Annotated in this window: 46 protein-coding genes and 1 other RNA gene (1 of these 47 running past the window's edge); 23 read left to right on the plus strand and 24 right to left on the minus strand. The window is 67.2% G+C overall.

What is annotated here, in order from left to right:
- Positions 1-444: 444 nt before the first annotated feature.
- From U1703_RS14100 to U1703_RS14115, 4 genes are all read left to right on the plus strand, one after another.
- On the plus strand, positions 445-1,416 hold the full coding sequence (locus U1703_RS14100; protein ID WP_332786260.1) for a glycosyltransferase family 87 protein: 972 nt from the start codon (positions 445-447) through the stop codon (positions 1,414-1,416).
- A gap of 91 nt (positions 1,417-1,507) precedes the next feature.
- Positions 1,508-2,263 (plus strand): ABC transporter ATP-binding protein, encoded by a 756-nt coding sequence (locus U1703_RS14105; RefSeq protein WP_332786180.1) that lies wholly within the window; start codon positions 1,508-1,510, stop codon positions 2,261-2,263.
- Positions 2,260-3,291 (plus strand): hypothetical protein, encoded by a 1,032-nt coding sequence (locus U1703_RS14110; protein WP_332786181.1) that lies wholly within the window; start codon positions 2,260-2,262, stop codon positions 3,289-3,291. Before U1703_RS14105 ends, U1703_RS14110 begins: the two co-directional genes overlap by 4 nt.
- Positions 3,292-3,297: 6 nt before the next feature.
- Positions 3,298-4,800, plus strand: a complete 1,503-nt coding sequence (locus tag U1703_RS14115) for a CPBP family intramembrane glutamic endopeptidase (RefSeq protein WP_332786182.1) — start codon at positions 3,298-3,300, stop codon at positions 4,798-4,800.
- Positions 4,801-4,821: 21 nt separating this feature from the next.
- Here U1703_RS14115 and U1703_RS14120 read toward each other — a convergent pair whose 3' ends face one another.
- The 3 genes from U1703_RS14120 to U1703_RS14130 all read right to left on the minus strand — a co-directional run bounded on the left by U1703_RS14120 (position 4,822) and on the right by U1703_RS14130 (position 10,767).
- On the minus strand, positions 4,822-7,305 hold the full coding sequence (locus U1703_RS14120; protein WP_332786183.1) for an alpha/beta hydrolase family protein: 2,484 nt from the start codon (positions 7,303-7,305) through the stop codon (positions 4,822-4,824).
- A gap of 109 nt (positions 7,306-7,414) precedes the next feature.
- Positions 7,415-9,472: a M13 family metallopeptidase gene (locus tag U1703_RS14125; protein ID WP_332786184.1), complete on the minus strand. Its 2,058-nt coding sequence runs from the start codon at positions 9,470-9,472 to the stop codon at positions 7,415-7,417.
- An 83-nt stretch (positions 9,473-9,555) separates the two neighbouring features.
- Complete coding sequence (locus tag U1703_RS14130) at positions 9,556-10,767, minus strand: multidrug effflux MFS transporter (protein WP_332786261.1); 1,212 nt, start codon at positions 10,765-10,767, stop codon at positions 9,556-9,558.
- A gap of 145 nt (positions 10,768-10,912) precedes the next feature.
- Here U1703_RS14130 and U1703_RS14135 point away from each other — a divergent pair, with 145 nt between their 5' ends.
- On the plus strand, positions 10,913-12,232 hold the full coding sequence (locus tag U1703_RS14135; RefSeq protein ID WP_332786185.1) for an MFS transporter: 1,320 nt from the start codon (positions 10,913-10,915) through the stop codon (positions 12,230-12,232).
- Positions 12,233-12,359: 127 nt separating this feature from the next.
- On the opposite strand, the gene U1703_RS14140 is transcribed toward U1703_RS14135, so the two are convergent.
- A complete protein-coding gene (locus U1703_RS14140) occupies positions 12,360-14,636 on the minus strand; it encodes a glycoside hydrolase family 3 N-terminal domain-containing protein (RefSeq protein WP_332786186.1) in 2,277 nt (758 codons plus the stop codon).
- A gap of 164 nt (positions 14,637-14,800) precedes the next feature.
- Here U1703_RS14140 and U1703_RS14145 point away from each other — a divergent pair, with 164 nt between their 5' ends.
- From U1703_RS14145 to U1703_RS14175, 7 genes are all read left to right on the plus strand, one after another.
- Complete coding sequence (locus U1703_RS14145; RefSeq protein WP_332786187.1) at positions 14,801-15,802, plus strand: LacI family DNA-binding transcriptional regulator; 1,002 nt, start codon at positions 14,801-14,803, stop codon at positions 15,800-15,802.
- Positions 15,799-17,334 carry a tryptophan halogenase family protein gene (locus U1703_RS14150; protein WP_332786188.1) on the plus strand — a complete coding sequence of 512 codons (1,536 nt, stop codon included), beginning with the start codon at positions 15,799-15,801 and terminating at the stop codon, positions 17,332-17,334. Before U1703_RS14145 ends, U1703_RS14150 begins: the two co-directional genes overlap by 4 nt.
- A gap of 200 nt (positions 17,335-17,534) precedes the next feature.
- A complete protein-coding gene (locus U1703_RS14155) occupies positions 17,535-20,549 on the plus strand; it encodes a TonB-dependent receptor domain-containing protein (protein ID WP_332786189.1) in 3,015 nt (1,004 codons plus the stop codon).
- Positions 20,550-20,743: 194 nt separating this feature from the next.
- Complete coding sequence (locus tag U1703_RS14160; RefSeq protein WP_332786190.1) at positions 20,744-21,424, plus strand: DUF6445 family protein; 681 nt, start codon at positions 20,744-20,746, stop codon at positions 21,422-21,424.
- The gene (locus U1703_RS14165) at positions 21,421-23,211 is read left to right on the plus strand and encodes a family 43 glycosylhydrolase (protein WP_332786191.1); all 1,791 of its coding nucleotides are present in this window, start codon (positions 21,421-21,423) and stop codon (positions 23,209-23,211) included. The genes U1703_RS14160 and U1703_RS14165 overlap by 4 nt, the downstream gene beginning before the upstream one ends.
- Before the next feature lie 167 nt (positions 23,212-23,378).
- Positions 23,379-24,938, plus strand: coding sequence for a L,D-transpeptidase family protein (locus U1703_RS14170; RefSeq protein WP_332786192.1), 1,560 nt, complete (start codon positions 23,379-23,381; stop codon positions 24,936-24,938).
- Positions 24,939-24,950: 12 nt separating this feature from the next.
- Positions 24,951-25,298, plus strand: a complete 348-nt coding sequence (locus U1703_RS14175) for a hypothetical protein (protein WP_320453204.1) — start codon at positions 24,951-24,953, stop codon at positions 25,296-25,298.
- A 136-nt stretch (positions 25,299-25,434) separates the two neighbouring features.
- Here the strand turns inward: U1703_RS14175 and U1703_RS14180 are convergent, their stop codons facing one another.
- Genes U1703_RS14180 through uxuA form a run of 3 tightly spaced genes read right to left on the minus strand, consistent with a single transcriptional unit; the run spans position 25,435 to position 29,419 of the window.
- Positions 25,435-26,811, minus strand: coding sequence for a mannitol dehydrogenase family protein (locus U1703_RS14180; RefSeq protein ID WP_332786193.1), 1,377 nt, complete (start codon positions 26,809-26,811; stop codon positions 25,435-25,437).
- Positions 26,808-28,220: a glucuronate isomerase gene (gene uxaC, locus U1703_RS14185; RefSeq protein WP_332786194.1), complete on the minus strand. Its 1,413-nt coding sequence runs from the start codon at positions 28,218-28,220 to the stop codon at positions 26,808-26,810. The genes U1703_RS14180 and uxaC overlap by 4 nt, the downstream gene beginning before the upstream one ends.
- Positions 28,217-29,419 carry a mannonate dehydratase gene (uxuA, locus tag U1703_RS14190; RefSeq protein ID WP_332786195.1) on the minus strand — a complete coding sequence of 401 codons (1,203 nt, stop codon included), beginning with the start codon at positions 29,417-29,419 and terminating at the stop codon, positions 28,217-28,219. The genes uxaC and uxuA overlap by 4 nt, the downstream gene beginning before the upstream one ends.
- A 144-nt stretch (positions 29,420-29,563) precedes the next feature.
- Here uxuA and U1703_RS14195 point away from each other — a divergent pair, with 144 nt between their 5' ends.
- Both U1703_RS14195 and U1703_RS14200 read left to right on the plus strand, forming a co-directional pair.
- Positions 29,564-30,463: a sugar kinase gene (locus U1703_RS14195; RefSeq protein ID WP_332786196.1), complete on the plus strand. Its 900-nt coding sequence runs from the start codon at positions 29,564-29,566 to the stop codon at positions 30,461-30,463.
- A gap of 182 nt (positions 30,464-30,645) precedes the next feature.
- On the plus strand, positions 30,646-32,328 hold the full coding sequence (locus tag U1703_RS14200) for an alpha-L-fucosidase (RefSeq protein ID WP_332786197.1): 1,683 nt from the start codon (positions 30,646-30,648) through the stop codon (positions 32,326-32,328).
- Between the two features lie 223 nt (positions 32,329-32,551).
- Here U1703_RS14200 and rplA read toward each other — a convergent pair whose 3' ends face one another.
- The 6 genes from rplA to U1703_RS14230 all read right to left on the minus strand — a co-directional run bounded on the left by rplA (position 32,552) and on the right by U1703_RS14230 (position 37,323).
- Positions 32,552-33,244 carry a 50S ribosomal protein L1 gene (rplA, locus tag U1703_RS14205; protein ID WP_320453210.1) on the minus strand — a complete coding sequence of 231 codons (693 nt, stop codon included), beginning with the start codon at positions 33,242-33,244 and terminating at the stop codon, positions 32,552-32,554.
- A gap of 4 nt (positions 33,245-33,248) precedes the next feature.
- Entirely contained in the window at positions 33,249-33,680 is a 432-nt protein-coding gene (gene rplK, locus U1703_RS14210) for a 50S ribosomal protein L11 (RefSeq protein ID WP_007407063.1), read from the minus strand.
- Positions 33,681-33,978: 298 nt separating this feature from the next.
- The gene (nusG, locus tag U1703_RS14215; protein WP_058715475.1) at positions 33,979-34,515 is read right to left on the minus strand and encodes a transcription termination/antitermination protein NusG; all 537 of its coding nucleotides are present in this window, start codon (positions 34,513-34,515) and stop codon (positions 33,979-33,981) included.
- A gap of 10 nt (positions 34,516-34,525) precedes the next feature.
- Positions 34,526-34,723 carry a preprotein translocase subunit SecE gene (gene secE, locus U1703_RS14220; RefSeq protein WP_007407051.1) on the minus strand — a complete coding sequence of 66 codons (198 nt, stop codon included), beginning with the start codon at positions 34,721-34,723 and terminating at the stop codon, positions 34,526-34,528.
- A 375-nt stretch (positions 34,724-35,098) separates the two neighbouring features.
- Positions 35,099-35,281: a YbdD/YjiX family protein gene (locus tag U1703_RS14225; RefSeq protein ID WP_320453211.1), complete on the minus strand. Its 183-nt coding sequence runs from the start codon at positions 35,279-35,281 to the stop codon at positions 35,099-35,101.
- Positions 35,278-37,323 carry a carbon starvation CstA family protein gene (locus U1703_RS14230; RefSeq protein ID WP_332786198.1) on the minus strand — a complete coding sequence of 682 codons (2,046 nt, stop codon included), beginning with the start codon at positions 37,321-37,323 and terminating at the stop codon, positions 35,278-35,280. Before U1703_RS14230 ends, U1703_RS14225 begins: the two co-directional genes overlap by 4 nt.
- A 126-nt stretch (positions 37,324-37,449) precedes the next feature.
- Between U1703_RS14230 and U1703_RS14235 the strand changes: the two genes are divergently transcribed.
- Positions 37,450-38,316: a DUF4253 domain-containing protein gene (locus U1703_RS14235; protein ID WP_332786199.1), complete on the plus strand. Its 867-nt coding sequence runs from the start codon at positions 37,450-37,452 to the stop codon at positions 38,314-38,316.
- 146 nt (positions 38,317-38,462) lie between these two features.
- Entirely contained in the window at positions 38,463-39,053 is a 591-nt protein-coding gene (locus U1703_RS14240; RefSeq protein WP_320453215.1) for an NADPH-dependent FMN reductase, read from the plus strand.
- Positions 39,054-39,407: 354 nt separating this feature from the next.
- Here U1703_RS14240 and U1703_RS14245 read toward each other — a convergent pair whose 3' ends face one another.
- Together U1703_RS14245 and U1703_RS14250 are read right to left on the minus strand one after the other, a co-directional pair.
- Positions 39,408-40,079 carry a nucleoside/nucleotide kinase family protein gene (locus tag U1703_RS14245; protein WP_332786200.1) on the minus strand — a complete coding sequence of 224 codons (672 nt, stop codon included), beginning with the start codon at positions 40,077-40,079 and terminating at the stop codon, positions 39,408-39,410.
- Positions 40,079-40,357: a chorismate mutase gene (locus tag U1703_RS14250; RefSeq protein ID WP_332786201.1), complete on the minus strand. Its 279-nt coding sequence runs from the start codon at positions 40,355-40,357 to the stop codon at positions 40,079-40,081. The genes U1703_RS14245 and U1703_RS14250 overlap by 1 nt, the downstream gene beginning before the upstream one ends.
- A gap of 110 nt (positions 40,358-40,467) precedes the next feature.
- Here U1703_RS14250 and U1703_RS14255 point away from each other — a divergent pair, with 110 nt between their 5' ends.
- The 3 genes from U1703_RS14255 (at position 40,468) to U1703_RS14265 (ending at position 44,540) form a co-directional block, all read left to right on the plus strand.
- Complete coding sequence (locus U1703_RS14255) at positions 40,468-41,478, plus strand: polyprenyl synthetase family protein (RefSeq protein WP_320453218.1); 1,011 nt, start codon at positions 40,468-40,470, stop codon at positions 41,476-41,478.
- Positions 41,479-41,796: 318 nt separating this feature from the next.
- Positions 41,797-44,247, plus strand: a complete 2,451-nt coding sequence (gene hrpB / locus U1703_RS14260; protein WP_332786202.1) for an ATP-dependent helicase HrpB — start codon at positions 41,797-41,799, stop codon at positions 44,245-44,247.
- Positions 44,248-44,258: 11 nt separating this feature from the next.
- Entirely contained in the window at positions 44,259-44,540 is a 282-nt protein-coding gene (locus U1703_RS14265; RefSeq protein WP_320453220.1) for an ETC complex I subunit, read from the plus strand.
- Positions 44,541-44,885: 345 nt separating this feature from the next.
- On the opposite strand, the gene U1703_RS14270 is transcribed toward U1703_RS14265, so the two are convergent.
- The 4 genes from U1703_RS14270 to U1703_RS14285 are packed head-to-tail and all read right to left on the minus strand — an operon-like array spanning position 44,886 to position 47,574.
- A complete protein-coding gene (locus U1703_RS14270) occupies positions 44,886-45,419 on the minus strand; it encodes an NUDIX hydrolase (RefSeq protein ID WP_332786203.1) in 534 nt (177 codons plus the stop codon).
- Positions 45,416-46,078, minus strand: a complete 663-nt coding sequence (locus U1703_RS14275) for a TPM domain-containing protein (protein ID WP_332786204.1) — start codon at positions 46,076-46,078, stop codon at positions 45,416-45,418. Before U1703_RS14275 ends, U1703_RS14270 begins: the two co-directional genes overlap by 4 nt.
- A gap of 4 nt (positions 46,079-46,082) precedes the next feature.
- On the minus strand, positions 46,083-46,970 hold the full coding sequence (locus U1703_RS14280) for a TPM domain-containing protein (protein WP_332786205.1): 888 nt from the start codon (positions 46,968-46,970) through the stop codon (positions 46,083-46,085).
- A gap of 10 nt (positions 46,971-46,980) precedes the next feature.
- Positions 46,981-47,574 (minus strand): LemA family protein, encoded by a 594-nt coding sequence (locus tag U1703_RS14285; protein WP_332786206.1) that lies wholly within the window; start codon positions 47,572-47,574, stop codon positions 46,981-46,983.
- Positions 47,575-47,682: 108 nt separating this feature from the next.
- Between U1703_RS14285 and mscL the strand changes: the two genes are divergently transcribed.
- Entirely contained in the window at positions 47,683-48,135 is a 453-nt protein-coding gene (mscL, locus tag U1703_RS14290) for a large conductance mechanosensitive channel protein MscL (RefSeq protein ID WP_320453225.1), read from the plus strand.
- A 170-nt stretch (positions 48,136-48,305) separates the two neighbouring features.
- Here mscL and U1703_RS14295 read toward each other — a convergent pair whose 3' ends face one another.
- A complete protein-coding gene (locus U1703_RS14295; RefSeq protein WP_332786207.1) occupies positions 48,306-48,737 on the minus strand; it encodes an RrF2 family transcriptional regulator in 432 nt (143 codons plus the stop codon).
- Between the two features lie 37 nt (positions 48,738-48,774).
- On the opposite strand from U1703_RS14295, the gene ssrA reads away from it, so the two are divergent.
- Positions 48,775-49,124: a transfer-messenger RNA gene (ssrA, locus tag U1703_RS14300) on the plus strand.
- Positions 49,125-49,379: 255 nt separating this feature from the next.
- Here the strand turns inward: ssrA and mutS are convergent.
- From mutS to U1703_RS14315, 3 genes are read right to left on the minus strand one after another with little or no spacing between them, the layout of a single operon-like run.
- Positions 49,380-51,950 (minus strand): DNA mismatch repair protein MutS, encoded by a 2,571-nt coding sequence (mutS, locus tag U1703_RS14305; protein WP_332786262.1) that lies wholly within the window; start codon positions 51,948-51,950, stop codon positions 49,380-49,382.
- A 27-nt stretch (positions 51,951-51,977) separates the two neighbouring features.
- Positions 51,978-52,301, minus strand: coding sequence for a type II toxin-antitoxin system RelE/ParE family toxin (locus U1703_RS14310; protein ID WP_332786208.1), 324 nt, complete (start codon positions 52,299-52,301; stop codon positions 51,978-51,980).
- On the minus strand, positions 52,241-52,420 hold the full coding sequence (locus U1703_RS14315) for an antitoxin (protein WP_332786209.1): 180 nt from the start codon (positions 52,418-52,420) through the stop codon (positions 52,241-52,243). Before U1703_RS14315 ends, U1703_RS14310 begins: the two co-directional genes overlap by 61 nt.
- Positions 52,421-52,552: 132 nt before the next feature.
- On the opposite strand from U1703_RS14315, the gene U1703_RS14320 reads away from it, so the two are divergent.
- On the plus strand, positions 52,553-54,811 hold the full coding sequence (locus U1703_RS14320) for an NADP-dependent malic enzyme (protein ID WP_332786210.1): 2,259 nt from the start codon (positions 52,553-52,555) through the stop codon (positions 54,809-54,811).
- 209 nt (positions 54,812-55,020) lie between these two features.
- Positions 55,021-57,414: a TonB-dependent receptor gene (locus U1703_RS14325; protein WP_332786211.1), complete on the plus strand. Its 2,394-nt coding sequence runs from the start codon at positions 55,021-55,023 to the stop codon at positions 57,412-57,414.
- Positions 57,415-57,543: 129 nt separating this feature from the next.
- On the opposite strand, the gene U1703_RS14330 is transcribed toward U1703_RS14325, so the two are convergent.
- A protein-coding gene (locus tag U1703_RS14330) for an Hsp70 family protein (protein ID WP_332786212.1) crosses the window boundary here: on the minus strand, positions 57,544-57,671 show its 3' end. 1,156 nt of this gene lie beyond the right edge of the window; the window shows 128 of its 1,284 coding nt (coding positions 1,157-1,284); its start codon lies off the right edge, out of view; its stop codon occupies positions 57,544-57,546.

Consider the following 57,671-nt stretch of genomic DNA (forward strand, 5'->3'; position numbering starts at 1 on the left):
CGTCCGCACAGCAGCCTCGGCGGCATGGCACCCGCCGACTTCACCAACCGCCCGCGCCACGGGCATGAGGACACCGAAGCTAACTTATCGGTGGCCTGAAAATGGGGAGCAGGTCAGCACGGATATAAGCCGCTGACTGGCGATGCGCCGCGCCCATTAACGGGAAAGCAAGCGCGCATCGCACAGGCAGGGTGCATGCTCGCTCGCCTGCTTCATGCCTTTAGGGACGCACCCTGGCTCGGTGCCGAAAGGGCGCGGGGGTATCGGCTGCTTTTCGTATCGACGGCATTGATTTGCGGTCTGGGGTGGATCCTGCTCGGTCGCGATGGCGTCGATCCGATGGGCAAGCCTTTCGGGACGGATTTTCTCGCCTTCTGGTCTGCTGCTCGGCTGGCGCTTGCCGGGGTGCCCGAAGCGGCGTGGGACCTTGCGAGGATCGGTGCGATGGAACGGGCCTCGGTGGTCGTCGATCCGGGGCTGTCCTCCTTTCTTTATCCTCCGCCGTTCCTGCTGGTCTGCCTTCCTTTTGGAATGCTCCCCTATTGTGGTGGGTTGGCGGCGTGGCTGGCTTTGACGGGCGGGTTGTATCTGGCGGCCATAAGGCGGTGGCTCGTGCCCCACCATGGCGTGTTGATGACCGTGACCGCCTTTCCCGCGGTGATCGTCAATATCGGACATGGCCAGAATGGGTTTCTCACCGGTGCGTTGCTTGCGAGTGGGCTGGGGTTGGCCGGGCGGAGGCCCTGGCTTGCGGGAATGCTGCTCGGCACGATGATCGTCAAACCCCAACTGGCGCTCGCCTTGCCGATCTTCGTGATCGCCGGGGGGCATTGGCGTGTGATGGGCGGTGCGCTGGCGAGCATGGGCCTGTGGTGCCTAGCGTCGATGGTCGTCCTTGGGCAGGAGAGCTGGGTCGCTTTCTTCCACGCCGCGTCGGTGGGGCAGGCCATTCTGGACCAGGGCCTTGTCGACCCCGCCAAGATGGTCAGCCTGTATGCGGCCATGCGGGTGCTTCATTCGCCCGGCTGGCTGGCCTTTGCAGTACAACTGACGGGCGCGACCGGCGCGGCGCTGATGCTGGCCTTCGTCACGCGCGCACCCGGTGTTTCACGCGAAGCCGCCGGTGCCTTGACCGCCGCCGTCACGCTGCTCATGAGCCCCTTCCTGCTCGACTATGACCTGACGCTCGCGGCCATTCCGATCGCGTGGCTGTTCTCGCAAGGCGTGCGGCGGGGGTTCCGGCCGTGGGACAAGCTGGTTCTGGCGGCGTGCTTTGCCCTGCCGTTGGTGGGGCGGTCGATCGCCATGGCAACGGGCGTGCCCGTCGCGCCGGTTATCCTGTGGGCGCTGGCGATCCAGGTCGCACGCGCCGCCCTGCGGACACATGGTGATGCTGGTCGCCCGAATTGTGGATGAACATCGCCTATCCCGTTTCCAATAACGGTCGGGCTCGCCTAAGATGTCGCGATACCCAGCCATGGGTAGGGGGCGGCAGGGGGCAGTTCGCATGATGGACGACGGCAATCGTGAAGCTATTGTCACGATCGAGCATGTCGGCAAGACGTTCGGCGACAAGGTCGCCTTGCGCGATATCAGCTTTTCCATTCCGCAGGGACAGATTTGCGGACTGCTCGGCCCCAATGGTGCGGGCAAGACGACGCTGTTCCGGTTGTTGATGGGCATACTGAAGGCGAGTTCGGGGCAGTTGCAGGTTGCCGGGCTCGATGCTTTTGAGGACCGGGTGGCGGTGAAGCGGGTGATCGGTTTTCTGCCGGACGAGCCGGTCTTCTATTCCTATCTGTCGGCACGCGAACTGCTCGAATTGTGTGCGGGCATGCACGGTCTGGATGTCCCGGCCACGATGGCGCGCATCATGCCGCTGGTCGAGCGCATGCGGCTGGCGGACGAGCTCGATCATTATGCCGAGGATTTTTCCCGCGGGATGAAGAAGAAGCTGGGCCTGCTGCTCGCCATGCTGCACGGCCCGCGCCTGCTGGTGCTGGACGAGCCGACCAACGGGCTGGACGTCGAATCGACCCATCTCTTCTACGACCTGATCGCCGAGGCCGCGGCGAACGGCACGACCATCCTGTTCTCGACCCATTTGATGGACCATGTCGCGCGGCTGTGCAGCCATGCTGTCGTCATGGCGCAGGGGACGTTGATCGCGCATGGCTCGCTCGACGCGCTGAAGGCGCGCTATGGCCAGGATGATCTGGAGGCGCTGTTCCTGACGCTCACCGCGCGGCCGCACGCGCTGTGAGCGAGGCGAGCGTGCCGGGTTTCTGGCGGACGGTCTGGCTGTTGCTGCGTTCGTCGCGCAAGCGATCACGCGGGCGTCAGCGACGCCAGCAGCAACTGCTCAAGGGGCGTCGCGCCGACTGGATGGTGAAATGGACGTCGATCGGGACGATCCTGTCGCTCCTGCTGGCCTGTCTAGTTCATGGGCTGGCGGCGGTGACGGTGGTGACCGCGGTCGAGGCGGCGCAGAGCGCCCAGGCCCAGCGGCATGGGCAGATGGTGGTCGGGCAATGGTTCTACGACACGGTGGGCCGGAGCGTTCAGGGCGGTACGCCCCCCGATGCCAGCGGTTTCCGTGACGAAGCCGAACAGATTGCCGAGCATAGTGGCGCCGATCGGGACGTGGTTGAGGCGCAGTTGCGCGAGACGGTCGCGACATCGGGCAATCGTCATCTGGTGCGGCAGGACGACACCAAGTCCGGACTGGCGGACCTCCCCCCGAGCGGCCCGGCCGCCGCGCTTCTCGGCTCGATCATCCTGCTCTGGTGGTTCGCGATGGTCGTGTGCCAGGGCGAAGGGCCGGAACTCGATATCCAGCGCAGGCGCCATCCGATGTGGGAATGGCTGTTGAGCCACCCCGTCACGGCAGGGGCGGTGTTCTTTGCCGAGATGCTGGCACCGCTGGCCGCCAATCCGGTCTATTGGGCGGCACCGCTGTTTCCCGGCTTGCTCTATGGCATTGCGCATGGGCCGGTGATCGGGGCGGTGGCGGCGATCCTGATCGGCATTCCGCTGACGGTGGCGGCGGCCTGTGTCGGCAAGATGCTGGAGATCGCGGCGATGTTGCGGCTGCCGCTGCGTCGTCGCGGGGCGGCGATCGGGATCATCGGCTGGTTCGGCTTTGCCTCGATGATCCTGATGTTCGTGGTCAACCGCGTCATGCCGGGCATCGCGCACATGGTGTCGGGGTGGATCGACGAGACGGGGCCGTCATGGCCAGTGCTGCGGTTGTTCCTGGGCATGGATGGGGCGGGTGACTTTGCCCTGTGACGCGGCGTGGCGGTGTCGGGGGCGTTCAGCATGGTCGCGATCGCCGCATCGGTCGCGTTCAGCGCGCGATCGGTACGCCAGGGCCTGAGCGGCGCCTTCGCTTCTGACGGCGTCGGCGTCCGGCGGGGCAAGGCGGGGCGGTTCGGCCGCGAACCGCTGTTCCGCAAGGAGTATCTGTGGTTCGTGCGCGATCGCAGCGCGCTGGTCCAGACGATCCTGATCCCGGTCACGATCGCGGGCATACAGCTCGTCAATTTCCACAGCGTCATGGTCCATGCGGCGGATATGTGGAATTACCTGTGTGCCGCCGCGATCTTCTTCGGTACCTATTTCCTGTGGATACTGGGGCCCAAGTCGCTGACCTCCGAGGGCTCCGCACTCTGGATCGCGATGACGTGGCCGCGCGGGCTGGAGGCGATGCTGAAGGCCAAGGCGTGGCTATGGTCGATGATCGCGAGCGCGCTGGTCGGCATCGCGCTGCTGGTCGCGTGCTGGATGTTCCCGCACGACGCGTGGAAGATCGCGCTGGTCGGCGTCGCCTGGTGCCTGTTCGCGCGCAGCATGGCGGAAAAGGCGGTGACTCTGGTCACGATCGTTTCGGAATCGGGCGAGGCGCAGAAGGTGCCGCGCGGGCGGCTCTGGGCGGCGCAGCTTGGCATGTTCACCTTCGCGGTGGGGGTGGTGACCCAGCAATGGCATCTGGTGATCGTCGGCATCGTCTATTCTTGGATCACGGCCGCCGCGATGTGGGAAAATCTGCGCGCACGGCTGCCCTATCTCTACGACCCGTGGTCCGAACGACTGCCGCCGCCGCCCACGCTGATGCATGCGATGATCGCGATCAGCATCCTGGTCGAGTGCAACGCGATCATCAGCGCCTTCACCTACACCCTGGGCGGCAAGGCGATCATGGCGACGGTCCAGGCGCTGAGCTATGCCCTGTGTGCGATAGCGGTGTCGATCGGCATGGCACTGTTCCTGGCCAGGCGGGGGGTGGCGGCCGCGACCCTGTGGCGCTGGCGGGACGAGGACGATGCCGATCGGACCTGGTTCGCACGCTACATCGCGCGCAACCGGCGTGACGCGGCGTGGCTGTTGGGCGGAATCGGGGGCGGACTGGCGCTGGCGCTCTTCGCGCATGGCTATGGCGAGGTCTTGTCGCAGATCCCCTGGACGGTCGAGCTCATGCGTGTGGCGCGCGGGCGGATGGATGCGATCCCCGGCATGGCGGTCAGCCACGGCGTGATCGCCATATTCATGGCACCCTTTGCCGAGGAGTTCCTGTTCCGGGGGCTGCTCTATCGCACGCTCGACCGGCAATGGGGCGGTGGCTGGACGGCGGTGGCGGGGGCCGCGGCGTTCTTTGCCATCTACCACCCGCTCCTGTCCTGGTTGCCCGTCGCCCTGGTCGGTGCCGCGAATTGCGTCCTGTTCAAGCGGTCGGGGCGGCTGGCCCCGGCGATCCTGCTCCACATGACCTATAATGCGGTGGTCGTGCTGTGGAGCTGAGGGGCCGGGGCCACGTGTCCGTTAGCGGGCGCTGGTCGCGGGGGCGGCAGGCGCCTTGGGCTTGACGTAGCGGTCGAGCCAGTCGGTCATCTGCCACAACGTCTCCTCGGTGGATTCCAGCGCGCGATAGCCATGCGGCTCATTGGGCAGGACGACATAGCGCACCGTCGCGCCATTGCCCTTCAGAGCGGCATACATCCGTTCCGACTGGATGGGGAAGGTGCCGCTATTGTCGTCCGCGCCGCCATGAATCAGCAGGATCGGTGCCTTGATCCGGTTGGCGAAGGTGAACGGGCTCATCGTCGTATAGGTGTCGGTCGCCTGCCAATAGGTGCGCTGTTCCGCCTGGAAGCCGAACGGGGTGAGCGTGCGGTTATACGCGCCCGAGCGTGCGATGCCGGCGCGGAACAGATCGGTATGGGCGAGCAGGTTGGCGGTCATGAACGCGCCATAGCTATGCCCGCCCACCGCCATGCGGCTGCGGTCCGCGACGCCCAGCTTCACGACCGCATCGACCGCCGCCTGGGCATCGGCCTGAAGCTGCTGGATATAGGTGTCGTTGGCCTCCGTCCCGCCTTCGCCGATGATCGGCATGGCGGGGTTGTCGAGGATGGCATAGCCCTGGGTCAGCAGGAACAGATGGCTGATCCCGCGCGGCCGCACGAAGCGATTGCCCTGGTCGACCGTCTGCCCGGCGACCTTGGCATCGGTATATTCGGCCGGATAGGCCCAGAGCAGCGTCGGTAGCGGCCCGTCGCGCTTGGCGTCATATCCGGCGGGCAGATAGAGCGAACCCGACAGCGGCAGGCCATCGGCGCGGTTATAGGTGATCGTCCGCTGCGTCACGCCCGCAAAGACGGGGGCGGGGTCGGTGAAGCGGGTGACGGCCTTGGCCTGACCGCCCTTTACGGGGCGGATCACGTAATTGGGCACCTGGGTCGCGCTTTCGCGTCGGGTCAGGATACGCTGGCCCTTGTCGTCGAGCATCGCGACGACCGTCTCGTAATAGGGCGGCTTGGCGGTCCACAGCCGGGTCTGTGCGCCATCCGCCCGCTTCATCGTCGCCAGGAAGGGGAAGGCGCCCGCCTTCGTCGCGCCTTCGCCGGTGACATAGACCGCGTCGTGGCCGGGCGTGAAGCGCATCACCGGCCTGCCCGCCGCATTTTCCTCCATCACCGGGCGGCCGGGATCGCCATACTGGTCCTGGTAATTGCGGGTCAGCAGCATCCGGCCCTCGCCGGGGCGGCCGGGGGCGACGGCCTGGCGATGCTCGGTCCGGCTGCGCCATTCGCGGTCGACGACCATCGCGAACCCGTCATCGCCCCATATCGTGGCGGAATAGCGGGCAGGGGTCTTGGCCAGTTCGACTGCGGGTCGGTCAAACGGCGCAGCGCGCATCATGACCTTGTCGTGGAAGGCGATCTTCGCCTTCGGATTGCCGCCGTCCAGCGCCTCGGCCCAGACCAATGTGGCGGGGGCGTCGGCGCGCCATTCCACGTCGCGGGGGCCCTTCACGGTGGCATCGAAATCGACGGGCAGATCGTCGGCCAGCGGGCGGTCGACCACGACGAACCCGTTGTGCATGCCCGGCGCGGCGATCGGCTGGACCGCGATCTCGGTTGGGAAGAAACGCGCAGGGAGTAGATAGCTATAGGGGCGCTTGAGCCGCTCGGTCAGAAGATAGCGGCCATCGGGCGACACGCTGAAATCGCTCCAGACCGCGCGCCCCTCGATCGGGTGAAGGGCGCCATCCGCCACGTCGACTTTCGCCAATGCGCTTGAGAAATAGTAATCGAACAGTGCCTCGTCATGCGCGTCGCCGAGCAGATCCTCATAGGTGCGTGCGGCAGAGGTGCGCCCGCTGCTTTCCTGCACGACGGGGCCGCGCGGCGTCGGGCTTTCGGCCGGAGGGGCGGCCTCGATCCGCGATACCAGCCGGGCGATGAGCGACCGGCTGTCCGGCATCCAGGCGAAAGGTGTCCCGAACGCGCCGTTCAGCCCCTTGGCCACCGGACGCGCGGTCCCGTCGCGGTCGGCGATCCACAGCGCGAGCCCGTCCTTCTCCTGCACATAGAAGGCCAGATGCGCACCGTCCGGCGACCAGTCGGGCGCGGCGAAGCGGGTGCCCTGGGGCAGGCGGACCGCGACCGTCCGGCCGCTGGCGACATCCTGGAAGCTGAGCGCGTTCAGCCACTGGACGCGCACCTCGGCCTGGCCGTTGGTCGCCGGATCTATGCGATATCCGCCCAGTCGCAGGATCGGCTTCGACAGGTTGGCGATGGAGGGCAGGTTCTCGCGCCCCAGGATCGCCATGGTGCGATGATCGGGGCTGAGCGCGACCGCCGGGGTGGGCGGGGTTTCCAGCGCCCTGGCAATGGCATCGGGCGCGCGGTGATAGCCGGTCGCAGGGGGCTGGGCTGCGGTCTGCGCACCCGATGGCGTGGCGGCGAGGAGCGGGGCCGTGGTGGCCAGAAGGACAGTAACCAGACGCGTTCCGACGAGCATTCCCAACCCCTTGTTATAACCTGACAAGGGGGTGTGGCACGCCCGCCGTGCCCGCGCCAGACCCTCTCCGGCCCGCCCGCCCATGAGGCAGATGGGCCGGAGCGTGGAGTCACCAGACGTGGACGCGCTTTTCGGGCGACAGGTACAGCGCCTGACCCGGCTGGACGTCGAACGGCGCATACCAGGCATCCAGATTGCGCACGGTCAGCACGCGCCACGGCGCGGGGGCGTGCACGTCGCTGGTGATGCGCGCGCGCAACGCCTTGTCGCGCATCTTGGTCCGCCACCCTTGGGCAAAGGCCAGGAAGAAACGCTGGTCGCCGGTCAGCCCGTCGATGACGGGGGCGGGCTTGCCCTTCAGCGAGGCGTGATAGGCCTCGTATGCGGCGGTCAGCCCGGCCACGTCGGCGATATTCTCGCCCAGTTCCTGCTCGCCGTTCAGGTAGAGGCCGGGCAGCGCCTCATAGCCGTTATACTGCGCGACCAGCGCCTGTCCGGCCTGTTCGAACCGCTTCAGGTCGGCGGGCGTCCACCAGTTGTGCAGCCGCCCGGTCGAATCGAAATCGGCGCCCAGATTGTCGAAGCTGTGGCTGATCTCGTGCCCGATGACCGATCCGATCGCGCCGTAATTGGCGGCCGCGTCGAACTTGGGATCGAAATAGGGGCTCTCCAGGATCGCGGCGGGGAAGTTCAGCGCGTTCTGCAGCGGCAGGTTGACCGCGTTCACCGTCTGCGGCGTCATCCACCATTCGCTGCGGTCGACCGGCTTGCCGAGCTTGCCGAGATGATAATGGTACATGGCCAGCCGGGCGCGCTGCGCATTGCCGACGGGATCGTCGGCGCGCACGTCGAATTTCGGGTAGTTCCACCAATGGTCGGGATAGCCGACGCCGACCTTCAGCACGGCGAGCTTGGCGCGTGCCTCCTTCTTGGTCGCGGGCGCCATCCAGTCGAGCGCGGCGACCCGCCGGTCGAAGGCGCCGACGATGTTGGTCACCATCGTCTGGATCTCGGCCTTGGACGAGGCGGGGAAATAACGCTGGGCATAGATCTTGCCGACCGCCTCGCCCAGCGCGCCGTTGACGGCCGACAGCGCCCGCTTTTCGCGCGGCTGCTGCGCGGGGGTGCCGGTCAGGGTGCGGCCGTAAAAGCCGAACGACGCATCGTCGATCGCCTTGGGCAGCGAGCCGGTGACCTGGTTGATCATATGAAAGGCCAGCCAGTCCTGCCAGCTTTGCAACGGCTCGCTGGCGACCAGGGCCGACAGCTTGGTGGTCGCCTCCGGCTGCCACACGATGAAGTCGCGTTGTCCGGCGGGCATTCCGGCGGCGGTCCAGAAGGCGGTCCAGTCCATCCCCGGCGCGCGGGTGGCGAAATCGGCACGGGTCCAGGGATTGTCGCCCTTGTGTGCGTCTTGGCTGGTGATGATGTCGGCCTGCGCGGCGGCGATCTTGGTCTCCAACGCGAAGACGCGCTCGGCGCGGGCCTGTGGGTCGGACAGCCCGGCCAGCTGCATCAGCTGGGCCAGATAGGCGCGGTAGGCGGTGCGGATTTCCGCCATGTCGGGCTTGTCCGACAGGTAATAATCGCGCTCGGGCAGGCCCAGGCCACCCTGCATCAGATAGGGGACGTTGCGCGTCGGCTGGTTCAGGTCCTGGCTGACGAACAGGCCGAACAGGTTGTTCGTGCTGGCGTAATTGTTGTTGTTGAACGGATCGGTGTCCGATCGCATCGCCGCGCCGATGGCGCGCGACAGATCGCGCTTGTCCCTGATCGCGGCGATGGCGGCCAGGTCGCCCTGGATCGGCTTCAGCCCGCGTGCCTCGATCCCGGCGGTGTCGACATAGGCGGCGTAATAATCGGCGATCCGCTGCTGGTCGCTACCGGGTGCACCCTTCGTGGCGGCCGCTCCCTTGATGATCGCGGCGGTGCGCGCCTCGGCGCGCAGCGACACGTCGAGCCCGACGCCGATCGTCGAGCGGTCGGCGGGAATCTCGGCGGTCTTGCGCCAGCCGCCATTGGCATAGGCGTCGAAATTGTCGCCCGGCTTGACGCTGGGGTCCATATAGCTCTTGTCGACGCCGGGCAGCGTGCCGGGCACCGACGATGTCTGCGCCATGGCGGCGGTGGTGACGAGGAGGGCGGCGGCGAACGCGTAGCGCTTCATGGGTTTCCTGCGATCCTGTGATGTTGGCGGGGATGGAGAACCCCTCGCCGGGGCAAGTCAAGTGAACGGCCTGTCATACTGGCTCAGGATTTGGGTGCCTCGCTGGCATGGCGGGCGCGGAACAGCCGGCGGTCCTCGATGAAATAGACGAGCACGAGTACGCCCAGCCCGATCGCCAGATAGCCGATGGCCAGCGGATAGGTGGAGCCGTCATAGGCCTGGCCGATCGCGGAGCCGACGATCACCGCGCCGACGCTGGTGATGAAACCCTGGATCGACGAGGCGGTGCCCGCGATATGGCCGACCGGCTCCATCGCCATCGCGCCGAAGTTCGATCCGCACAGGCCGATACAGGTCATGCTGAGCGCCTGGAACAGGATATAGGTGACCAAGGTCTCCTGCCCCGCCATGATGACGCCCAGATGCAGCAACGACAGCATGATCAGCCCGATGACGGCGGTCTGCGAGATCAGCCGGGTGCCCAGCCGCTCGACCAGGCGGCTGTTGGCGAAGGATGCGCAGCCCATCGAGAAAGCACATAGCGCAAACAGCAGGGTGAACCGGTCGCCCGCGCCGAATTCGTCGACGAAGATCTGCTGCGCCGACGAGACGAAGGCGATCACCCCGCCAAAGGTCATCGACGCGCACACCGCATAGCCCGCCGAAAAACGGTTGGTCAGCGTCAGCCGATACGCGCTCTTGAGCGAGGCGAGCGACAGCGGCGTGCGGCGCGCGACCGGCAGGCTTTCGACCAGGCGCAGTGCCGACCAGGCCAGGACGAAGGCAGCGAAACCGGCCAGCGCATAGAAGATGAACCGCCACGGCCCGAATGCCAGCAGCACCTGCCCCAGGCTGGGCGCCATGATCGGCACCAGGAAGAAGATCATCTGCGCGACCGACAGCGTCCGCGCCATCTGGCGGCCGGAAAACCGGTCGCGCACGATCGCCACCGCCAGCACGCGGGTGGAGGCGGACATCAGCCCCTGGAGCACCCGCGCGCCGAGCAGCGCGGGGAAGGTCTGCGACCCCGCGGCAAAGACGCTGGCCCCGACGAACCCCGCCAGCGTGATGAGCAGGATCGGCCGCCGTCCGTATCGATCGGCAAGCGGTCCATAGACAAGCTGGCCCGCGCCAAAGCCCAGCATATATACGGTGATGATCCATTGCCGGTGGTTGGCGGTCGCGATGCCGAGTTGGTGGCCCATATCGGCCAGCGCGGGCAGCATCAGGTCGACACCCAGGGCGTTGACCGCCATCAGGGCGGCGATGAAGGCGATGAACTCGCCCCCACGCATGGGCGTACGCTCGGTCTTGTCAGTCATGGCGTCCGTCTAGGTTGGCTGGGCGGGGGTGGCCATGGGTAAATCGCCCAGGGCGTTAAGGTATCCCGGCATCCCGCAGCCCCTCGACTTTGTATCCGACGCGCCCGACAAGACCGTCATGACGAACGAGCATGGCGAGGGGCGACGGGTCGGCCGCTGGCGTCTGGTGACGCTGGCCGGGGGTGATTTCGCGTTCAACCTCTATTGGCAGAGCGTGATGCTCTACCTGCTCTTCTATTATACCGACGCGATCGGAATCGCGGTCGAGACGGCGGCGGCGATCTATCTGGCGGCGTCGGTTTGGGACGGGCTGGTCAGCTTTGCGGTCGGCGCGCTGGTCGATCGGCAGGGTGGGGCGCGCCATTATCGCTGGGGCTTGATCGGCGGCGCGGTGCCGCTGGGGATGGCCTTCGCCATGGCCTATGCGCCGCCGCCGGTCGCCGGACAGGCGGGGCTCGCCTTCGTGCTGGGCGGGCACTTGCTGTTCCGCACCGCCTATGCGCTGGTCAACATCCCCTATCTGGCGATGTCGGCGCGGGTCAGCATGGACAGCCGCGACCGGTCGTTCGTCGCGGGGCTGCGGATGCTGGCGGGCACGGCGGCGGCAGTGCTGGTGGCGATCGGGACGGTGCCGATCGGCGGCATGGTGATGGGCGTAGAGGGCGGCCCGCGCGCCTTCATGGGGGCCGCGCTGCTGTTCGCGGGCCTGGGCAGCGTCATCCTGATCGGGGTCGGCTGGACCTTTCGCGACGGCATGGCCGGGGTCGCCAAGCCGCCGCCGCCCTCGATCCGCATCTCGCTCGCGGCGGTCGCGCGCAACCGCGCGTTCCTGACGCTGGCGGTGGCGATGATCGCGATGATCGTGGCGACCACGGTGCTGGGCAAGTCGGTCCTCTATTATTTCAAATACCGGCTGCACGATGTCGGGGCCGGGCAGCTCGCCCTGGCGTCGATGATGGCGGTCAGCGTGGTGGCGGTTCCGGTCTGGATGGCGCTGGCGCGGATGATCGGCGCGGTGCGGCTGTGGTTCGTCGCGGTGGGATGCTGCGGCACCGGGCTGTTGCTGTTCGCGACGGTCGACCTGCCGCAGGTCGGCGCGATGCAGGCCTTTCTGATCGGGATGCAGGCGGTGACGGTCGGCTTGCACTTCGCCTTCTGGGCGCTGTTGCCCGACACGATCGACCATGGCGAGCGGGCGACCGGCATTCGTGCCGAGGGCATCGTGTTCGGCCTGGCCGCGTTGTTGCAGCGGGTGGCGATCGGGCTGGCCACCGTGATGATCGGGCTGGTGCTGGGGCAGGCGGGCTATGTCGCCAATGTCGACCAGACGCCCGAGACGCTCGCCGCGCTGCGCCGCCTGGTGGTGGTGGTGCCGCTGGCCTGTTTCGTGCTGTCGGGGCTGGCGATGGCGTTCAGCCCGTTGCGGCGGACCGGCTGATCCTCCCCGGCACGGGGAGGTGGCAGGGCGAAGCCCTGCCGGAGGGGGGCTTGCCGCCGGATAAGTCCCTCGCGGCGATCCCCCTCCACCATCCTTTGGATGGTCCCCCCCCCGTGCCGGGGAGGATTTACCGGACCAGATCGAACGTTCCGTGCGCGCCGTCGGCCTGCGCCGAGGGGGCGATCCACACGTCGAAGGTGCCCGGCTCGACCGTGGGGCGCAGGTCGGTGCCCAGGAACTCCAGTTGCGCACGGGTCAGGGTGAAGCTCACCCGCTCGCTTTTGCCCGGCGCCAGCGCGACCTTGCGGAACGCCTTCATCTCGCGCACCGGCCGGGTGATGCTGGCGACGCGGTCGTGGATGTAGAGCTGGACCACTTCCTCGCACGCGCGCGTGCCGGTGTTGGTGACGGTCGCCGAGACGGTGATCCGCCCGTCCCATGCCAGGTTGGCGGGCACGTCGGCCGCGTCATAGGTCACCTTGCCATAGGTCAGGCCGTGCCCGAACGGATAGAGCGCGGCATTGGGCGCGGTCCGCCACTGCGTCTTGTAGGGGACGCGCGCGCCCGCTGGCGCGGGACGACCGGTTTCCTTGTGCGCGTAATAATAGGGTTCCTGTCCGCTCTCATAGGGAAAGCTCAGCGGCAGGCGACCCGACGGCCCGACCTTGCCGAACAGCATGTCGGCGATGGCATGGCCGGTTTCCGAACCCAGGAACCAGGTGACGAGGATGGCGGGCGCATCCCTGACCGCGCCCTCCAGCGCCAGCCCGCGCCCGTTCTTCAGGAGGACGACGATCGGCTTGCCGGTCTTCGCCACCGCCTCGGCCACCGCCATTTGCGGTGCGGGGATGGTGATCGAGGTGCGCGACTGCGCCTCGCCCGACATGGTCTCGCTCTCGCCGATCGCCAGCACGACCACGTCCGCCGTTTGCGCCGCTGCGACCGCCGCCTCGATCCCGCCGGGCAAGGCCTCCTCGACGCCCGAGCCGAGCGCGACCGTGACATTCTTCGCCCCCGCCGCGCGCAGGCCGGTCAGTAGGTCGATCGCCTGGTTGTTGTCGCCGTACACGACCCATGGGCCGTTCAGGTCGTGCTGGCCGCTGGCGAAGGGGCCGATCAGCGCGATCTTGCAGGTCGGGTCGAGCGGCAGCAGGTCGCCGTCGTTCTTCAGCAGCACCATCGACTTCTGCGCCGCCTCGCGCGACAGGGCGATGGCGGCCTTGGTCCGCGACCGCGCCGTCTCGCGCTTGCGGTCGATGCGGCGGAAGGGATCATCGAACAGGCCCAGCATCTGCTTGACCGCCAGCACCCGGCGGACCGAGCGGTCGAGCACCTCTTGCGGCACCGCCCCTTCGCGCACCAGGCTGGGCAGGTGGAGCGTGTAGAGGTTCGACTGCATACTCATGTCGACCCCCGCCATGAAGGCGATGCGCGCCGCGTCCTTGCCGTCCTTGGCGAAGCCCGCCGCGATCATCTCCTCGTCGCCGGTATAGTCGGACACGATGATGCCCGGGAATTTCCACTCGTCGCGCAGCAACTGCTTCATCAGCCAGGGATTGCCGGTCGAAGGGATGCCGTTGATCTCGTTGAACGAGGCCATGCCGCTCATTGCGCCCGCGTCGAACCCGGCCTTGTAGGGCGGCAGATAGACTTCGCGCAGCGTGCGTTCGGACATGTCGACGATGTTATAGTCTAGGCCACTCTCGGCCGCACCGTAGGCGGCGAAATGCTTGATGCAGGCCATCACCGCATCGTCGGCGGCCAGGTTCCTGCCCTGGAAACCCTTGACGCGGGCGATGGCGAACAACTGGCCCAGCATCGGGTCTTCGCCCGCGCCCTCCATCGTCCGGCCCCAGCGTTGGTCGCGTGCGATGTCGACCATCGGGAAGAAGGTCCAGTCGATGCCCGCGCCCGCCGCCTCGAACGCCGCCATGCGCGCGGTGCGCATCGCCAGGTCGGGATCGAAGCTGGCGGCTTCCGCGACCGGCACCGGGAAGATCGTGCGGTGGCCATGGATCACGTCGGCGGGGAAGATCAGCGGGATCTTCAACCGCGAGTCTCGCATCACCGCGCCCTGCATCCGTCGCGCCATCTCCGCGCCGTTGCCGTTGAACACGCCGGTCAGCTTGCCCGCGACCGCATCGGCGAGCTGCCCCTCGAAGCTGGGGCCGTTGGACGGCGGGTTGAGCGCGGTGGCGACCCCGCCACCCCAGGCGGCGGCGTTCAGCTGAAGCTGCCCGGCCTTTTCCTCCAGCGTCATCTTCGCCAGGATCGCCTCGACCGACGCGGAAAGCGCGGTGCCGTCTCCTTGTGCCAGCAGCGCGCGGGCGGGGCTGGCCGCCCAGGCGGCGATGGTCCCTGCGCCCAGCAGCGCGGCGCGCCGCGAAATGGTGATCTCCGACATCGGCCTCATTCTCCCCTAAGCTACGGCGAACATTCGGACGTTTCGCACGGCCGCATTGATGTTGACGCTTTTGTGTAACCGGTTACACAGACGGGAGGCATCGCACAAGATGCGGCGCACGCTATAGAGGGGCCTTGGGCGATGGGCCCGTGAAGGGGAGGGGTGTGAGGCAGTCATCGGCCACGATCCGCGACGTGGCGCGGCAGGCGGCGGTATCCGTCGCATCGGTGTCGCGCGCCATGAACGGGCATAGCAGCGTCCATCCGGACACACGCGCGCGGGTGATGGCCGCCGCGCAGGCACTGGGATACGTCCCCCATGCGGGTGCGCGCAGCCTGTCGCTGTCGCGCAGCCATGCGATCGGCGTCGTCCTGCCCGACCTGCACGGCGAGTTCTTTTCCGAGATCGTGCGCGGCATGGACCGCGAGGTGACGGCACGCGGATACCATCTATTGCTGTCGAACATGCACGCCGATGCCGAACTGGCGGCGCAGGCGGTGCGGTCGATGCGGGGCCGTGTCGACGGGCTGATCGTGATGGCGCCGCAGCTGGTCGCGGGTGGGCTGGACGATGCCCTGCCGCTGGGCGTGCCCGCCGTGCTGGTCAATTCGCAACACGCCTCGGGCCGGGCGGCGTTCCGCATCGACAATGCCGTCGGCATCGAGGGGGTCGTCGCGCATCTGGTCGCGCAGGGGCGGCGGCGCTTGATCCATGTCTCCGGTCCGTTCGGCAATATCGACGCGGACGAGCGGCGCCAGGGTTTCCTGGCCGCGATGGCGCGGCTGGCGCCGGAGGTCGAGCCGATCGTGATCGAAGGCGATTTCCGCGAGGAATCGGGTGCGGCGGCGATGCTGGCCGTTGCGGAGCGGGCGCTGGTCCATGACGGGATCGTCGCGGCCAACGACATGATGGCGCTGGGCGTGCTCAGCGTGCTGCGCGAGCGGCAGGTCGCGGTGCCCGGCGCGGTGGCCGTGACCGGCTTCGACGATATTCCGCTGGCCCGCTATCTGGGGCTGACCACGGTGCGCGCGCCGACGGCCGAGCTGGGCGCGCGGGCCGTCGCGCGGCTGGTCGACGCGCTGGAGGGCGGCACGCTGGTGCTGGAGACGCAGACCATCGCGACCGAACTGGTGATCCGCGCGACCAGCCCGGCGGTGTCGGCATGACGGCGGCGGCGCATCCCAATCCGCCGCTCAAGACCGTCACCATCGTCGGCGGCGGCACCGCCGGATGGATGGCCGCCGCCCTGCTCTCGCGGCTGTTGCTGGGGGCCTATACGATCCGGCTGATCGAATCGGAGGAGATCGGCACGATCGGCGTGGGCGAGGCGACCATCCCCGCCATCCGCACCTTCAACGGGCTGGCCGGGATCGACGAGTTCGAGATGGTCCGCGCCACCCAGGCGACGTTCAAGCTGGGTATCGAGTTTCGCAACTGGCGGGCGCCGGGGCACAGCTATATCCATGGTTTCGGCAAGATCGGGCAGGACCTGTACTGGCTGCACTGCCACCAATTCTGGCTGAAGGAAGCCGCGCAGGGGCGGGCGAAGCATTTCGACCATTATGCGCTGAACACGATGGCGGCGCGGATGAACCGCTTTGCCATGCCCGATCCGGCGCATCCCAACTCGCCGATCGCCGATATCGACTATGCCTATCATTTCGATGCCTCGCTCTATGCGCGCTATCTGCGGGTGCGGGCGGAGAAGGCAGGGGTGGAGCGGATCGAGGGGCGGGTCGTCGCGGCCAACGCCCGCGCGAGCGACGGCCATCTCGACCATGTCGTGCTGGCCGATGGGCGCACGGTGGACGGCGACCTGTTCCTCGACTGCTCGGGGATGCGTGGCCTGCTGATCGGCGAGGCGATGGGGGTGGGGTATGAGGATTGGAGCCAGTGGCTGCTCTGCGACCGGGCGCTGGCGGTGCCGAGCGCGCGGGGAACCGGACCGCTGACCCCCTATACGCGGTCGACCGCGCATGGCGCGGGGTGGCAGTGGCGCATTCCGCTTCAGCACCGGACCGGCAACGGCCATGTCTATGCCAGCCGCTTCGTCTCGGACGACGCGGCGGCGGCGACGCTGCTCGCGCATTTCGATACGCCAGCCCTGGGCGATGCCCGCCCCGTGCGGTTCCGGCCGGGCAAGCGGGTGCGGGCATGGGAGAAGAACGTCGTCGCGCTCGGGCTGGCTGGCGGGTTTCTCGAGCCGCTCGAGTCGACCAGCATCCACCTGATCCAGACCGGGCTGCTGCGGCTGCTGGCGCTGTTTCCGGGGCGTGGCTTCCACGCCGCCGATATCGCCGAATATAATCGCCAAACCGATTTCGAATATCGCGACGTGCGCGACTTCATCATCGCGCATTACAAGGTGACGCAGCGCGAGGACACGCCGTTCTGGCAGTATCTGCGCCACATGGACGTGCCCGACAGCCTGGCCGAGCGGATCGAGCTGTTCCGCTCCTCCGCGCGCTTCTTCCTGCACGGCAAGGCCGAGCTGTTCCGCGAGGAAAGCTGGGTCCAGGTGCTGTTGGGGCAGGGGCTGGCCGCGCAATATGACCCGATGGTCGACATGGTCCCCGATGCGCAGGCGACCGCATTTCTTCGCGATGTCGAGGAGGTGATCGCCGAGGTCGCGAGCGGCCTGCCCACCCATGAGGCATTCATCGCCCGCCACTGCCAGGCGCCACCGCTCCCCGCCTGACCGGCCTGCTCGACCCGGCGATCTGTGACGTTTGCGCAACAGCCCTCACGATAGTGACATAAGCCGTGTCACGACGGTTGTAACCGGTTACGCGGGCAAGTAACCGGTTTCATAAGCCTCTCCGTTTTCGGGTGAGCGGCGTCCGTCGTCGCGGCATCCGGGGCAAGGAAGGGGTGCAAGGGATGATGGAGGGGACTGGAATGGCATCCACCAATGATCGCGCGCAGATGCGTCGTGGGATTTCCGCGCTGGCCCTGGCGGCCGCGCTCGTCGTCAGCGCACCCGCTCATGCCCAGGCCAGCGGCACGCTGCGCGGCCGGGTCGAGGGTGCGTCGGCGGGCACCACGGTCAAGATCACCGACCTGACCACCGGCCAGGTCATCACCGCGCGCACCAACGCGGCGGGTGACTATACCATCCCCGGCATCCGCCCCAGCACCTACCGGGTCGAGGTTCAGGGCCAGCAGCCCGAACAGGTCGTCGTCCCGATCGGCCAGATCATCACCGCCGATATCGGCGAGCCCGCCGCTGCGCCCGGTGCCGGCGGTGAGGAGATCGCAGGCGGGGCTGCGGCGTCCGGCGATGTCGTCGTGACCGGCCGCCGCACCCAGGAGGTGCGCACCGCCGAGGTTTCTACCAACGTGTCGCAGCAGCAGATCGAAAGCCTGCCGCAAAGCGACCGCAACTTCCTGAACTTCGCTGCGCTCGCACCGGGCGTGGCGGTGACGCCGGGTCGCAGCAACCGCCAGGTCCAGGCGGGTGGCGTCAGCGCGGACAACGTCAACGTCTTCATCGACGGCCTGTCCCTGAAGAACCAGGTCAATCACGGTGGCGTGGCGGGCCAGAATTTCAGCCAGGGCAATCCCTTCCCGCAGCTGGCGGTACAGGAATTCAAGGTCGATACCCAGAATTACAAGGCCGAATACGAACAGTCCGGATCGGCGATCATCACCGCCGTCACCAAGACCGGCGGCGACAGCTATCACGGCACGCTGTTTGGCGAGTGGCAGCCCAAATCCTTCTACGGCACCAAATATTTCGACCGGCCGGGCCAGCGCAACAATCTGGACGGCACGCGCGGACAGGGCGATTACGACCGCAAGCAATATGGCGCCGACCTGGGTGGTCCGATCATCAAGGACGTGCTGCACATCTATGGCGCGTTCGAGGCGACCGACCAGAAGGCCCCTTCGACCGCGGTGCAGCTGGGCAATACCAGCACCGCCGACCCGACCCAGGTCGTGCCCCAGGCGATCGTCAGCCAGTTCAACGGCAGCTATCCGCAGGATTTCAGCCAGCGGCTCTATTTCGGCAAGCTGACCGGCTATGTCAGCAACGCCGACACGGTCAATCTCAGCGGCTTCTTCCGCCGGGAAAGCAACCTGGCCGACTTCGGTGGCATTGCGGTGCCCTCGCACGGTCACCTGCTCCAGTCGAAGATCGACCTCTATCAGCTCGAATGGAACCACCGCGGCGACCATTGGCTGAACGAGATGACGCTGGCCTATAACAGCGTCTTCAACGGCACGCCGCGCACCAGCAGCGGGCCCGAGATCGTGCTGGGCCGCCCGGGCGCCGCCGTCGCGCAGCTGGGCACCAACGGCTTCGAGCAGTTCGACAACCAGAAGACCTGGACGTTCAAGAACAACGTCACCTTCTTTGGCGATCGCCACGTCGTGAAGGCGGGCGTGAAGGTCTCGCTGAACGACCTGTCGCGCGCCGAGGACAACCTGGGCAACGGCGCCTATTATTTCACGCCGTCGACCTACACCACCTTCGACGCCTCGACCCCGCAACAGGCGGCGGTCTCGGTCGTGCCGGTGCGCCCGGCGACCGCGAAGAACACGCAAATCGGCCTGTTCCTGCAGGACGACTGGACGGTCAATGACCACATCACCGTCAATGCCGGTCTGCGCTGGGACTATGAAACCAACGCCAAGAACGAGAATTTTGTCACGCCCACGGCCATCGCCAATGCGTTGCGCAATTATCAGCCGTGGCAGGCGGCGGGCATCAACCCGAACGACTATATCTCGACCGGCAACAACCGGAAGCCGTATTGGAAGGCGTTCCAGCCGCGCCTGGGCATTTCCTACGACCTGAACGGCGACCGCGACACGATCTTCTTTGCGGGTGCGGGCCGCTATTACGACCGGCCGCTGTTCATCGCGGCGGGGATCGAGACGGTGAAGCAACTCTATCAGCAGACCGTCACGCTCAGCTTCTGCGACGGCCCCGGCCAGCCGAGCTGCGCGAGCATCCGTGCGGCCAACAATGGCGGGCTGCCGCCCGCGACGCTGGCGTGGAACAGCAGCTACAAGAATGTCGACGCGCTGCGCGCGGCGGCGACCGCGACGGGCGTGGGCGGCGAGGTCTGGCTGCTCAACAACAACACCAAGCTGCCCTATTCGGACCAGTTCAACATCGGTTTCCGCAAGCGGCTGGGCGTCGTGCAGACCTCGGTCACGTTCAGCCACATCCGCAGCCACAACATCTTCAAATATGTGCGCGGCAATCGCCTGCCCAGCGGGCAATATACCAGCCAGGGCGACCAGTGGATCGAGGACAACTTTCCCGCCCAGGGCATCCTGCCCGGCTATAGCGGCAAGCTGAACATCGGGTCGAACGACGGCAAGGCGGAGTATAATGCGCTCTACTTCACCGCCGAAAAGCCGTTCGTCACCGGTTCGACCTGGGGCTTCACCGCCACGCTGACGGTGCAGCAGGCCAAGAGCAACGTCGCGCAGGAGTTGCAGGGCGACGAGTTCTTCAACGGCCCGCGCGTCGATGCTTATGGCTGGAATTATGTCGCGGGCGTCGAGAAATGGCGCTTCGTCGGCACCGGCATCGCCAAGGGGCCGTGGGATACCAAGATCTCGGTCACCGGCACCTTCAGTTCGGGCCCGTCCTTCGGCCAGGTCATCTTCCCGGCCGTGAAGCCTGAGAATGCCAGCGCCTATGGCAATTTCGGCGGCGTGTTCTGGCCCGACCAGATCGTCGGCTATGCCGCGGTCGACCTGCGCGTCTCGAAGAACTTCAAGATGCCGTGGGGCCATGACCTGGAGGTCAATCTGGCCGCGTTCAACCTGTTCGATTCGGTCAACCGGACCTATTCGGCCTGGGGTGCGGGATCGGGCGTGAACCCGACCAAGCGGGAGTTCGACACCACCGGCGTGCCGCGCTCGTTCCAGGTCGGCGCACGGTACAAGTTCTAAAGGTCGGTCGCCATGCCAGCGGCCTATTTATTCCTCCCCTGCAAGGGGAGGGGGACCATGCGCAGCATGGTGGAGGGGTGTCCCGCTCTCGATAGGGCGACACCCCTCCGTCAGGCCTTCGGCCTGCCACCTCCCCTTGCAGGGGAGGAATGGAGGAGCCCATTCATGGGGAATGCCGGAATGTCAGTAATGCCATGACCCCGCGCCTCCTTCGTGTCGGGCAATCGCAAAGCCCGGTCGTGGTCGTCGACGACGTGAGCGGCGATGTCGCGGGCATCGTCGCGATGGCGGCGGCGCTTGCCCCGTTCCCGCAGATATCGGGCAGCCATTATCCCGGTGTCCGCCATGTCCTGACCCTCGGTGACGGCCCGGCCCACGCCTATGCCACCGCCCTGCTCCAGGAGGTCGCGCCCTTTATCGGCGGGGCGTTCGAGGTCGACGGCTTCGACTGGATCGAGGGCAGCTTCTCGATGGTCACCGCCGCGCCCTCCACCTTGTCCCAGGTTCAGCGGATGCCGCATTTCGATGCGGTCGACCCCGATTATCTGGCGGTCCTCCATTACCTGTCCGAAACGCGGGGCAGCGGCACCGCCTTCTATCGCCAGCGCGCGACGCGGATCGAGCGGGTGGCGTCTGCCAATCGAGACGCCTTCATCGCCGCCGCCCGCCGCGACGGCGCGGGGCTGTCCGGCTATACCAACGGCAGCAACGCCGCGTTCGAGCAGATCGGCATGGTCGAGGCAAAGACCGACCGGCTGGTCATCTATCAGGGATGCCTGCTCCATTCGGGCATCATCCCGCCCGACATGGCCTTCAGCGACGATCCGCGTATCGGCCGCCTGACCACCAATCTGTTCGTCCAGGCCCGGCGATGATCCTAGCCCTTGCACTTGCCGCTGCGGCCCAGGACAAGACCTACGCCAACCCGGTCGATATCGATTACCGCTATAATTTCGAGCAGGTGAACGAGGGCGTATCTTACCGCACCGGCGCGGACCCGGTGATCGTGCGGTTCAAGGGGGCCTATTATCTCTTCCTGACGCTGGCCGACGGCTATTGGCGCTCGACCGATCTTGTCGACTGGCGCTTCGTCACGCCCAGCCGCTGGCCCGCGCAAGGCATCGTCGCGCCCGCCGTCACCTCGGACGGCGAGCGGCTGCTCATCATGCCCTCGATGACCGACCAGGGCACCATCTATGCGACCAGCGATCCGGCGAGCGGCCGCCTCGACTATTTCGTCCGCCGGATGCCGGTGCTGCCCGGCGCGGTGCGTTCGGGATTCGAGGACGCGATCAAGCCGGGGCAGGTGCCGCCCGGCCCGTGGGACCCGGCGCTGTTCCAGGACGACGACAAGCGGTGGTATCTCTATTGGAACTCGTCCAACGTCTTCCCCGTCTACGGCGCGCCCGTCCATTTCGCGGACGGCCGAATGGCCTATGGCGAGCCGCGCCGGTCCTTCATCCTGCTCGATCCCGCGCATCATGGCTGGGAACGCTTCGGCCAGGATCATAGCGGGACACTGCCCGACGGGACGCCGATCACCCCCTTCATGGAGGGGGCGTGGATGACGAAGGTCGGCGGGCGTTACTATCTGCAATATGGCGCGCCGGGCACCGAGTATAACGCCTATGCCACCGGCACTTATGTGGGGACGTCGCCGATGGGGCCGTTCACCTATGCGCCGTACAATCCGGTCGGCTACAAGCCCGGCGGCTTCGTGCAGGGGGCCGGGCACGGCAATAGCTTCCGGGACGCGCACGGCAACTGGTGGAACACCGGCACGCCCTGGATCGGCTATAACTGGACGTTCGAGCGGCGCATCGGCCTGTGGCCCGCCGCGTTCGAGGCGGATGGCCAGATGCGCGTATCGACCCGCTTCGGCGATTTTCCGCACCGGATGCCGACGACCCGCGTGACCGACCCGGAATCGCTGTTCACCGGCTGGATGCTGCTCTCCTACCGCAAGCATGCGGTCGCCAGCGGTGAGGTGGCGGGGCATCCGGCGGCGGATGCGACGGACGAGAACCCCCGCAGCTTCTGGTTGTCGCCATCAAATGCGCCGGGGGCGACGCTGACGCTGGACCTGGGGGCGGTAAAGACGGTGCGTGCGGTTCAGGTGAACTTCGCGGACTATCAGGCGGGGCGGTTCGGCGACGCGCCCGACATCTATACCGAGTTCCGGCTGGAGCATTCGGCGGACGGCCGGACCTGGCATCCGCTGGCCCGGACCGAGGGACCGCGGCGCGACCGGCCCAATGCCTATCTCGCGCTGCCCGTCCCGGTGCGCACCCGTTATGTCCGCTACGTCCATGGCCATGTCGGGGCGGCGCATCTGGCGATCAGCGACCTGCGTGTGTTCGGCAACGCCGACGGCGTCGATCCCGCCGCCCCCGAACAGGTCACCGCGACACGCGAGGCGGACAGCCGCAACGCCGTCATCCGCTGGCGTCGGGTGCCGGGCGCGGTCGGTTATAATGTCCGTTGGGGCATCCGGCCGGATCGACTGGCCCTGACCTATCAGCTGTTCGCCGACCGGGTGGCCGAGGGCGACCAGGCTATACTATCCCTACGCGCGCTGACGGTCGGACAGCGCTATCATGTCGCGGTCGAGGCCTTTGACGAACATGGCGTCTCCCGCCTCAGCCGCATTCTGGCGATGTGATCCAAAGGGCCCGGCTGTACCTCACCCCGGAAAGCGCGAAAGTCGATCGGTCCGGGGGAGCTTATTTCCCGGCGGATCGTCGTTCGGTTCAGCTTGGCGTAGGATTGGGTACGATAAGCGCGCCCACCTGCGACGACATTTGGACGAATAGGGGCTATCATACCGTCATGACTGCATTGCCTTTTTCCGTGAATCGCCCCTTTGCCGGCCGTCTGCTCGGCGCGCTGACGGCCGGATCGCTGGTCGCCACCCCGCTGCTGGCGCAGGTCGCGCCCCCGCCGGTGATGATGCCCGCCCCCGCCGCACCGTCGACGCCGCTGGCCCGCCCGCAGGCCCAGACCACGCCCGCCATCACCACCACGCCGGTCGCGCCGTCGATCGCCAATCCGGCAACGGTCGCGATGCCGACGCTCAGCGAGGCGCAGATGCGCCAGCTCGCCACGCTGATCGCGGAAGGAGAGGTCACGCAGGGCCTTCGCCAGGGGCCGCCGCGCGACCTGTCGACCCTGTCCGCCACCGCGCTGACCCGCGTCGCGCTGGACTATGCGCACGCGGTGCACGTCGGGCGGCTCGATCCGGGCGATTTCACCAAGGACTGGGGCATCCGGCCGCAGCCCTTCGACGCGGCGCCCGGCTTTGCCGATGCGGTGCGGGGCGACCGGCTGGCCGCCTGGGTCGCCTCGCTGCCGCCGCCCTATGCGGGGTATGACGCGCTGGTGAAGGGGCTGGCGCGTTATCGCGCGATGGCGGCGGCGGGCGGCTGGTCGTCGCTGCCGTCGACCACAATCAACTTCGGCGCCAGCGGCCCGCAGGTGCTGGCGTTGCGCAAGCGCCTCGCGATGGAGGACCCTGCCGTCAGCACGACGGGCGATCGGTTCGACGAGGATCTGCTCGCCGCCGTTCGCCGGGCGCAGCGTCGCTATGGCCTGAACCCGGTCGGCACGGTGGGTGGCCAGACCGTCGCCATGCTGAACGTGCCGGTCGCGCAGCGCATCCGCCAGATCATGGCGAACATGGAACGCTGGCGCTGGCTGCCGCAGCAGCTGGAGGCCAAGCGCGTCCAGGTGAACATCGCCGCCGCCGTGCTGACCGTGTTCGACGGCGACAATCCGGTGATGTCGATGAAGGCGGTGACGGGACGACCCGGCAACGAGACGCCGATGCTGGTGTCCACGATCCGCAGCATCGTGCTGAATCCGCCCTGGAACGTGCCCAGCTCGATCGCCAACAAGGAATTGTGGCCCAAGGAAAAGGCCAATCCCGGCTATCTGAAGCGCGCCGGTTTCCGTGTGATCGACAATGGCGACGGCTCGAAGCGGTTGCAGCAATCGTCGGAGAAGAGCGCGCTGGGGCGGTACAAGTTCGACTTCCCCAACGACTTCGCGGTCTATCTGCACGACACGCCCGCCCAGTCCGGTTTCTCCAAGTTCGACCGGCTGGCCAGCCATGGCTGCGTCCGGCTGGAAAAGCCCGCCGAGCTGGCCTCGCTGATGCTGAAGTCGACGCCGGAGTGGCAGCAGCCGCAGATCGACGCGACCATCGCTTCGGGCAAGACGGTGCGCGCGACCATGGCGGAGCCGGTGGCGGTCTATCTGCTCTATTGGACCGCCTTTGCGAATGCCGATGGCCAAGTGGGCTTCCGCGAGGATCCCTATGGCTGGGACGCGCAGCTGGCCACCAAGATCGAGGCCCGCTCGGCCGAGCGGGCGCAATCCACACGCGACTAAAGGGGTAAGGACATGATGAAGATCGCCACCAAGAGCGCCATGGCGCTGCTTGCGGCCGGGCTGCTGCTGGCGGGCTGCTCGCGCTCGTCGGAAGACCCGCCCGTGCCGGTCGAGAACGACACGCCGGTCGCGGAGGAGAATATGGCCGTGCCGGAGGAAACGCCGGTCATGACCAACGATGCCGATGCCGTCGCACCGGTCAACATGGCGGCCGACACGGTGCCGCCGCCGCCGCCCGAGCGAACGGTCGACCAGCAGATGCTGGACGATGCCTCGGCCACCGGCATGACCGCGCGCGTGCAGCGTACGCCGAGCGGCGATGCGCCTGCCGAGGGTGTCGAGCCCAAGGACGGGCAGTAAGCCGACTACTCCTCCCCGGCACGGGGAGGGGGACCATGCGCAGCATGGTGGAGGGGGCGTTCCGCTGGGGACGACCTGTGTGGAAGTTCCCCTCCGTCAGGCCTGCGGCCTGCCACCTCCCCGTACGGGGGAGGATTTACCGTTCGACCTCGCGAACCAGAGCCGCGCGCTGCGCCTCGGTCGGCTGCCACTGGCCTGCCATCGAACCCCCGGCCGCGAACAGCGCGTCGACCACCGACGTCGCATCACCCTCCGCCCACAGTCCGGCGAGTTCCGCCCGGCGCGGATCGGGCGAGGCGTCATTCCCCGTCCGGATAAACCGCAACCAGGCCGCCAGCGCGGTCAGGGTCGCGGGCGCGTCGCCGCCATGCGCCGCCAGCGAGGACAGCCAGCGCGGGCCGACCTTTTGCGATCCATCGCTGGCGATCTGCGACAGGCGATGCTCCAGCGTCACATTGGCGAAGCGGGCGAGCAGCGCATCGGCATAGGGCTCCAGCGCCTGGCCCGGTGCGGCGGTAAAGCTGGTGGCCGCCTCGGCCCGCATCAGCCGTTCGACCACGGCGCGGATCGCGGGATCGGCGACCGCCTGGTGGACGAACTCGTGTCCCCGCTCCAGCCCCAGATAGGCGAGCGCCGAATGCGCGCCGTTGAGCATCCTGAGCTTGGCGGTTTCATAGGGCGCGACATCGGCCACGAACTGTGCGCCGCCGATTTCCCAGCGGGGGCGGTCGCCGGCGAAATCGTCCTCGATCACCCATTGGCGATAGGGCTCGGTGATGACGGCGGCCTCGTCGCGCATCCCCAGGACCGTTTCGACACGGGCGCGATCGGCGTCGGTGACGGCGGGGACGATCCGGTCGACCATGGTGTTGGGAGAGCGCCAGTCCCGCTCGAACCAGTCGCGCGCGGCCGCTTCGCCCTGATGGTCGAGGAACGCCGCGACGCCGCCGCGCAGCACTCGGCCATTGTCGGGCAAATTGTCGCAGCTCACCAGCGTCAGCGGGTCCAGGCCAGCGGCGTGCCGCGCGACGACCGCCGCACCCAGATAATGGTAGATGCTGTTCCCGTCCGCAACGATCCCGGCCATGTCGGTCGCGCCGTCGGGCCGCCGCCAATAGCCCTTTTCGGTGACGGTCAGCGTGACGATCCGCGTCTCCGGCGCGGCGAGGCGTCGGGCCAGCCGTTCGGGCGTCCTGGCGGCGACGATCACGTCGCGGATCGCGCCGATCAGCCGGACGGCCTCACCCTCGCTCGACCGTTCGGTGACGGTATAGAGTCCGTCCTGCGGGGCCATCTGGTCGTGCACCCCGCCCGAGCGAAGCGATGCCGCCGCGATTCCCCAGTCGCGATCGCCCGCCGCCATGGCATCGTCGGTATAGACCGCCTGATGCGCCCGGTGGAACGCGCCCAGCCCCAGATGGACGATCCCTATACGCTGCGCCGCGCGGTCGTAACCGGGCCGCGATACGGTGTCGGGCAGGGCGGCGGCCGTTGCCTCGCCAAGGCGGGTCACAGCTTGTACGCCGAGCGGACCAGCCCGTTGGTCAGCGCATGGGCCAGTTCGACGGCCTCGTCTTCCTCCAGCCGATGCTCGGCGACCAGGCGCGCCAGGAAACCGCAATCGACCCGCCGCGCGACATCGTGCCGCGCCGGAATCGACAGGAAGGCGCGGGTGTCGTCGTTGAATCCGACGGTGTTGTAGAAGCCTGCCGTCTCGGTCGTCATCTCGCGAAACCGGCGCATCCCCTCCGGGCTGTCATGGAACCACCAGGCGGGGCCCAGCTTCAGGCAGGGATAATGTCCGGCGAGCGGGGCCAGCTCGCGCGCATAGACGCTTTCGTCCAGCGTGAAGAGGATGATGGTCAGGTCGCGCTCGTTGCCGACCACGTCGAGCATGGGCTTCAATGCATGGACGTAATCGGTGCGCATCGGCATGTCCGCGCCCTTGTCGCGACCATGGCTGGCGAAAAGCCCTGCATTGTGGTTGCGATATGATCCGGGATGAATCTGCATCGTCATGCCGTCGGCGACGCTCATCTTCGCCATCTCGGTCAGCATCTGCGCGCGGAAGAGTTCCGCATCGGCGGGTGTCCAGCGGCCGCCGACGATCTTCGCGAACAGCGCCTCGCATTCGGCCGTCGACAGGTTCGCGGTCGCCGCTGTCGGATGGCCATGGTCGGTGGCGGTCGCGCCCAGCGCGCGGAAGGCGGCGCGGCGCTTGGCATGGGCGGCGAGATAGCCGGGCCAGCTATGGACATCCTCGCCGGTCAGTTCGGCGAAGCGCTGCATCGCGCCCGCGAACTGCTCATGCTCGACATCGATCACGCTGTCGGGGCGATAGGTGGTGATGACGCGGCCAGCCCAACCGGAGTCCCGGATCGCCTGGTGATGGACCAGCGGATCGTCGGCGCCCTCGGTCGTGGCCAGGCATTCGATCCGGAACCGCTCGAACAGCGCGCGGGGGCGGAAGGCGGGGGTGGCCAGCGCCGCGCCGATGGCGTCGAAATAGCGGTCGGCGGTCGCTTCCTCCAACGCTTCGTCGAAACCGAACACCTCGGCGAACACATGGTCGAGCCACATGCGCGACGGGGTGCCGCGGAACAGGTGATAGTTGGCGGCGAACAGCTTCCACGCCGCGCGCGGATCGGTCGCCGGGCGGCCGCCACGATGCGGGATGCCCAGATCGTCCAGTGCGATGCCCTGGCTGTAGAGCATACGAAAGACATAATGGTCGGGCGCGAGCAGCAGGTCGCTGGCGTCGGCCCAGGGCTCGTCGGTGGCGAACCAGCGCGGATCGGTATGGCCATGCGGGCTGATGATCGGCAGGTCGGCGACCTCGGCATAGAGCGCCCGCGCGATGCTCCGCATCGTCGGATCGGCGGGCAACAGCCGGTCAGGGTGCAGTTCCAGCTTGCGGGTCATGCGGTCAGCTCCAGTTCGGCCGGAGCCGCATTCGCGTTCAGGCTCCGCATATGCATGATTCCCCGCTCCAGCCCGCGCAACTCGGCCAGGCCGCGCATCCGCCCCAGCAGCGAATAGCCGGGGTTGGAGGTGCGATGAAGGTCGTCCATCATCCGGTGGCCATGGTCGGGACGCATCACGATCGCGCGGTTCTGCGCATGCGAAATCTCGACCACCGCCTGCACGACTTCCGTCATCCGGGCGTGGCCGCCCAGATGCTCGGCCTCGTGGAAATTCCGCTCGCCCTCTTCCCAGCCGACCGAGCGAAGGTGGAGGAAATCGATCCGATCGGCAAAGCGGCGGACCATCGCGGGCAGATCGTTGTCCGGCCGCGCGCCGAACGATCCGGTGCAGAAGCACAGCCCGTTCGCCATCGACGGCACGGCGGCGTAGAGATGCTCCAAGTCGTGCGCCGTGCTGACCACGCGCGGCAGGCCGAAAATGGGGAAGGGCGGATCGTCGGGATGGACGACCAGCCTGATGCCGACCTCCTCCGCGATCGGGCAGACCGCGCGCAAAAAGGCGATATGATTGGCGCGCAGCCGCTCGGCATTGATCCCGGCATAGGTGTCGATCGCGCGCTGGAAGGCGGGCGAGTCGAAGCTCTCCTCGCTGCCCGGCAGCCCGGCGATGATCGTGCGCTCCAGCCGGTGGCGCTCCTCGGGCGTCATAGCGGCGAAGCGTGTCGCGGCGGCGGCGCGGACGCTTTCCGAATAATCGGCCTCTGCGCCGGGGCGCTTCAGGATATGGATGTCATAGGCCGCCACCGCCGCCCATTCGAAACGCAGCGCCGTCGCACCGTCGGGCAGCCGCCAGTCCAGGTCGGTGCGCGTCCAGTCCAGCAGCGGCATGAAATTATAGGTGACGGTCCGCACGCCCTCCGCCGCCAGGTTGCGCAGGCTGTCGCCATAGGCCTGGACCAGCTCGTCGGTCAGTTGTCCGCGCTTGATCGCGTCATGGACCGGCAGGCTCTCGACCGTCGACCAGCCGAGTCCGGCCGCCTCGATCATCGCGCGCCGCTCGGCGATCGCCGCGCGCGGCCAAACCATGCCGTTGGGGATTTCGTGGAGTGCGGTGACGACCTCGGTCGCGCCCGCCTGGCGGATATGGGACAGGGGAATGGGGTCGGCGGGTCCGAACCACCGCATGGATTGGATCATCAACACGTCCGCTAACCCTCGTCCCGTCTCGTATTTTCAAGCGGGTAGCGGTAGCATTGCGGTTTCGGATTGACCAGTTACAAACTTTGGCCTTGCCACTGTCGCGTGGTGTATGGACCATGGTAGCATCAGGAGAGAAGGCCCATGCAGATCGTCGTCGTCGGGGAAGGGATGATCGAATTGACGCAGGCGGATGGCGGCCTGTGGCGGTTGGGGCATGGCGGCGACACGCTGAACACCGCGATCCATCTGGCGCGCATGGGGCGCGACGTGCGCTACGTCACCGCGCTGGGCGACGATCCGTTCAGCGATACGCTGCTGGCCGACTGGTCGGCGGAGGGTGTCGCCACCGACCTGATCCTGCGTGATCCGACGCGGATGCCGGGGCTATATGCCATCACCACCGATGCGACGGGCGAGCGCAGCTTTGCCTATTGGCGTGGCGAAAGCGCGGCGCGGCGGACCCTGTCGCTGCCCGGCGCCGACCGGGTGATGGCACAGGCCGAACAGGCGGACCTGCTGCTCTTTTCGCTGATCACCCTGGCGATCCTCGATGCCGAGGGCCGCGAGCATCTGTTCGCGCTGGCCGGGCGGGTGCGGGCGCGGGGTGGCCGCGTGGCGTTCGACGGCAATTATCGCCCGCGCCTGTTCGCCGATCAGCAGGTCGCCCGCGATCTGTGCGCCCGTGCGATCGCGGTGTGCGACATCGGCCTGCCGACGCTGGAGGACGAGACGATGCTGACCGGCGCGACCTCGGCCGAACAGGTTCAGGCCCGCTGGCAGGACGGCGGCGCGGGGGAGGTCGTGGTCAAGCTGGGGGCCGATGGGTGCCTGTTGTCGGGCATCGGCATGGTGCCCCCGCCCGAACGGCTGAAACCCCGCGATACGAGCGGTGCGGGCGATGCGTTCAACGCGGGTTATCTGGGCGCGCGTCTGGACGGCGCTTCGCCAAGCGAGGCCGCACTGGCCGGGCATCGCCTGGCGGCGTGGACGGTGATGCGCGCGGGCGCGATTCCGGCCAGGGACGATGCCCTGCCACACTGAATAGGCTGTTTTTGGACTGACCAATATCGGCGGTCGATCGCGTTTACATTCTTTTCTAGCCTTGCCTCTCTATCGCCTGCGATTTTGAAATCTCATTCATGAGAATTCTTGCCCCATCTCCTTCTGGATGACAGATTATGTCGGACATGAAGGCCATGAAAACATGGCGCGGGAGGATGGCGATGAAGGTCAATCGACGGGATCTGCTGGGAGCGGTCGGGGTGGCAAGTGCCTCGTCCGCGTTCGGCACGGCAGCGATGGCGACGGGGCAGGCCGGGGGCAGCGCGCAGGAGCGACCCTTCACGCCGGACTGGCCCTCGCTCGCGGCGGGCTATCGCGCACCGGATTGGTATCGTGACGCCAAGTTCGGCATGTGGGCGCATTGGGGTCCGCAATGCGTGCCGGAGGAAGGCGACTGGTACGCCCGCGACATGTATCTGCAAGGATCGCGCGCCTATAACGCGCATGTCCGCAAATACGGGCATCCCAGCAAGGTCGGCTTCCTCGACATCATCGGCCAGTGGAAGGCCGAGCACTGGGACCCCGAGCGACAGCTCGATCTCTATACCCGGGCGGGTGCGAGATACTTCGTCGCGCTGGCCAATCACCACGACAATCTGGATACCTTCGCCTCGTCGCATCCCTGGAACACCACCCGGGTTGGGCCGAAACGCGACATCGTCGGCATCTGGGCAAAGCTCGCCAAGGCGCGCGGCCTGCGCTTCGGCGTGTCGAACCACGGGGCGCATAGCTGGCACTGGTATCAGCCCGCTTATGGCTATGATCCCGAGGGCGCGATGCAGGGTAGGCGCTATGACGCGGCCTGGCGGACCAAGGCGGACGGGCGCGGCACCTGGTGGGACGGGCTCGACCCCCAGCAACTGTATAACGGGCCGATCATGCCGATGCCCGGCGGTATCACGAACCGGACCGAGGCGGATGCCTTTCACGAGCGCACCGATCGGCTGTGGAGCGAAGGCGTGCCGCCGGGCCGCCCCGATCTTGTCGCCGGCTGGGCGCGGCGATGTCGCGAGCTGATCGACAATTACCAGCCCGATCTCGTCTATTTCGACAATTTCGACCTGCCGTTCGAGCAGGCGGGGCTGGATATCGCGGCCTATTACTACAACGCCAATCGCCGCTGGCATGGCGGTCGGTTGGAAGGCGTGCTGACCGTCAAGACCACCCCGCCACAACGCCGCATGGCGCTGGTCGACGATGTCGAACGCGGCGGCAAGACCTATATCGAGAGCTATGCGTGGCAGACCGATACCTGCCTGGGCAATTGGCACTACGATCGCGCGCTGTACGAGCGCGACGGCTATAAGAGTGCGGCGACCGTCGTGCATACGCTGTGCGACGTGGTGTCGAAGAACGGCAACCTGCTGCTGAACGTGCCGATGCGCGGTGACGGCACCATCGATGAAAAGGCGGAGCGGATCGTCGAGGGGATCGCCGCCTGGATGGGCCGCTATGGCGAGGCGATCTACGGATCCCGACCGTGGCGCGTGCATGGTGAGGGGCCGGGCGCGGCCAGCGGCGGCATGTTCAGCGAGACGCAGGAGTCGAAATATACCGCCAGGGACATTCGCTATGTCCGCAAGGGCGAGGCGCTCCACGCCCTGGTCCTCGGGTGGCCCGAGGACGGCGTCGTCCGACTGACCCTGTTGGCGAACGGCAATATGATCGGGCGTGGTGAGGTGGCGCGCGTCGCCCTGTTCGGTGACACGACGCCACTGGTCTTTCGGCGGACCGATACGGCGTTGGAGGTCACGCTTCCCTCCCGCGCGCGCAACGCGATCGGCGTGCCGCTGGTCCTGTCGGGGGCGGGGCTCGTCGCAGGGAGCTTGGCAGACCCGGTGTGACCGTCTTCCGTCGCCTCCCCCGCTCCGTTCGCACTAAGTGAAGTCGAAGTGCATGGGATTCGTTTGCGGCGGGGCGTGGGGGCGTGGCCTTCGACTCCGCTCAGGCTGAACGAAGCGGGGGAGGGTGATACCCCCAACACCCCATCCGACACCGCACAACGAAAAGGGGGCCGGAACCTCGGTTCCGACCCCCTGATCTGTCAGCCTGAGCTGGCGGCAAAGATTACGCGCCCGGGATTTCCGAGACGTTCACCTTGATGCCGCGGCCCATCGTCGACGAGACGGCGACCTTGCGGACATACTTGCCCTTCGCGCCCGACGGCTTGGCCTTGATCAGCGCATCGACCAGCGCGTCGAAGTTCGCGCGCAGGTCTTCCGCCGGGAACGACGCCTTGCCGATGCCCGAATGGATGATGCCGGCCTTTTCGACGCGGTACTCGACCTGACCGCCCTTGGCCGCCTTGACGGCTTCGGCGACGTTCATGGTCACGGTGCCCAGCTTCGGGTTCGGCATCAGGCCCTTGGGGCCCAGCACCTTGCCGAGGCGACCGACGACGCCCATCATGTCCGGGGTCGCGATGCAGCGGTCGAAATCGATGGTGCCGCCCTGGATGGTTTCCATCAGGTCCTCGGCGCCCACGACGTCGGCGCCAGCGGCGCGTGCCTCGTCGGCCTTCGCGCCCTTGGCGAACACGCCGACGCGAACGGTCTTGCCGGTGCCCTTGGGCAGGGTGACGACGCCACGGACCATCTGGTCGGCGTGACGCGGGTCAACGCCCAGGTTGACGGCGACTTCGATCGTCTCGTCGAACTTCGAGGTCGCGTGGGTACGCGCCAGCGAGATCGCTTCGTCGATGCCGTGCAGCTTCTCGGCGTCGATCTGGACGGCCTTCTGCTTCTTGCTCAGCTTCGCCATGATCTTAGCCCTCCACCACTTCGAGGCCCATCGCGCGGGCGGAGCCTTCGATGATCTTGGTCGCAGCCTCGATATCGTTGGCGTTCAGGTCCTTCATCTTGACCTGGGCGATTTCCGCGAGCTTCGAGCGCGCGATCTTGCCCGCCGACACCTTGCCCGGCTCCTTCGAGCCCGACTTCAGGTTGGCCGCCTTCTTGATGAGGTAGGTCGCAGGGGCGGTCTTCGTCTCGAACGAGAACGAACGGTCGGCATAGACGGTAATGACGGTCGGCAGGGGCGTGCCCTTCTCGACTTCACCGGTCTGCGCGTTGAACGCCTTGCAGAATTCCATGATGTTCACACCGCGCTGACCCAGCGCCGGGCCGATCGGCGGCGAGGGGTTGGCGGCGCCTGCAGGGACCTGCAGCTTGATATAGCCGGTAATCTTCTTTGCCATGTCACTCTCTTTTCGAGTCTAGCGGTCGTGACGGGCACGCGTGGCGTACGCCAGCGCACCCTCCCGCGAGGTTTCCGTCGCATAATGCCAGGGAAGCGCGGGCCGATAGCGGAAAATGGGGGAGAAGGCAAGGTCGGGAGTCATGCCTTGTAACCCGCCCTCCGTTCGCACCGGGCGAAGTCGAAGTGCACGGAATCCGCGCGCGGCGAGGGCGGGGCGCAGGTGGATTGGAATGCCGGACACGAAAAGGGCCGGTGGCGTCGCCGCCCCGGCCCCCGTTTCGTCGGATGGTCCGAACTTACTTCGAGCGTTCGACCTGCTCGAAATCCAGTTCCACCGGGGTCGCGCGACCGAAGATCGACACCGACACCTTGACCTTGGACTTGTCGAAATCCAGTTCCTCGACCACGCCGTTGAAGCTGGCGAAGGGGCCTTCCAGCACCTTGACCGCGTCGCCGATCTCGTAGTCGACCTTGACCTTGTGCTTCGGGGCGGCGGCGGCTTCTTCCTTGGAATTCAGCATCCGCGTCGCTTCGGTTTCGCTGATCGCCTGGGGCTTGCCCATCGCGCCCAGGAAGCCGGTCACCTTCGGCGTGTTCTTGACGAGGTGATAGACCTGGTCGGTCATGTCGAGCTTGGCCAGGACGTAGCCGGGCATGAACTTGCGCTCGACCGCGATCTTCTTGCCGCGGCGGGCCTCGGTCACGGTCTCGGTCGGGACCTCGATCTGGTCGACCAGATGGTCGAGGCCCAGACGGGTCGCCTCGGCCATGATCGAGTCGCGGACCTTGCCCTCGAAACCGGAATAAGCGTGGATGATGTACCAGCGCGCCATGAGAACCCTTTTACTTCGCGAGCGACAGCAGGGTGCGGACCAGCGTCTCGAAGAACGAGTCGACCGCCAGGAAGAAGATGGCCAGGATCGTGGTCATCACGACCACCATCACGCCGGTCATCACCGTCTCGCGCCGCGTCGGCCAGACGACCTTCTTGGTCTCGGTCTTGACCTGGTTGAAGAATTCGATGGGGGTCGTCTTCGCCACTCGTGCCGTTCCCGCCCTGCGTGGAAATTACTGTCAGCGAGGCATGGGTCCGCCGTCGCCTGCCCCAGGGGGCCTGCGACGAAAGGTCCGTCCGCGCTGTTCGGATGGGCACGCGATGTAGCTGTCGCTCGGGTAAAAGGCAAGGGCGGGGGCGGCGCGAAGGTTTTGGTTCGCGCGGAGACGCGAAGACGCGGAGGTTCTTGGGTTCGCGCAGAGGCACGGAGGGCGCAGAGCAGCTTGGTCTGCCTTCGCGATCGGGAAACGATCCGACAGGCAGCGGGAATGGTTGGCCTGTCGGCCGGGCTCAACACCTCCGCGTCTCCGCGCGAACCAAACTTCTTTCTTCTTCGCGCCGTCGCGCCTTCGCGGGAACAATCAGCAGCAGCGCCCGCCATTCTTCCCCCCGTACCGCGCCTGTTGCCGCTCGCGGAAGAAGGTCACCTCGTCCATCGGTTCGCGGTCGGGATGCCTGATCGCCATGTGCGCCACATAGGCGTCATAGCTGGGCATCCCGACCATCGCGTTGCCGATCTGGCGCAGGCGGGCGAGCCAGCTCATTCGGCCGCGACCAGTTCGGGCGGGACCTCGGTGACGCTTGGCCGGTCGATCTTCCGCGCGATCAGGCAGGTGCGCACCGCATAGACCAGGATCGCCAGCACGACGCCCAGGAAGATCACGCACAGCCCGGCGTCGATCCGGTCGTTGAACACGATCCGCCCCATCTCCGCCATCGTCTTGGCCGGGGGCAGGACCTTGCCCTCGGCGGCCGCGCCAGCGAACTTGTCGGCGTGCGCCAGGAAGCCGACGCGCGGATCGGCGGAGAAGATCTTCAGCCACCCGGCGGTTAGCGTGCAAGCGAGCAGCCACACGGTCGGGATCACGGTGATCCAGGCGAAGCGGTCCTTCTTCATGCGGAACAGCACCACCGTCGCCAGCATCAATGCGACGGCGGCCAGCATCTGGTTAGAGATGCCGAACAGCGGCCACAGCGTGTTTACCCCGCCCAGCGGATCGGTGACGCCCTGATAGAGGAAGAAGCCCCAGGCCGCGACGCACAGGCCCGTCGCGATCAGGCCCGGCGCGACCTTGCTCGATCCCCGGAAACTGGGGACGACCAGGCCGATCAGGTCCTGGAGCATGAAGCGGCCCGCGCGGGTGCCTGCATCGACGGCGGTCAGGATGAACAGCGCCTCGAACAGGATGGCGAAGTGATACCAGAAGGCCTTCATCGCCTGTCCGCCGAACAAGTGGCTGAAGATCTCCGCCATCGCCACCGCCAGCGTCGGCGCGCCGCCTGCACGGCTGATGATCGTGTGCTCGCCCACGTCACGCGCGACCTGCGCCAGCGTGTCGGCGGAGATGGGGAAGCCCATGGCGGTGACGGCGGCGGCGGCGCTGGCCGGGTCGGTGCCCAGCACGGCGGCGGGTGCGTTCATCGCGAAATAGACGCCCGGATCGAGGATCGAGGCGGCGACCAGCGCCATGATCGCGACCGCGCTTTCCATCAGCATGGCGCCGTAGCCGATGAAGGGCGCGTCCTTCTCGCTGGCGATCAGCTTGGGCGTGGTGCCGCTGGCAATGAGGGCGTGGAAGCCCGACACCGCACCGCAGGCGATGGTGATGAACAGGAAGGGAAAGAGCGGCCCGGCCCAGACCGGCCCGCTGCCGTCGATGAACTTGGTGAGCGCTGGCATCCGCAGCGGCGGCGCCATGATGATGATGCCGATGGCCAGCGCCACGATCGCGCCGATCTTCAGGAAGGTCGACAGATAGTCGCGCGGCGCGAGCAACAGCCATACCGGCAGGACCGAGGCGACCGCGCCATAGCCGATCAGCAGGAAGCAGAGCTGCACCGGCGTGAAGGTGAACAGCGGCGCGAGCACCGCCGATTGCGCGATCGACTGGCCATAGACGATGGCCAGGATCAGGCCGATGAAGCCGATGATCGACACCTCGCCGATCTTCCCCGGCCGGACCCAGCGGGTATAGCCGCCCATCAGCATCGCCAGCGGCACCGTCGCCGCCACGGTGAACAGGCCCCACGGGCTTTCGGCCAGCGCCCGCACGACGATCAGTGCGAGAACGGCCAGGATGATGACCATGATCATGAAGGCGCCGAACAGTGCGATGGTGCCCGCCACCGGGCCCATCTCCATGCGGATCAGCTCACCCAGCGAGCGCCCGTCGCGTCGCATCGACAGGAACAGGATCAGGAAATCCTGCACCGCCCCGGCCAGCACGACGCCCGCCAGAATCCACAAGGTTCCGGGCAGATAGCCCATCTGCGCTGCCAGTACCGGGCCGACCAAAGGCCCCGCGCCCGCGATCGCGGCGAAGTGATGGCCGAACAGCACGGTGCGGTCGGTCGCGACATAATCCAGCCCGTCGGCACGGCGGATGGCCGGGGTGGGACGGCTGGGGTCGATGCCGATCACCTTGGCGATGAACAGCGCATAATAACGATAGGCGATCAGATAGACCGAGACGGCGGCCGCGATGATCCACAGCGCGTTGATCGGCTCGCCCCGCACCGTGGCGACGACGCCAAGCGCGCCCGCTCCGACGATCGCCAAAGCAATCCAGGGAAGGTGTTTGGTCATGCCCCGTTCGGTCCTCCGTTTATGCTATCGATTTCCCTTCTACCCCGGCAGGAAAGGTGTGCCAGCCCCGAATTTCACCATCCCCCGCATTGCGGATCGTGACGAACCCGTGCCAAATTCCTGCGCATGAGGCCGACGCGACGATGGATGATCGGGGGATTGGGCGCGAGTGGGCTGTTCGTGGCGGCACGGTCGATTGCGGGGGAACAAGCGGTGAAGGACCTGTCCCATCTGACCGCGGAACAGCGGGCCAGCTATGAGGCCATGCACAAGCGGATGATGGCGGCCTTGACCTATGAGCGTGTCACCGTGCCCGGCAAGGATGCGCTGGCGGAATGGGAGCGGCTGAAGGCGTCGGGGCGTGGCTGGCCGGTGGTGGTCGGCAGCGACGAGGACCTGGAGCGGATCGCGGACCAGTTCACGACCGACGACCCGACGATATCCGGAGGCGTGTCAGGCAATACACGGCTCCCGCCCGCGCAGGTCGTGGCGATGGCGCAAGCCATTCGCTTTCCTGCGGACCTTCAGAAATGGTCAGGCGCCTATGGTCCTGAGGACCTTCGCGCGCCCCTCGGCGATTGGCCCACACTGGTCGGAGATTATGCCCCCGATGTCGGGCCGAGCATCGCCAACGACCTGATGACGGGCGTACCGCATGACCGGGTGCATATCCTGCTGCTGCCCGCCGGCCATGGTTGGGAAGCCCCCGCCTATCTGCGCTGGGGCAATTGGAATGCGTGTCCGCCGCCGGAATATCATGTCGCGGCGCTGCGCGACTGGAATCGGCGCTATGGGGCGGAGCTTGTCGCGGTCAACGGCGACACGATGAACGTCCGCGTCCGCACCCGTCCGCGCGACCGGGCCGAGGCCGTGGCGCTGGCGCGCGACATGTACGGATATTGCCCCGACATCATCGACCAGGGAGCGGGATCGATCTCCGCGCTGGCCGCCGGTTTGATGGAATCGGACTGGTGGTATTTCTGGTGGGATTGACCGTCAGAGCCAAGCCCGGAAGCCGTGGCCCGGCCCGTGGGGCGCTCCAGACGGATGAACGGGGTGGTCGTGCTGCACGTCGCCGCCGGCAGGTCGCGGCAACTTAGGGCTTGCCCCTGTCGCGCGTCCGGGGTGAAAGGCGGGGCATGGCCCATTCCTCCTCCCCGCTCGTCGTCGGTATCGGCGGCACGATCGGCAGCGTCTCTTCGACCGAGCGTGCGCTGCGCACCGCGATGACGGCGGCGGCGGACGAGGGGTTTCGCACCCATGTCTTCGGCGGCGAGGATCTGGCGCAGCTGCCGCTCTACAATCCGCGCGCCGAAACCCGGACCGAGGCGGAGCGGGTCTTCGTCGATACGGTGCGCCAGGCCTCGGCGATCATCATCGCGAGCCCCGGCTATCATGGCAGCATCTCGGGGCTGGTGAAGAACGCGCTCGACCTGCTGGAAGAGACGGCGAAGGACGAGCGGCCCTATTTGGCCGACCTGCCGGTGGGGCTGATCGCGACCGCCTATGGCTGGCAGGCGACGGGCTCGACCATCGCCGCGCTGCGTTCGATCGTCCATGCCCTGCGCGGCTGGCCGACGCCCTTCGCGGCGGCGGTGAACACGCAGCAGACGCGCTTCGATGCGGAGGGGCGGATCAGCGACCCGGTGGTCGAGGGGCAATTACGGCTGGTCGGCCAGCAGGTCGCCCGCTTCGCGCCGCTGGCAGGGACGATCCGCGCCTCGCACTGAGGAGCGTAGGGCGCAGGGAGGTATCGCGCGCGCGGCGCGCCGTTCCCTTTTCCTTGATCGCTTTGAGGGGACGGGCTGCGAGAGCGGCAGATACGACAGCTCTGCGCCTCTGCACGAACGCAATCTTTTCTCTTCGCGGCATGGCGGCTTCGCGTGAGATCAATGATTTCATCCACCGTCCGATCGAGGGGCGAAGTGTGCGAATTGAATGAATCGGTTCCCCGGCGAAGCCCGGGGCCCAGTTCCTTCCAAGCCGGTGGTGTGTCGAAACGTTGCGAGGGAGGCAAATGCCTTTCGCCCATCGATAGTGCACAGAAACTGGGCCCCGGCCTTCGCCGGGGAACAATTGGCAGATTAGCGCAGGCGCTCTATCGCCAGCGCGGTGATTTCATCCGCGATCTCGGCCGGATCGCGCAATTCACCATGCGCCACGGTCGACACCGTCGCCCACTCGCCCAGCATCGCACCGTCGGCCATTGCGGCATAATTGGCCCGCACCCGCGCCTGAAGCCCCAGATCGGCCTCGTACGCATCATAGGTGTCGTCGGTGTAGCTCCGCTTGCGCTTGCGGGCGATCAGGTCGCGCGCCACGTCCAGCGGGGTGTCGAGATAGACCGACAGATGCGGTGCGGGCAGGCGGAACTGGACCGTCTCTAGCTGCTCGATCCATTGCAGCAGCGCGGGCGCCTGGTCGGGCTCCACCTGTGCCGCCTGATAGGCCATGTTCGACGCGATATAGCGGTCGAACACGATGACGTCGTGCGCTTGCGCCAGTTCGATCAGATGCGGGCGCGATTCGAATCGGTCGAGCGCATAGAGCGTCGCCGCCGTCTCGGGCGCCGCCGCATGGGGCAGGCGGCCCGCGAGATACTCGCCCAGCGCCCAGCCGCCGATCGTCTCGGCATAGCGCGGGAAGGACAGGGCCGCCGCCGACAGTCCGGCGGCATTCAGCCGCTCGGTCACCGCCGCCGTCGCGGTCGCTTTCCCGGCGCCGTCCGCGCCCTCGATCGCAAGGAGAAACGCCATCAGACGCGCAGGCGTTCGTGGTGGCGGATCACTTCGTCGATGATGAAGCGCAGGAACTTCTCGGAAAATTCGGGGTCGAGCTGCGCATCGCTCGCCAGTTGGCGGAGCCGGGCGATCTGCGCATCCTCGCGACCGGGATCGGCGGGGGGCAGCGCGTTCTCGGCCTTGTAGCGTCCGACCGCCTGGGTAACCTTGAACCGCTCGGCCAGCATGAAGACCAGTGCGGCGTCGATATTGTCGATCGACTGGCGATAGCCGGTCAGCACGGTGTCGGACATGATCGGTACGTCTCCCTCTGGCGCGCCCGTCGCGCGGCGATTTCGCGTGCGCCCTTTCGCGCTTAGGCTTGCGTTCGGCAAGCGTTGTCGCCAGAGGCTCTTACCTGCCCATGACCGTAACCGCCACCCGCCTCGCCAAGCCCGCGCCCTCGCTGGACCCGATGATCCGGCTGGTGGCCGACGACATGAACGCCGTGAATCAGGTCATCATCGACCGGATGCGGTCGGAGATCCCGTTGATCCCGCAGCTTGCCGGGCATCTGATCGCCGGCGGCGGCAAGCGGATGCGCCCGATGCTGACGCTCGCGAGCGCGCAGCTGCTGGGCTATCAGGGGACCAGCCACCATGTCCTGGCGGCGGCGGTCGAGTTTATCCATACCGCCACGCTGCTGCACGACGATGTCGTCGACGGCTCGGACCTGCGGCGCGGTCGGCGTACCGCCAACATCATCTGGGGCAATCCCGCCAGCGTGCTGGTCGGCGACTTCCTGTTCAGCCGCTCGTTCCAGCTGATGGTCGATGCGGGCAGCCTGAAGGTGCTGGGCATCCTGTCGGGCGCATCGGCGGTGATCGCCGAGGGCGAGGTGAACCAGCTGACCGCGGTGCGGCAGGTGGGCCTGCCCGAAGAGCGTTACCTGTCGATCATCGACGCCAAGACCGCCGCGCTGTTCGCCGCCGCCTGCCGTATCGCCGCCGTGGTGGCCGAGCGGCCCGAGGCGGAGGAACTGGCGCTGGAGGCTTATGGTCGCAACCTGGGCATCGCGTTCCAGCTGATCGACGACGCGATCGACTATGTGTCGGACGCGGGCACCATGGGCAAGGATGCGGGCGACGATTTCCGTGAGGGCAAGATGACCCTGCCGGTGATCCTGGCCTATGCCCGTGGCAATGACGAGGAACGCCAGTTCTGGAAGGACGCGGTCGAAGGACGGCGCACCTCGGACGAGGATTTCGCTCACGCCATCGCGCTGGTCCGCAAGAGCCGCGCGGTGGACGACACCATGGCGCGCGCACGCCATTATGGCGGGCTGGCGATCGAGGCGCTGCGCGGGTTCGCGGATGGCCCGGCGAAGACGGCGATGATCGAAGCAGTCGAGTTCGCCGTCGCGCGGGCTTACTGAGTCCAAACCACCGTTCCCCGGCGAAGGCCGGGGCCCAGTAGCCGTGCGTTTTCGAAGGCGCGAGGCGCTTTGCCTCCCCCGTGTTGTGTGGCGCGCCATGAACTTGGTGGAGCCTGGGCCCCGGCCTCCGCCGGGGAACGGCCTTGCTGAAAATATGCCCACCCCGTTCAGCCTGAGCGAAGTCGAAGGCCAAGGGACGCCCTGTCCGCTGGGCGGACGTCCAGGCATGGGCTTCGACTTCGCTCAGCCTGAACGGCGGTTGGGCCGGACCGGGCGCAGGTCCTTCACCCCGCCCCGCAAACCCCCTATCGCAGCCCCATGACCCTGCCCGTCACCGCCGTCCTGCCCGACCTGCTGACCGCGCTTGCGAACGCACCCAATGCCGTGCTCGTCGCGCCCCCCGGCGCGGGCAAGACCACCGCGGTCGCGCCAGCCCTGCTCGACCAGCCCTGGTGCTCTGGCGAGGTCCTGCTCCTCTCCCCCCGTCGCCTGGCCGCGCGCGCCGCCGCCGAGCGCATGGCCGCATTGGCCGACGAGCCGGTCGGCCGCACCTTCGGCTATGCCACCCGCATGGACACGAAGGTCGGCGCCGCCACCCGCGTAACCGTCGTCACCGAAGGTATCTTCGGCGCCCGCATCCAGGCCGATCCCGAATTGGCGGGCATCTCGGCGGTGCTGTTCGACGAAGTGCACGAACGCAGTCTGGACGGCGATTTCGGCCTGGCGCTGGCGCTGGATGCACAGGCAGGATTGCGCCCCGACCTGCGGCTGGTCGCCATGTCGGCGACGCTCGACGGAAGTCGCTTTTCCAGCCTGATGGGCGACGCCCCCGTCATCGAGAGCGAGGGGCGCAGCCATCCGCTGACCCTGCGCCATCTCGGCCGCGCCGCCGAGGCACGAATCGAGGATTCGGTTGCCGCCGCCATCCGCCGCGCGCTGACGGAGGAAGCGGAGGGAGACATCCTCGCCTTCCTGCCCGGCACCGCCGAGATCGCGCGCACCGCCGAGCGGCTGGCGAACCTGCCCGAAACGATCGCGATCCATGAACTCCATGGTTCGCTCGACCCGGCGGCGCAGCGCGCGGCGATCCGGCGCGATCCCGATGGGCGGCGGCGAATCGTCCTCGCCACGTCGATCGCGGAGACCAGCCTGACGCTCGACGGGGTGCGGATCGTGGTCGACTCGGGGGTCGCCCGTCGTCCGCGCTACGACCGTGCGGCGGGCATGACCCGGCTGGTCACCGAGCGCGCCAGTCAGGCCGCCGTCATCCAGCGGGCGGGCCGCGCCGCGCGTCAGTCGCCGGGTGTCGCCTATCGCCTGTGGGAGGAAGCCGCGACGGCGGGCCTGCCGCGCTTCGACCCGCCGGAGATATTGGAGGCGGACCTGTCGGCGCTGTTGCTCAGCACCGCGCTGTGGGGCGTGAGTGATCCGCGCGCGCTCCCCTGGCTCGATCCGCCGCCCGAGGCTGCCGTCAACGAAGCGCGCGCGCGCCTCACCGTGCTGGAGGCGCTGGACGATAGCGGTCGCCCGACCGCGCATGGCAAGGCCATCGCCCGGCTGCCGATGCCGCCGCGCCTGGCGCATATGCTGATCCGCAGCGGCGAGCGGGGGCTGGCCTCGACCGCCGCCGAGGTCGCGGTGCTGCTCGGCGAGCGCGGCATCGGCGGGCAGGATGTCGATGTCGAGCAGCGCCTGCGCCGCTGGCGGACCGAGCGTGGCCCCAAGGCGGAAGCCGCACGGCAGATGGCGAAACGCTGGACCGGCCTCGCCCCCAAGCCGGTCGAGCAGGAGGCGTGGGATCATCCGGCGGGCGTGTGCCTGGCGCTGGCCTATCCCGACCGGGTGGCACGGCGGCGTGACGGCACGGGCGAGAATTGGGCGAGTGTCGGGGGCAGGGGGTTCCGGCTCGATCCCGCGTCGGCGCTGGCCGGATCGGAATGGCTGGCGGTGGGGGAGACCCAGGGCGCGGCGTCGGGCGCGCGCATCCTGTCCGCCGCGCCGCTCGACCTCGCCACCGTCGAAGCGCTGTTCGCCGAACGGATCGAGATGCGGCGCACCGTTGCCTTCAACCCCGCGACGGGCGGCGTGGAGGCGCTTCGCGAACGGCGGTTGGGCGGGCTTCGCCTGTCGAGCGGCCCCGATTCGGGTGCGTCTCTGGAGGCGATCGCAGAGGCGCTGGTCGAGGGGGTGCGTGCGCACGGCGTCTCGCTACTTCCGTGGAGCGACGGGGCAGGGGCCTACCGTGCGCGGGCGGCCTATGCCGGGGTGGCGCTGGACGATGCGACGCTGATCGAACGGCTGGACGACTGGTTGCCCGCACTGGTGGCGGGCAAGCGGCGGCTGGACGCCATCGCGCCGGGCGCGCTGACCGAGGCGATTCGGAATCTGGTCGACTGGAACGACCAGCGGCGGATCGATTCGATGGCACCGTCACACTTCACCAGCCCGGCGGGCAGCACCCATGCGATTGATTATGCGGCCGAAGGTGGCCCGCGTGTCGAACTGCGCGTCCAGGCCTTGTTCGGGCTGGCGACGCATCCGGTGATCGGGACCGAACGGGTGCCGCTGGTGCTCAGCCTGACCTCGCCCGCCGGACGGCCGATCCAAACGACGCGCGATTTGCCCGGCTTCTGGGCGGGCAGCTGGACCGCGGTCGCCAAGGAAATGCGCGGCCGCTATCCCCGCCATCCCTGGCCCGACGCGCCCGCAGACGCCTCTGCGACACTGCGCACGAAAAAGGCGGATGCAAGAGCCGCCGGTTCGCGATAAGGGACGAGATTATGGCCACTGCTCGCATCTTCCAGCGCCCCAAGAACGCGATGCAATCCGGCAAGTACCGGACCGATCGCTGGCAACTCGAATTCGAACCGACCGAGGCGAAACAGCCCGATCCCCTGACCGGCTGGGCCGGTAGCGGCGACACGCAGGAACAGGTCCGCCTGACCTTTGCGACGCTGGAAGAGGCGATCGCCTATTGCCAGCGCGAAGGGCTCGACCACCATGTCGTGCCGACGCCGCAGAAGACGCTGAAGCTGCAAAGCTACGCCGACAATTTCCGCTGAGGAAAGCTTGGCGCTGACCGCAATGTTTTGACCACCCCGGCGAAGGCCGGGGTTCGGTTTCTTCGCTCGTGCGAAGCCGCGAGTGCGCCAAGAATCCAGAATGAATTTCGCGCAGAGGCGCGGAGGGCGCAGAGGTGTCGTATCCAGCGGCACCGTCACCCCGTCATCATCGATCGTTAGAGCGCGATGGCGTCAGCTTGATCCACCCCTTCCCTGAAGGGGAGGGGCTTTCCTCGCATTCACCTCATGTCATCGCGCGCCAAATGAGGAACTCCGCTGCCGCGAGTGAGCCCTTCCGCGTCCTCTGCGCCTCTGCGCGAACCAGCCTTCTTCTCTCCGGCGAACTCAAAGACCCAGGATGCCGCCGCCCAGCAGCAACAGCATCTTGGCGTCGATCGCCACACCGGCCGCGCGACGCTGGGCGATGAAGGCCGATACCTCCGAAAGCTCGACCCGGTGAACGACGATCTGCTCGTCCGAATCACCACCACCGTTGCCGACCTTCACCAGCCCGCTCGCGCGGACCAGCGTGAATCGCTCCGACGTCATGCCGGGCGAGGAGCAGAACTCGCCCAGCGCCTCGATCCGCGACGGGCGATAGCCGGTTTCCTCCTCCAACTCGCGCGCGGCACCGTCCAGCACCGCCTCGCCCTCGGTCTCGTCACCGATCAGTCCGGCGGGCATTTCCAGGCACGGCGCGCCCAGCGGGATACGGAACTGCTCGACCAGCAGGATATGCCCGTCCTCGATCGCGAGGATGACGGCGGCGCGAATGTCGCGCGGTCGGTCGGCATATTCCCAGGTGCCGCGCTTGCGCAGCGCAAGAAACCGGCCCTCGGCCAGGGTTTCGAGGGGCGCGTCCATACGGGGGTCGGTCATAGCGAGATCGGTCTGTCCGGGAGTTCGTTGGTGTCAGCCGCCGTCTTGGGGAAATGCTCGGCGAGTACAAGCCCGATGCGCTCGACCGCCACGCTCATCCCCTCGCCGATATTTCCCTTGGCGACATGCGGCAGCATCACCGCCATCGCCCGGCCCCAGGTCTCGGGGCCTGTCTTGCCGGTCAGGCCGGAGTCGGCGACGATCTCGGCCATATGCTCGTCCTCGGAGAGGTAGAGCAGCACGCCGTAGCGGCTGTCGGTCCGCCGCTCGGCCGACACGCGGAACAACAGGACCGCGCGCGCCCGGACGCGGGCATGGCGGATGCTCCTGGGTACCAGCGCGATGCGACGCTTCACCGGGCCCAGCAGCGCCACGACCAGCGCGAAGACCAAGATCTGCGCGATCATCACCGCGCCCAGGATCAGGTCCTCGCCCGGCGCGCTCCAGGCGTCATGGACCAGCGCGAGCAGCTTCAGTCCCAGATCGGGGAACAGCGCCGCGAACAACGGCACCAGCAGCATGGCGGGCGCGGCGAACCACAACGCAACGTCACGATACTCGTCCGAGCGAGGTGCCACGATGGTGACGATCTCGGCATCGGTCGTCGCCTCGGCGCGCGCGACGGCGGCGGTGACCAGATCGCTATCGGTGTCGCTCAACATCTCACCAATCCCCCGATGCGCCGCCGCCGCCGAAATCACCGCCGCCCCCGCCGGTAAAGCCGCCGCCGCCCCATGATCCGTCGCTGCCGCCGCCCGACGATCCGCCGCCCGAGCCCCAGCCGCCGCCCGATCCACCGCTGCCCCAGCCGGGACCCCAGAGAATGATCGGCCAGCCGCCACCGCCACGCCGCCCGCCGCCGCCACGGTCGTCGTCATCGTCATCGTGGAAACGCTGGCCCTGCCGGCGACGCAGGATCGACAGCACGACGAAGCCGCCGACGAAGATGACCAGGACGATCAGGATCGGAAAGCCGTTGGAGTCGCTGCCACCGCGCCGATGCTGCTGGTCGAACTGCCTGGTCGCCTCCGCCACCTTGGCCTTGGCTTCCTCGGGCGAGGCGCGAAGCTGCGCGATCACCGCGTCCGCGCCCGCATCCAGCGCACCCGATATGTCGCTTGATTCGCGCAGGCGCGGGATCATCAGGGTGCGGATCATCTGCGACGACCAGGCGTCGGTCAGGATCGGCTCCAGCCCGCGACCGACCTCCAGCCGGGGGCCGCGCTGGCCCTTGCCCTCATTGGGTGCGACGAACAGGATCGCGCCATTGTCCGCATCCTTCAGGCCCACGCCCCAGGCCCGGCCCAGCCGATAGCCATAATCCTCGATCGGATAGCCTTGCAGGTCCGGGATGGTCGCGACGACCAGCTGGCGGCCGGTATCCTTTTGCAGCGCCTCCAGCTTCTGTTCGAGCTGCGCCTTGGTCGCGGGGTCGATCTTGTTCGCCGCATCGACGACCAGCCCGTCGAACTTGGGAAAGGTCTGCGCCATCACGGGGACGGCGCAGAGGATCAGCCAGAGCCCGACGAGCGGACGAAGCAACCGGGTCATGTGTGCGCGATCAGCTGCCGAAATTCACCTTGGGCGCGTTCTCGGCCCCCGGCGTGGTCGCCTGATAGGGGGTAATCGGCTTGGCACCGTAGAACACCTTGGCGCCGATCGCGTCGGGGAAGGTGCGGATGCGGGTGTTATAGTCCTGCACCGCCTTGTTATAGTCGCCGATCGCGATGTTGATGCGGTTCTCGGTGCCCTCGAGCTGGCTCATGAAGGTCTGGAAATTGTCCTGGCTCTTCAGGTTTGGATACGCCTCGACATTGGCGAGCAACCGGCCGAGCGAGCCGCTGAGCTGGCCCTGCGCCGCCGCGAACTGCTGCATCTTGGCGGGGTCGGAAATGTCATCGGCGCTGACCTGCACCGAGGTCGCCTTGGCACGGGCATTGACCACGTCGGTCAGGATCGACTTTTCCGAGGCGGCGGCGCCCTTCACGGTCGCTTCGAGATTGGGGATCAGGCTGGCGCGGCGCTGATAGGCGGCCTGGACATCGGCCCATTTCGCCTTCGCATTTTCCTCCGCGGTGGGCACGCTGTTCATGCCGCAGCCGGACAGGGCGATGGCCATCACGACCGGGGTCAGGGCAAGAACGGGACGACGCATTCGAATATTCCTCCGTCAACTGTATCGGCTATATAAGACGCGTGAGGCGCTTGGCGAAGGGCAAAAGCGACGATAGCCTTTATGTTCATCGAATTGAGGGAATTGGCGATGCTGAAGGAATTCCGCGGCTTCATCGCGCGGGGCAACGTACTGGACCTGGCGGTCGCAGTGATCATCGGGGCGGCGTTCAGCAAGATCGTGACCTCGCTGACCGACGACGTGCTGATGCCGGTGATCGGCAAGATTTTCGGCGGGCTGGATTTCTCCAGCTATTTCCTGCGCATGGGGCCGGTGCCAGCCAGTTATACGGGGTCGCTGAGCGACTATGCCGCATTGAAGAAGGCGGGGGTGCCGCTGCTGGGATATGGGGCGTTCGTGACCCAGGCGGTCAATTTCGTGATCGTCGCCTTCATCATCTTCATGCTCGTCCGCACGGTCAGCCGCGCGACGACGCTGTTCGAGAAGGAAAAGGCCGCCGCCGCTGCCGAGCCGAAGGCCGAACCCGCCGATGTCGCGCTGCTGCGCGAGATTCGCGACGAACTGCGCGCGCGTCGGGGGTGAGCTAGCCGACCACAATATGGGTGTTCCCCGGCGCAGGCCGGGGCCCAGTTGCCGCCAGGATCGTGGTGCGCCACGACGTTGCGTGGGAGGCAAGTTTTTCCCGGCTTTGCGAATTCGCTGCAGCTGGACCCCGGGCCTTCGCCGGGGTGGCGCGGCGTTGGGTGAGGAATTTAGGCCGCCGCCAGTTTCTTGGCGGTGGCGTCGGCCAGGCTGGTACCGTCGAGGACTCGCGCGGTTTCGTCGCGCACGCGCATCATCGCGTGGCGGATGGCGCAGTCGGCCTCGCTCTTGCAGTCGTTGCACGGCCGATAGGCGGTACGGCTGACGCAGGGGACGAGCGCCAGCGGCCCCTCGATCGTGCGGATGATGTCGCCCAGCGAAATCAGGTGCGCAGGCCGCGCCAGGCGGTATCCGCCCATCTTGCCGCGCTGGCTGTCGAGCAGTTGCGCACCTTTCAGGTCGGCGAGAATCAGCTCCAGGAACTTGCGCGGGACGTTCGCCTCGGCCGCGATGCGCGTCATCGAGGTCGGCGGGCCGGCAGGGGGCATCTCTGCCAGGAACAGCATCGCGCGCAGCGCATAACGGGACCGTTGGGTCAACATGGGGTCTCCCATGAACCCAAAATGGGGCGAGCGAAAGGCATTTGCGTAAAGCCGCAGGGCTACCTATATCCGTCCGTGCCGGGTTTCACCCGGCTATGACGATAAACTGCGGCGAGTAATAGACGCAGCGGACCCGGGGGCAGTACCCGGCGGCTCCACCATAAAAGGTGGTGTACTTGGACACCGTTTCTGACGGGGCCGAACCAGGATCGACGTGTGTTGAAAAGCGCTGTTTTCGTTCGGAATGGGACCACCGCAACGGCCCATAAACACAAGTGCCAACGATAACGAAGCACTCGCGATTGCGGCGTAATTGAGGGCCTCACGGCCTGAGATTACACCAAGATAGCGCGGTCGGTCCCCACCGGGCAACAGAAGGGGTATCCAGCGGTACGGGGAGCACCGGGCAACAGAAGCTCCCCACTTTCCATTTTTGTGACCAGTGTAGGGCGTTCGCGCTGGTTGAGCAGCGGTGGAGAAATCTGTTTCATCCTCTCTTCTTTGACCCCGGCGAAGGCCGGGGCCCAGTTGCGGTGAGTGATCGAAGGCGGGATACCGATTGCCTTTCCCTCACGATCACAGCGCGCCTTCGGCTGCGTGGAATCTGGGCCCCGGCCTTCGCCGGGGTCCACGAGGGCGCAATTACCCCTCCCGCGCCAACGCCTTCAGCCTGTAGAGCGCATCCAGCGCCTCGCGCGGCGACAGTGCATCGACATCCAGCTTTTCCACCTCCGCGCGGATCGCGTCGCACTGCTCTTCTTCGATCTGCGCGGCGGCGGCGAAGAGGGGCAGGTCGCCCAGACCCGCCGCCAGCCCACCGGTCTTGGCCCGCCCCGCCTCCAGCTTGGCAAGCACCGCCTTGGCCCGCGCCACCGTCACCGGCGGCATCCCCGCCAGCCGCGCCACCGCGAGACCATAGGACCGATCCGCCGGACCCTCCGACACCTCGTGCAGCAGGACCAGTTCGCCCTTCCATTCGCGCGCGCGGACATGGTGGAGCGACAGCGCCTCGCACCGCTCGGCCAGCCGGGTCAGTTCGTGATAGTGAGTCGCGAACAGGCAGCGGCAGCGATTATCCTCATGGATCGCCTCGACCACCGCCCAGGCGATGGCCAGGCCGTCATAGGTCGAGGTGCCGCGCCCGACTTCGTCTAGGATCACGAAGCTGCGCGGCGTCGCCTGCGCCAGGATCGCGGCGGTCTCCACCATCTCGACCATGAAGGTCGAACGGCCGCGCGCGAGATTGTCCGACGCGCCGACCCGGCTGAACAGCCGATCGACCAACCCGATCTTCGCATGGGTCGCGGGCACATAGGAGCCCGCTTGCGCCAGCACCGCGATCAGCGCGTTCTGGCGCAGGAAGGTGGACTTGCCGCCCATGTTCGGCCCCGTCACCAGCCAGAGCCGCGAGGCCTCAGACAACGAACAGTCATTGGCGACGAACCGCTCGCCCGAGCGGGCCACGGCGGCTTCCACCACCGGATGGCGGCCGCCGGTGACCTCGAAACAGGCATGGTCGACCAGCTCGGGCCGGACCCAGCCACCCTCGACCGCACGTTCCGCAAGGCCGCTCGCCACGTCCAGCCGGGCGAGCGCATCCGCCGTCGCGGCGATCCCTTCGCGCGAGGCGAGGGCGGCGGCGGTCAGTTCCTCCAGATGCGCGCTCTCGGCGGCGAGCGCATGGGCTCCCGCCTGCGCCACCTTGCTCGCGACCTCGTGCAGTTCGGGCGTGTTGAAGCGGACGACGCCCGCCAGCGTCTGGCGATGGGTGAATCCCGAGTCAGGCTTCATCAGCGCATCCGCCGAGCGCGCGGGCACCTCGACATGATAGCCGAGCACGCCGTTATGGCGGATCTTGAGCGCGGTGATACCGGTCTTGTGCCGGAACTCGGCCTCCAGCGCGGCGATGGCGCGGCGGCCTCCGGCACCGGCATCGCGCAGATCGTCGAGCGCCACGTCATAACCCGCCGCGATATAGCCGCCCTCGCTCGCTTCGATCGGCGGCGAGGGGACGAGCGCGCGGCGGAGCAGGTCGATCAACTCGCCATGCCCGCGCAACCGGGGCGTGGTTTCACGAAGCAGCGGCGGCCCGTCGGACAGTTGTTCGGACAGTGCCCAGGCCCCGTCGAGCCCGTCGCGCAACTGACCCAGATCGCGGGGGGACCCGCGCCCCGCCGCGATCCGTCCGATGGCACGTCCGATATCGGGGAGCGCCCGCAACGCCGCACGCAGGCGTTCGCGCAGCGCGGCGTCGTCATGGAAATGCTGCACCAGGTCGAGCCGCGCCTCGATCGCATCGCGGTCCATCAGCGGCGCGCCGATATCCCCGGCGAGGGCGCGTGCGCCCGCGCCGGTCACGGTCCGGTCCACCGCGTCGAGCAACGAGCCCTTGCGCTGGCCATTGGCGGTCTGGGTCAGCTCCAGGCTTTCGCGCGTCGCCGCATCGATCGCCATCACGCCTGCCGCCTGCATGAGGACCGGCGGGCGGAGGAAGGGCAGGGCGCCCTTGGCGGTATGGTCGAGATAGGCGACCAGGCCCCCCGCCGCCGACAGCCCGGCGCGGCTGAACTGGCCGAAGCCGTCCAGCGTCGCGACACCGTAAAGTCGCTTCAGCCGATCCTCGCCTTGCCCGCTGTCGAAGGTCCCGGAGGGGCGCAGCGTGGTGGCGGCGTCGACATGGGTCGCATTCTCCGCCGCGACCACTTCGGCGGCGGCCAAGCGGGCGAGCTCGGCCCCCAGCGCATCGGCCTTCACGTCGATCACCACGAAGCGCCCGGTCGAGATATCGGCCGCCGCCAGCGCCACCGCGCCGCCCGCCTCGCCGATCGCGACGCACCAATTGTCGCACTTGGCGTCGAGCAGCGCTTCCTCGGTCAGCGTGCCCGCCGTCACGACGCGCACGATGCCGCGCGCGACCAGCGCCTTGGATCCACCGCGCGCCTTGGCCTCGGCCGGCGTCTCGGTCTGTTCAGCGATGGCGACGCGGTGCCCGGCCTTGATCAGCCGTTGCAGATAGGCGGTCGCGGCATGGACCGGCACGCCGCACATCGGGATCTTCTCGCCCTCATGCTCCCCGCGCGAGGTCAGGGCGATGTCGAGGACGCCCGACGCGATCCGCGCATCGTCGAAGAACAGCTCGAAGAAGTCGCCCATGCGATAGAAGAGCAGGCAATCCTCGGCCTCGGCCTTCAGCGCCAGATACTGCGCCATCATAGGGGTGGGGGTGGTCATGGGGCTTCTTCAATCGTCGGAAAGTTGGGCGGCGTGGCGGATGCCGAGGATCAGGACGGTTTGGCCGTCATGTTCGTAGCGCAGGATATAGGGGCGAACCGTCACCATCTCGCGGCGACCATGGGAGATGGGTCTGCCGCGATCCGGGAAGCGTTGCAGGGATTCGGCGACCTCGATCAGCCTTTCACCCAAGCGCCGGGCGGCGTCGGGGTCGAACTGCTCGATGTCATCGACGATCGCGGCGAGTTGGAGCGAGGCCTGAATCGACCAGCTTACTTCAGCCATTCGAGGGGCAAGGGCTTGCGATCGGGCGTGCCCCAGGTCTTCAGCCATGTGGCCATCTTGTCGTGGCTCACGAAACGGCCTGCCTTGAAATCGGCCCGCGCGCGTTCATCGGCGGCCAGTTCGGCCGCCTCGTCGCGCTGCTCGAAAATGCCGGGCTCATGTTCCATAGATCAAGTTATAAGGCTGATGGCTTGGCTTGCCTAGGGCGGCAAAAGGGCTGCGTGACAGGGTTGTCAGCCGTGCCCGAAAGCTTCAAGAGCCGTAGCGTCCTTGTACCAACAGCATCGAAGGCCGCGCGCATGTCCGACGAACCCACCGACCAGTTCTCCGAGCGCGAAGCCCTGCTGTTCCACTCCGAGGGGCGGCCCGGCAAGATCGAGATCATCGCGTCCAAGCCGATGGCGACGCAGCGCGACCTGGCGCTGGCCTATTCGCCCGGCGTCGCGGTGCCGGTGCTGGCCATCGCCGAGGATCCGGCCTGCGCCTATGACTATACCGCCAAGGGCAATCTGGTCGCCGTCATCTCGAACGGCACTGCCATTCTCGGCCTCGGCAATCTGGGCGCGCTGGCGTCCAAGCCGGTGATGGAGGGCAAGGCCGTCCTCTTCAAGCGCTTCGCCGACGTCGATTCGATCGACATTGAGCTGAAGACCGAGGATGTCGACCGGATCATCGACGCGATCGAACTGATGGAGCCGAGCTTCGGCGGCATCAACCTGGAGGACATCAAGGCCCCCGAATGCTTCATCATCGAGCAGACGCTGCGCGAACGGATGAACATCCCGGTCTTTCACGACGACCAGCACGGCACCGCGATCATCTGCGCGGCGGGTCTGATCAACGCCTGCCTGCTGACCAAGCGGCGGCTGGACGAGATCAAGGTCGTCGTCAACGGCGCGGGCGCGGCGGCGATCGCCTGCACCGAGCTGATGAAGGCGATGGGCGTGCGCCATGACAATGTCATCATGTGCGACCGCACCGGCGTCATCTATCAGGGCCGCGACGACATCAACCAGTGGCAGTCGGCGCATGCCGCCGCCACCGACCGCCGCACCCTGACCGAGGCGCTGTCGGGGGCGGACGTGTTCCTGGGCCTGTCGGCGGCGGGCGCGCTGAAGCCCGAGATGGTCAAGGACATGGCCCCCTCGCCGATCATCTTCGCGATGGCCAACCCGGAACCGGAAATCCGCCCCGAGCTCGCCAAGGCCGCGCGCCCCGACGCGATCGTCGCGACCGGCCGTTCGGACTATCCGAACCAGGTCAACAACGTCATCGGCTTCCCCTTCATCTTCCGCGGTGCGCTCGACGTGCGCGCGACCGGCATCAATGACGAGATGAAGATCGCCGCCGCCAACGCGATCGCCGAACTGGCGCGCCAGCGCGTGCCCGAGGAAGTGGCGCTGGCGTACGGGACGCAGCACAGCTTCGGCCCGGAATATATCATCCCCGCGCCGTTCGATCCGCGCCTGATGGAACTGGTCCCCTCGGCGGTGGCCAAGGCGGCGATGGATTCGGGCGTGGCGACGCGGCCGATCCTGGACATGGACGCCTATCGCCAGAAGCTGCGCGCGCGTCTGAACCCGACGACCTCGGTCCTGACGCTCGCTTATGAAGGCGCGCGCGCGCATCCCAAGCGCGTGCTGTTCGCCGAGGGCGAAGAGGAAGTCGTGCTGCGCGCCGCCATCGCCTTTAAGGAAGGCGGTTACGGCACCCCGGTGCTGGTCGGTCGCGACGACGTCTATGACCGCCTGAAGGCGCTGGGCGTCACCAACCCGCATGAATATGAAGTCCACAACAGCCGCACCTCCGAGATGGTGCCGCAAATGGTCGACTTCCTCTATGAGCGGCTCCAGCGTCGCGGCTATCTGCGCCGCGATGCCGAGCGGATGATCAACCAGGATCGCAACATCTTCGGCTCGGTCATGCTGCAGCTGGGCCAGGCCGATGCCATGATCACCGGCATCACCCGCACCTATGCGCAGAGCTTCCGCGAGATTCGCCGGGTGATCGACCCGGTCGACGGCAAGGTGCCGTTCGGCATCCACCTGCTCGTCGGGCAGAGCCACACGGTCTTCATCGCCGACACCACGGTCAACGAGCGCCCCTCGGGCGAGGAACTGGCCGATATCGCCGAGCGCACCGCCGCCGTCGCCCGCCGCATGGGGCATGAGCCGCGCGTGGCGTTCCTGTCCTATTCGACCTTCGGCAACCCCGAGGGCCAGTGGATCGACAATGTCCGCGACGGCGTGCTGGCGCTCGACAAGCGGCAGGTCGGTTTCGAATATGAAGGCGACATGGCCCCGGACGTCGCGCTGAACCCGAAGCAGATGGCGAACTTCCCGTTCTCGCGCCTGTCGGGACCGGCCAACGTCCTGATCATGCCGGGCCTCCAGTCGGCGAACATCTCGGCCAAGCTGCTGCGCGAACTGGGCGGCGACAGCATGATCGGCCCGATGCTGATCGGCATGGAAAAGCCGGTGCAGATCGCACCGATGACTTCGACCGCGGGCGATCTGGTCACGCTGGCGGTGCTGGCGGCGGGCGGCATCGCGCGCTGATTTTCGCCTAAAGGGTCAGGAAAGGGGGCTGGGCAGCGCAAGTTGCCCGGCCCCTTTTTCAATCCTCCCCGGCACGGGGAGGATTGAAGCTGTCACCCCCAAAGCACATTCCGCCTCCGTCACAAACCAGTCACGGCCTTGTCGCGGGCGCGTCATGACCCGGCCCCATGCGCCTTGCCCATTAGGGTAACAAAGCCATTGGGGGCGAAATGAACATGCTGAAGTTTCTGGTGACGGCCGCGCCGATCGCGCTGATGGCCCCGAGCGTCGCCGCGCAGACCCTGCCCGCGCAGGCCGCCGTCACCGGCACCGCCGACCCGGTCGCCGCCGACCCGACCACGGCGGCCGACGACCAGGCGGGGGCCTCGGGCGATGTCGTCGTGCTCGGCTTCGGCCAGAGCCGTCAGGTCCAGACCGTGACCGCCGCCGATCTGAGCCGCCTGACCCCCGGCACCTCGCCGCTCAAGGCGATCTCGAAGCTGCCCGGCGTCAATTTCCAGTCGGCCGACCCGTTCGGTGCCTATGAATGGTCGACCAAGATCTCGCTTCGCGGGTTCGACCAGAACCGGCTGGGCTTCACGCTGGACGGCGTGCCGCTGGGCGATATGAGCTATGGCCCGACCAACGGCCTGCATATCAGCCGGGCAATCATCTCGGAAAATATCGCCACGACCAGCGTGGCGCAGGGCGCGGGCGCGCTCGGCACCGCCTCGACCAGCAATCTGGGCGGCACGATCGAATTCACCAGCCGCGCGCCGTCCGACACGGCCGCGCTGGCCGCGTCGGGCACCTATGGCAGCAACGACACGATCCGCGCCTTCGTCCGTGCCGACAGCGGCGACCTGGGCGGCGGGCTGAAGGGTTATCTGAGCTATGCCTATCTGACCACCGACAAGTGGAAGGGCTATGGCAGCCAGCGTCAGCATCAGGCCAATGCCAAGCTGGTCAAGGACTTTGGTGACCGGGGTTCGATCACCGGCTTCCTGAACTTCTCCGACCGTCGCGAGAACGACTATCAGGACCTGAGCCTCGATATCATCAAGCGTCGCGGCTATTTCAACGACAATATCTCGAACAATTACCCACTGGCGATCCTGTATGCCAAGCAGGCGACGAACGGTGCGGCGGCGGCGGCCTATGCGCGCGCGAACAACGGCTCGCTGACCGGCTTCACCGCGCCTTATGCCGGTGTCGCCAACGGCCTGCCGAACGGCATCACCCTGGACGACGGCTATTATGACGCAGCGGGCCTGCGCCGCGACTATCTGGGCGGCGTGACCTTTGCCGCCAAGCTGACCGAGGCGCTGTCGCTGACCTCGACCAGCTATTACCACCATAACAAGGGCCAGGGGTCGTGGATCACGCCGTACAGCCCGACCGTGGCGGGCGCGCCCAATGCCGACGGCACGCCGATCACCAACCCTGCGCCGCTGTCCTTCCGCACCACCGAATACAGCCTCGACCGGGCCGGCACGATCGCCAAGCTGGCGCTGACGACGGGGGCGAACAAGCTGGAGCTGACCGGCTGGTATGAGAGCAATACGCTGCACCAGGCGCGTCGCCTCTATGGCATGACCGACACCGCGACGCCGAACCGCAATGCGCTGGATTTCCAGAAGAACCCGATGTCGACGACCTGGAACGGGAAGTATGATACCGAGACGCTGCAATATTCGGTCGGCGACACGCTCGACATCGGCCAGCTGACGCTGAACGGCGGCTGGAAGGGGGTGCGGGTGCGCAACCAGGCCAATCTGCTGGCGGGCACGCTGGCGCGCGGGCGGATCAAGAGCGAGGACTGGTTCCTGCCGCAGGTCGGCGCGGTGCTGCACCTGGGCAACCAGGCCGAGGTCTTCGCCAGCTATACCGAGAATATGCGCGCCTTCATCGCCGCCGCGACCGCGCCGCCCTTCTCGATCAGCCAGGCTGCGTTCAACGCCGTCGCGGGCACCGTGCGGCCTGAAAAGTCGAAGACGGCCGAGGGCGGCGTCCGCGTCCGCACCGGCGGGCTGCAGCTGTCGGCGGTCGGTTACTATATCGACTTCTCCGACCGCCTGCTGACCTATTCGGTCGGCACCGCGATCCAGGGCATTCCGCCGACGCTGAACAATGTCGGCGGCGTGGAAAGCTATGGCGCGGAGCTATCCGCCTTCTATCGCCTGACCTCCGCCTTCTCGGCGCTGGCCAGCTATTCCTACAACCATGCCACCTATCAGCAGACGGTGCGCGACGGTTCGGGCAACCTGCTGGCCGAGAAGGGGCGGTACGTGGTCGACACGCCGCAGAACATGGTCAAGGGCGAGCTGGTCTATGACGACAGCCGGTTCTTCGGTCGGGTCGGCGCGGACTATATGTCGAAGCGCTACTTCACCTATCTGAACGACCAGTCGGTCGACGGGCGCGTGCTGGTCGATGCCAGCATCGGTTATCGTTTTCCGGCGGAATGGGGTGGCTTCACGATCGAGGGTAGCGTGACCAACCTGACCGACAAGCGCTATATCTCGACCATCGGCACCAACGGCTTCACCGCCAGCGGCGACAACCAGACGCTGCTGGCGGGCGCCCCGCGCCAGTGGTTCGTGACGCTGAAGAAGGGATTCTAAGCCTCAACCTGTCCGTATGACGCTCCCCTCCCGCAGGCAGGAGGGGATGGGGAAGGGTGGGGTCTCACAGAGCCTGTCGCTCGCGGCCTTGCCCTCCCCCAACCCCTCCCGTTTACGGGAGGGGCTTTTTTAGACAGCCCAGGCTCCGATATCCGCCTGCTCGCCGATCAGCGCCAGGCCGTGCGCGATCGACGTGAGTTCGCCCCCCGTCGCGATCTTTTCACCGCCGAACCGCACCTCGAACATCCGCCGGATCG

This window comes from Sphingomonas flavida (assembly GCF_036663655.1).
GTDB lineage: Bacteria > Pseudomonadota > Alphaproteobacteria > Sphingomonadales > Sphingomonadaceae > Sphingomonas.

Bases quoted from the DNA above. Each gene is read 5' to 3' on its own strand.
- U1703_RS14175 (WP_320453204.1), top strand. From the start codon at position 24,951: ATGATGAAGATCGCCACCAAGAGCGCCATGGCGCTGCTTGCGGCCGGG.
- U1703_RS14160 (WP_332786190.1), top strand. From the start codon at position 20,744: ATGACCCCGCGCCTCCTTCGTGTCGGGCAATCGCAAAGCCCGGTCGTG.
- U1703_RS14225 (WP_320453211.1), bottom strand. From the start codon at position 35,281: ATGAGCTGGCTCGCCCGCCTGCGCCAGATCGGCAACGCGATGGTCGGG.
- U1703_RS14105 (WP_332786180.1), top strand. From the start codon at position 1,508: ATGATGGACGACGGCAATCGTGAAGCTATTGTCACGATCGAGCATGTC.
- uxaC (WP_332786194.1), bottom strand. From the start codon at position 28,220: ATGACCCGCAAGCTGGAACTGCACCCTGACCGGCTGTTGCCCGCCGAT.
- U1703_RS14240 (WP_320453215.1), top strand. From the start codon at position 38,463: ATGGCCCATTCCTCCTCCCCGCTCGTCGTCGGTATCGGCGGCACGATC.
- hrpB (WP_332786202.1), top strand. From the start codon at position 41,797: ATGACCCTGCCCGTCACCGCCGTCCTGCCCGACCTGCTGACCGCGCTT.
- U1703_RS14315 (WP_332786209.1), bottom strand. From the start codon at position 52,420: ATGGAACATGAGCCCGGCATTTTCGAGCAGCGCGACGAGGCGGCCGAA.
- nusG (WP_058715475.1), bottom strand. From the start codon at position 34,515: ATGGCGCGCTGGTACATCATCCACGCTTATTCCGGTTTCGAGGGCAAG.
- U1703_RS14140 (WP_332786186.1), bottom strand. From the start codon at position 14,636: ATGTCGGAGATCACCATTTCGCGGCGCGCCGCGCTGCTGGGCGCAGGG.
- U1703_RS14270 (WP_332786203.1), bottom strand. From the start codon at position 45,419: ATGACCGACCCCCGTATGGACGCGCCCCTCGAAACCCTGGCCGAGGGC.
- U1703_RS14200 (WP_332786197.1), top strand. From the start codon at position 30,646: ATGAAGGTCAATCGACGGGATCTGCTGGGAGCGGTCGGGGTGGCAAGT.
- U1703_RS14265 (WP_320453220.1), top strand. From the start codon at position 44,259: ATGGCCACTGCTCGCATCTTCCAGCGCCCCAAGAACGCGATGCAATCC.
- rplK (WP_007407063.1), bottom strand. From the start codon at position 33,680: ATGGCAAAGAAGATTACCGGCTATATCAAGCTGCAGGTCCCTGCAGGC.
- U1703_RS14170 (WP_332786192.1), top strand. From the start codon at position 23,379: ATGACTGCATTGCCTTTTTCCGTGAATCGCCCCTTTGCCGGCCGTCTG.
- U1703_RS14295 (WP_332786207.1), bottom strand. From the start codon at position 48,737: ATGTTGACCCAACGGTCCCGTTATGCGCTGCGCGCGATGCTGTTCCTG.
- rplA (WP_320453210.1), bottom strand. From the start codon at position 33,244: ATGGCGAAGCTGAGCAAGAAGCAGAAGGCCGTCCAGATCGACGCCGAG.
- U1703_RS14165 (WP_332786191.1), top strand. From the start codon at position 21,421: ATGATCCTAGCCCTTGCACTTGCCGCTGCGGCCCAGGACAAGACCTAC.
- U1703_RS14125 (WP_332786184.1), bottom strand. From the start codon at position 9,472: ATGAAGCGCTACGCGTTCGCCGCCGCCCTCCTCGTCACCACCGCCGCC.
- U1703_RS14250 (WP_332786201.1), bottom strand. From the start codon at position 40,357: ATGTCCGACACCGTGCTGACCGGCTATCGCCAGTCGATCGACAATATC.
- U1703_RS14100 (WP_332786260.1), top strand. From the start codon at position 445: ATGGAACGGGCCTCGGTGGTCGTCGATCCGGGGCTGTCCTCCTTTCTT.
- U1703_RS14285 (WP_332786206.1), bottom strand. From the start codon at position 47,574: ATGCGTCGTCCCGTTCTTGCCCTGACCCCGGTCGTGATGGCCATCGCC.
- U1703_RS14195 (WP_332786196.1), top strand. From the start codon at position 29,564: ATGCAGATCGTCGTCGTCGGGGAAGGGATGATCGAATTGACGCAGGCG.
- U1703_RS14155 (WP_332786189.1), top strand. From the start codon at position 17,535: ATGGCATCCACCAATGATCGCGCGCAGATGCGTCGTGGGATTTCCGCG.
- U1703_RS14280 (WP_332786205.1), bottom strand. From the start codon at position 46,970: ATGACCCGGTTGCTTCGTCCGCTCGTCGGGCTCTGGCTGATCCTCTGC.
- U1703_RS14230 (WP_332786198.1), bottom strand. From the start codon at position 37,323: ATGACCAAACACCTTCCCTGGATTGCTTTGGCGATCGTCGGAGCGGGC.
- U1703_RS14325 (WP_332786211.1), top strand. From the start codon at position 55,021: ATGAACATGCTGAAGTTTCTGGTGACGGCCGCGCCGATCGCGCTGATG.
- U1703_RS14310 (WP_332786208.1), bottom strand. From the start codon at position 52,301: ATGGCTGAAGACCTGGGGCACGCCCGATCGCAAGCCCTTGCCCCTCGA.
- U1703_RS14120 (WP_332786183.1), bottom strand. From the start codon at position 7,305: ATGCTCGTCGGAACGCGTCTGGTTACTGTCCTTCTGGCCACCACGGCC.
- mutS (WP_332786262.1), bottom strand. From the start codon at position 51,950: ATGATGGCGCAGTATCTGGCGCTGAAGGCCGAGGCCGAGGATTGCCTG.
- U1703_RS14135 (WP_332786185.1), top strand. From the start codon at position 10,913: ATGACGAACGAGCATGGCGAGGGGCGACGGGTCGGCCGCTGGCGTCTG.
- U1703_RS14130 (WP_332786261.1), bottom strand. From the start codon at position 10,767: ATGCGTGGGGGCGAGTTCATCGCCTTCATCGCCGCCCTGATGGCGGTC.
- U1703_RS14235 (WP_332786199.1), top strand. From the start codon at position 37,450: ATGAGGCCGACGCGACGATGGATGATCGGGGGATTGGGCGCGAGTGGG.
- U1703_RS14150 (WP_332786188.1), top strand. From the start codon at position 15,799: ATGACGGCGGCGGCGCATCCCAATCCGCCGCTCAAGACCGTCACCATC.
- U1703_RS14255 (WP_320453218.1), top strand. From the start codon at position 40,468: ATGACCGTAACCGCCACCCGCCTCGCCAAGCCCGCGCCCTCGCTGGAC.
- U1703_RS14320 (WP_332786210.1), top strand. From the start codon at position 52,553: ATGTCCGACGAACCCACCGACCAGTTCTCCGAGCGCGAAGCCCTGCTG.
- uxuA (WP_332786195.1), bottom strand. From the start codon at position 29,419: ATGATCCAATCCATGCGGTGGTTCGGACCCGCCGACCCCATTCCCCTG.
- U1703_RS14245 (WP_332786200.1), bottom strand. From the start codon at position 40,079: ATGGCGTTTCTCCTTGCGATCGAGGGCGCGGACGGCGCCGGGAAAGCG.
- mscL (WP_320453225.1), top strand. From the start codon at position 47,683: ATGCTGAAGGAATTCCGCGGCTTCATCGCGCGGGGCAACGTACTGGAC.